This window comes from Cerasicoccus frondis, assembly GCA_031296915.1.
GTDB lineage: Bacteria > Verrucomicrobiota > Verrucomicrobiia > Opitutales > Cerasicoccaceae > Cerasicoccus > Cerasicoccus frondis.
In genome coordinates this window covers 1-55,952 of the sequence record JAVDPC010000030.1, presented here as the reverse complement: position 1 = coordinate 55,952, position 55,952 = coordinate 1, and the positions used below count along the sequence as shown (strand labels likewise).

57 protein-coding genes (1 of these 57 running past the window's edge) are annotated in these 55,952 nt (G+C 55.8%); 27 read left to right on the top strand and 30 right to left on the bottom strand.

All coding sequences use genetic code 11. From position 1 onward, the window contains the following. Positions 1–321, bottom strand: the 5' portion of a protein-coding gene (locus RBB63_RS19090; RefSeq protein ID WP_309386680.1) for a YHS domain-containing (seleno)protein. Its footprint begins 204 nt before the window's first position; 321 of the gene's 525 nt are visible here — the first part of the coding sequence; it begins with the start codon at positions 319–321; its stop codon lies off the left edge, out of view. 103 nt (positions 322–424) lie between these two features. Here RBB63_RS19090 and RBB63_RS19085 point away from each other — a divergent pair, with 103 nt between their 5' ends. The 8 genes from RBB63_RS19085 to RBB63_RS19050 all read left to right on the top strand — a co-directional run bounded on the left by RBB63_RS19085 (position 425) and on the right by RBB63_RS19050 (position 7,040). Next, positions 425–856 (top strand): DoxX family protein, encoded by a 432-nt coding sequence (locus tag RBB63_RS19085; protein WP_309386678.1) that lies wholly within the window; start codon positions 425–427, stop codon positions 854–856. A gap of 39 nt (positions 857–895) precedes the next feature. Further along, the gene (locus RBB63_RS19080) at positions 896–1,879 is read left to right on the top strand and encodes a hypothetical protein (RefSeq protein WP_309386676.1); all 984 of its coding nucleotides are present in this window, start codon (positions 896–898) and stop codon (positions 1,877–1,879) included. 45 nt (positions 1,880–1,924) lie between these two features. Beyond that, entirely contained in the window at positions 1,925–2,707 is a 783-nt protein-coding gene (locus RBB63_RS19075; RefSeq protein WP_309386674.1) for a dienelactone hydrolase family protein, read from the top strand. Positions 2,708–2,856: 149 nt separating this feature from the next. Further along, entirely contained in the window at positions 2,857–3,570 is a 714-nt protein-coding gene (locus RBB63_RS19070) for an IspD/TarI family cytidylyltransferase (protein ID WP_309386673.1), read from the top strand. Further along, the gene (ispF, locus tag RBB63_RS19065) at positions 3,567–4,055 is read left to right on the top strand and encodes a 2-C-methyl-D-erythritol 2,4-cyclodiphosphate synthase (protein ID WP_309386671.1); all 489 of its coding nucleotides are present in this window, start codon (positions 3,567–3,569) and stop codon (positions 4,053–4,055) included. Before RBB63_RS19070 ends, ispF begins: the two co-directional genes overlap by 4 nt. Positions 4,056–4,062: 7 nt before the next feature. Further along, positions 4,063–4,239 carry a hypothetical protein gene (locus tag RBB63_RS19060; RefSeq protein ID WP_309386670.1) on the top strand — a complete coding sequence of 59 codons (177 nt, stop codon included), beginning with the start codon at positions 4,063–4,065 and terminating at the stop codon, positions 4,237–4,239. A gap of 161 nt (positions 4,240–4,400) precedes the next feature. Further along, a complete protein-coding gene (locus tag RBB63_RS19055) occupies positions 4,401–4,808 on the top strand; it encodes a DUF2721 domain-containing protein (RefSeq protein ID WP_309386669.1) in 408 nt (135 codons plus the stop codon). A 600-nt stretch (positions 4,809–5,408) separates the two neighbouring features. Beyond that, positions 5,409–7,040, top strand: a complete 1,632-nt coding sequence (locus RBB63_RS19050) for an RNA-directed DNA polymerase (RefSeq protein WP_309386668.1) — start codon at positions 5,409–5,411, stop codon at positions 7,038–7,040. Positions 7,041–7,180: 140 nt separating this feature from the next. Here RBB63_RS19050 and RBB63_RS19045 read toward each other — a convergent pair whose 3' ends face one another. The 4 genes from RBB63_RS19045 to RBB63_RS19030 all read right to left on the bottom strand — a co-directional run bounded on the left by RBB63_RS19045 (position 7,181) and on the right by RBB63_RS19030 (position 11,077). Beyond that, positions 7,181–9,082: a sodium:solute symporter family protein gene (locus RBB63_RS19045; protein ID WP_309386666.1), complete on the bottom strand. Its 1,902-nt coding sequence runs from the start codon at positions 9,080–9,082 to the stop codon at positions 7,181–7,183. Continuing rightward, positions 9,079–9,387 (bottom strand): DUF4212 domain-containing protein, encoded by a 309-nt coding sequence (locus RBB63_RS19040; protein WP_309386664.1) that lies wholly within the window; start codon positions 9,385–9,387, stop codon positions 9,079–9,081. The genes RBB63_RS19045 and RBB63_RS19040 overlap by 4 nt, the downstream gene beginning before the upstream one ends. Positions 9,388–9,490: 103 nt before the next feature. Next, a complete protein-coding gene (locus RBB63_RS19035; protein WP_309386662.1) occupies positions 9,491–10,744 on the bottom strand; it encodes a glycosyltransferase in 1,254 nt (417 codons plus the stop codon). 21 nt (positions 10,745–10,765) lie between these two features. Then, positions 10,766–11,077, bottom strand: a complete 312-nt coding sequence (locus RBB63_RS19030) for a tetratricopeptide repeat protein (protein ID WP_309386660.1) — start codon at positions 11,075–11,077, stop codon at positions 10,766–10,768. Between the two features lie 95 nt (positions 11,078–11,172). Between RBB63_RS19030 and RBB63_RS19025 the strand changes: the two genes are divergently transcribed. Continuing rightward, complete coding sequence (locus RBB63_RS19025; protein WP_309386658.1) at positions 11,173–13,167, top strand: SulP family inorganic anion transporter; 1,995 nt, start codon at positions 11,173–11,175, stop codon at positions 13,165–13,167. 161 nt (positions 13,168–13,328) lie between these two features. Beyond that, the gene (locus RBB63_RS19020) at positions 13,329–14,165 is read left to right on the top strand and encodes an Fpg/Nei family DNA glycosylase (RefSeq protein ID WP_309386657.1); all 837 of its coding nucleotides are present in this window, start codon (positions 13,329–13,331) and stop codon (positions 14,163–14,165) included. 215 nt (positions 14,166–14,380) lie between these two features. Here the strand turns inward: RBB63_RS19020 and RBB63_RS19015 are convergent, their stop codons facing one another. Next, positions 14,381–15,700 (bottom strand): sulfatase family protein, encoded by a 1,320-nt coding sequence (locus RBB63_RS19015; protein ID WP_309386655.1) that lies wholly within the window; start codon positions 15,698–15,700, stop codon positions 14,381–14,383. Between the two features lie 155 nt (positions 15,701–15,855). Here RBB63_RS19015 and purD point away from each other — a divergent pair, with 155 nt between their 5' ends. The 7 genes from purD (at position 15,856) to RBB63_RS18980 (ending at position 21,244) form a co-directional block, all read left to right on the top strand. After that, the gene (gene purD / locus RBB63_RS19010) at positions 15,856–17,133 is read left to right on the top strand and encodes a phosphoribosylamine--glycine ligase (protein WP_309386653.1); all 1,278 of its coding nucleotides are present in this window, start codon (positions 15,856–15,858) and stop codon (positions 17,131–17,133) included. Positions 17,134–17,196: 63 nt separating this feature from the next. Further along, the gene (locus tag RBB63_RS19005; RefSeq protein WP_309386652.1) at positions 17,197–17,691 is read left to right on the top strand and encodes an arsenate reductase/protein-tyrosine-phosphatase family protein; all 495 of its coding nucleotides are present in this window, start codon (positions 17,197–17,199) and stop codon (positions 17,689–17,691) included. A gap of 1 nt (position 17,692) precedes the next feature. After that, on the top strand, positions 17,693–18,151 hold the full coding sequence (locus RBB63_RS19000) for an RpiB/LacA/LacB family sugar-phosphate isomerase (protein WP_309386651.1): 459 nt from the start codon (positions 17,693–17,695) through the stop codon (positions 18,149–18,151). 35 nt (positions 18,152–18,186) lie between these two features. Further along, positions 18,187–19,290, top strand: a complete 1,104-nt coding sequence (locus RBB63_RS18995) for a hypothetical protein (protein ID WP_309386649.1) — start codon at positions 18,187–18,189, stop codon at positions 19,288–19,290. Between the two features lie 76 nt (positions 19,291–19,366). Continuing rightward, a complete protein-coding gene (locus tag RBB63_RS18990) occupies positions 19,367–19,819 on the top strand; it encodes a hypothetical protein (protein ID WP_309386647.1) in 453 nt (150 codons plus the stop codon). Between the two features lie 364 nt (positions 19,820–20,183). Continuing rightward, complete coding sequence (locus RBB63_RS18985; RefSeq protein WP_309386646.1) at positions 20,184–20,699, top strand: P-loop NTPase family protein; 516 nt, start codon at positions 20,184–20,186, stop codon at positions 20,697–20,699. A gap of 83 nt (positions 20,700–20,782) precedes the next feature. Beyond that, a complete protein-coding gene (locus RBB63_RS18980) occupies positions 20,783–21,244 on the top strand; it encodes an NUDIX domain-containing protein (protein ID WP_309386645.1) in 462 nt (153 codons plus the stop codon). A gap of 263 nt (positions 21,245–21,507) precedes the next feature. Here the strand turns inward: RBB63_RS18980 and RBB63_RS18975 are convergent, their stop codons facing one another. After that, positions 21,508–21,663, bottom strand: coding sequence for a hypothetical protein (locus tag RBB63_RS18975; protein WP_309386643.1), 156 nt, complete (start codon positions 21,661–21,663; stop codon positions 21,508–21,510). A 407-nt stretch (positions 21,664–22,070) separates the two neighbouring features. On the opposite strand from RBB63_RS18975, the gene RBB63_RS18970 reads away from it, so the two are divergent. The 4 genes from RBB63_RS18970 (at position 22,071) to RBB63_RS18955 (ending at position 26,318) form a co-directional block, all read left to right on the top strand. Then, a complete protein-coding gene (locus tag RBB63_RS18970; RefSeq protein WP_309386642.1) occupies positions 22,071–23,342 on the top strand; it encodes a serine hydroxymethyltransferase in 1,272 nt (423 codons plus the stop codon). A gap of 160 nt (positions 23,343–23,502) precedes the next feature. Next, entirely contained in the window at positions 23,503–24,210 is a 708-nt protein-coding gene (locus tag RBB63_RS18965; RefSeq protein ID WP_309386640.1) for a type II secretion system protein, read from the top strand. Between the two features lie 180 nt (positions 24,211–24,390). Beyond that, complete coding sequence (locus tag RBB63_RS18960; RefSeq protein WP_309386638.1) at positions 24,391–26,064, top strand: putative manganese-dependent inorganic diphosphatase; 1,674 nt, start codon at positions 24,391–24,393, stop codon at positions 26,062–26,064. 35 nt (positions 26,065–26,099) lie between these two features. Continuing rightward, positions 26,100–26,318 (top strand): hypothetical protein, encoded by a 219-nt coding sequence (locus tag RBB63_RS18955; protein WP_309386637.1) that lies wholly within the window; start codon positions 26,100–26,102, stop codon positions 26,316–26,318. A 205-nt stretch (positions 26,319–26,523) separates the two neighbouring features. Here the strand turns inward: RBB63_RS18955 and RBB63_RS18950 are convergent, their stop codons facing one another. After that, entirely contained in the window at positions 26,524–27,225 is a 702-nt protein-coding gene (locus RBB63_RS18950) for a YggS family pyridoxal phosphate-dependent enzyme (RefSeq protein ID WP_309386636.1), read from the bottom strand. Positions 27,226–27,284: 59 nt separating this feature from the next. On the opposite strand from RBB63_RS18950, the gene RBB63_RS18945 reads away from it, so the two are divergent. Continuing rightward, positions 27,285–28,187, top strand: a complete 903-nt coding sequence (locus tag RBB63_RS18945) for a LysR family transcriptional regulator (protein ID WP_309386634.1) — start codon at positions 27,285–27,287, stop codon at positions 28,185–28,187. A 6-nt stretch (positions 28,188–28,193) separates the two neighbouring features. Here the strand turns inward: RBB63_RS18945 and RBB63_RS18940 are convergent, their stop codons facing one another. The 13 genes from RBB63_RS18940 to glgB form a co-directional block, all read right to left on the bottom strand. Then, entirely contained in the window at positions 28,194–28,640 is a 447-nt protein-coding gene (locus tag RBB63_RS18940; protein WP_309386631.1) for a phage holin family protein, read from the bottom strand. Beyond that, positions 28,640–29,191, bottom strand: a complete 552-nt coding sequence (locus RBB63_RS18935; protein ID WP_309386630.1) for a hypothetical protein — start codon at positions 29,189–29,191, stop codon at positions 28,640–28,642. Before RBB63_RS18935 ends, RBB63_RS18940 begins: the two co-directional genes overlap by 1 nt. Before the next feature lie 79 nt (positions 29,192–29,270). Further along, positions 29,271–30,644, bottom strand: coding sequence for a replication-associated recombination protein A (locus RBB63_RS18930; RefSeq protein WP_309386629.1), 1,374 nt, complete (start codon positions 30,642–30,644; stop codon positions 29,271–29,273). A 53-nt stretch (positions 30,645–30,697) separates the two neighbouring features. Beyond that, entirely contained in the window at positions 30,698–32,134 is a 1,437-nt protein-coding gene (locus RBB63_RS18925) for a sensor histidine kinase (protein ID WP_309386627.1), read from the bottom strand. 2 nt (positions 32,135–32,136) lie between these two features. Next, the gene (locus RBB63_RS18920) at positions 32,137–32,805 is read right to left on the bottom strand and encodes a response regulator transcription factor (RefSeq protein WP_309386625.1); all 669 of its coding nucleotides are present in this window, start codon (positions 32,803–32,805) and stop codon (positions 32,137–32,139) included. Between the two features lie 185 nt (positions 32,806–32,990). Further along, positions 32,991–35,612, bottom strand: a complete 2,622-nt coding sequence (locus tag RBB63_RS18915; RefSeq protein ID WP_309386623.1) for a PQQ-dependent sugar dehydrogenase — start codon at positions 35,610–35,612, stop codon at positions 32,991–32,993. 661 nt (positions 35,613–36,273) lie between these two features. Beyond that, positions 36,274–36,483 (bottom strand): hypothetical protein, encoded by a 210-nt coding sequence (locus RBB63_RS18910; RefSeq protein WP_309386622.1) that lies wholly within the window; start codon positions 36,481–36,483, stop codon positions 36,274–36,276. A gap of 15 nt (positions 36,484–36,498) precedes the next feature. Further along, entirely contained in the window at positions 36,499–36,657 is a 159-nt protein-coding gene (locus tag RBB63_RS18905) for a hypothetical protein (RefSeq protein WP_309386620.1), read from the bottom strand. After that, positions 36,636–39,842 carry a cytochrome c biogenesis protein gene (locus tag RBB63_RS18900; protein ID WP_309386619.1) on the bottom strand — a complete coding sequence of 1,069 codons (3,207 nt, stop codon included), beginning with the start codon at positions 39,840–39,842 and terminating at the stop codon, positions 36,636–36,638. The genes RBB63_RS18905 and RBB63_RS18900 overlap by 22 nt, the downstream gene beginning before the upstream one ends. Beyond that, entirely contained in the window at positions 39,842–40,534 is a 693-nt protein-coding gene (locus RBB63_RS18895) for a hypothetical protein (protein WP_309386617.1), read from the bottom strand. Before RBB63_RS18895 ends, RBB63_RS18900 begins: the two co-directional genes overlap by 1 nt. Positions 40,535–40,679: 145 nt before the next feature. Continuing rightward, entirely contained in the window at positions 40,680–41,357 is a 678-nt protein-coding gene (locus RBB63_RS18890) for an HAD family hydrolase (protein ID WP_309386615.1), read from the bottom strand. A gap of 61 nt (positions 41,358–41,418) precedes the next feature. Then, complete coding sequence (locus RBB63_RS18885) at positions 41,419–42,222, bottom strand: fumarylacetoacetate hydrolase family protein (RefSeq protein WP_309386613.1); 804 nt, start codon at positions 42,220–42,222, stop codon at positions 41,419–41,421. Between the two features lie 60 nt (positions 42,223–42,282). Continuing rightward, complete coding sequence (gene glgB / locus RBB63_RS18880; RefSeq protein WP_309386611.1) at positions 42,283–44,523, bottom strand: 1,4-alpha-glucan branching protein GlgB; 2,241 nt, start codon at positions 44,521–44,523, stop codon at positions 42,283–42,285. Between the two features lie 87 nt (positions 44,524–44,610). Here glgB and RBB63_RS18875 point away from each other — a divergent pair, with 87 nt between their 5' ends. After that, on the top strand, positions 44,611–45,150 hold the full coding sequence (locus RBB63_RS18875) for a hypothetical protein (protein ID WP_309386610.1): 540 nt from the start codon (positions 44,611–44,613) through the stop codon (positions 45,148–45,150). Here the strand turns inward: RBB63_RS18875 and RBB63_RS18870 are convergent. Further along, positions 45,147–45,893 carry a M48 family metallopeptidase gene (locus tag RBB63_RS18870; protein ID WP_309386608.1) on the bottom strand — a complete coding sequence of 249 codons (747 nt, stop codon included), beginning with the start codon at positions 45,891–45,893 and terminating at the stop codon, positions 45,147–45,149. The genes RBB63_RS18875 and RBB63_RS18870 overlap by 4 nt on opposite strands. Continuing rightward, a complete protein-coding gene (locus tag RBB63_RS18865) occupies positions 45,859–46,545 on the bottom strand; it encodes a MazG family protein (RefSeq protein WP_309386607.1) in 687 nt (228 codons plus the stop codon). The genes RBB63_RS18870 and RBB63_RS18865 overlap by 35 nt, the downstream gene beginning before the upstream one ends. A gap of 130 nt (positions 46,546–46,675) precedes the next feature. Here RBB63_RS18865 and RBB63_RS18860 point away from each other — a divergent pair, with 130 nt between their 5' ends. Beyond that, positions 46,676–46,858, top strand: coding sequence for a hypothetical protein (locus RBB63_RS18860; RefSeq protein ID WP_309386605.1), 183 nt, complete (start codon positions 46,676–46,678; stop codon positions 46,856–46,858). A gap of 268 nt (positions 46,859–47,126) precedes the next feature. On the opposite strand, the gene RBB63_RS18855 is transcribed toward RBB63_RS18860, so the two are convergent. Continuing rightward, on the bottom strand, positions 47,127–48,512 hold the full coding sequence (locus RBB63_RS18855) for a lactate racemase domain-containing protein (RefSeq protein ID WP_309386603.1): 1,386 nt from the start codon (positions 48,510–48,512) through the stop codon (positions 47,127–47,129). A gap of 111 nt (positions 48,513–48,623) precedes the next feature. On the opposite strand from RBB63_RS18855, the gene RBB63_RS18850 reads away from it, so the two are divergent. Next, positions 48,624–49,403, top strand: coding sequence for an EI24 domain-containing protein (locus tag RBB63_RS18850; RefSeq protein WP_309386602.1), 780 nt, complete (start codon positions 48,624–48,626; stop codon positions 49,401–49,403). Positions 49,404–49,669: 266 nt separating this feature from the next. On the opposite strand, the gene RBB63_RS18845 is transcribed toward RBB63_RS18850, so the two are convergent. From RBB63_RS18845 to RBB63_RS18820, 6 genes are all read right to left on the bottom strand, one after another. Then, on the bottom strand, positions 49,670–50,317 hold the full coding sequence (locus RBB63_RS18845) for a lysophospholipid acyltransferase family protein (RefSeq protein ID WP_309386600.1): 648 nt from the start codon (positions 50,315–50,317) through the stop codon (positions 49,670–49,672). Next, positions 50,318–51,268: a phosphatidate cytidylyltransferase gene (locus RBB63_RS18840; RefSeq protein WP_309386599.1), complete on the bottom strand. Its 951-nt coding sequence runs from the start codon at positions 51,266–51,268 to the stop codon at positions 50,318–50,320. Further along, entirely contained in the window at positions 51,265–51,867 is a 603-nt protein-coding gene (locus RBB63_RS18835) for a CDP-alcohol phosphatidyltransferase family protein (RefSeq protein ID WP_309386597.1), read from the bottom strand. Before RBB63_RS18835 ends, RBB63_RS18840 begins: the two co-directional genes overlap by 4 nt. Before the next feature lie 63 nt (positions 51,868–51,930). After that, positions 51,931–52,563 carry a peptide chain release factor H gene (gene prfH, locus RBB63_RS18830; protein WP_309386595.1) on the bottom strand — a complete coding sequence of 211 codons (633 nt, stop codon included), beginning with the start codon at positions 52,561–52,563 and terminating at the stop codon, positions 51,931–51,933. Further along, positions 52,560–53,693: an RNA ligase RtcB family protein gene (locus tag RBB63_RS18825; protein WP_309386594.1), complete on the bottom strand. Its 1,134-nt coding sequence runs from the start codon at positions 53,691–53,693 to the stop codon at positions 52,560–52,562. Before RBB63_RS18825 ends, prfH begins: the two co-directional genes overlap by 4 nt. After that, on the bottom strand, positions 53,680–53,835 hold the full coding sequence (locus RBB63_RS18820; protein ID WP_309386592.1) for a hypothetical protein: 156 nt from the start codon (positions 53,833–53,835) through the stop codon (positions 53,680–53,682). Before RBB63_RS18820 ends, RBB63_RS18825 begins: the two co-directional genes overlap by 14 nt. 352 nt (positions 53,836–54,187) lie before the next feature. Between RBB63_RS18820 and RBB63_RS18815 the strand changes: the two genes are divergently transcribed. Then, positions 54,188–54,895, top strand: a complete 708-nt coding sequence (locus tag RBB63_RS18815) for a rod shape-determining protein (RefSeq protein WP_309386590.1) — start codon at positions 54,188–54,190, stop codon at positions 54,893–54,895. A gap of 62 nt (positions 54,896–54,957) precedes the next feature. Continuing rightward, positions 54,958–55,749, top strand: a complete 792-nt coding sequence (locus RBB63_RS18810) for an indole-3-glycerol phosphate synthase TrpC (protein WP_309386588.1) — start codon at positions 54,958–54,960, stop codon at positions 55,747–55,749. Positions 55,750–55,952 lie beyond the last annotated feature (203 nt).

The window sequence follows — 55,952 nt, the reverse complement described above, 5'->3', positions numbered from 1 at the left end:
AAATGCGGGCTCGTATTTGCCTGGATCAGCGTCGAAGATTTGCTTGTTTGCCGTGTTCACAAAGTAGTAAGTGACGCCACGGTAAACACTGGCAATCCGGGCGTTGCCCTTCTGCGGATGATTGGAAAAATAGGACACCGGGTCATAGCCCTGCGCTCCGAGGTCGCCCGAATCGAGATTGAAATCCGCCTGACGCTTGACTGGCGCCCAATTACTTTGCGCGGCAGAGTTACTTTGCAATGCAGAGTCTGGAGCCGCACACGCTAGCCCGGCAACAAACGCCAATGAAAAGACGAACACGAGAAACTGAAATTTTATCATGCGCTCTTTGACGCCTGACTGGCCAATACCTGACAGAAAAACTTTTTCGCTCGGACTTCATTTTCTCTGCAAGTAATCCAGTGCGAACACGACACAGTTCACCATGAACGCACCTCTCGCCAAACTCTCTAAACGCACAGCCGTCATCAGCTGGATCTGTCAACTGTTCCCCGCCGTCATCCTGCTGCAAACGCTCTACTTCAAGTTCACTGCGGCGCCGGAAACGGTGTATATCTTCGACACCATCGGGCTCGGCGCCGCAGGGCGAATTGGCTCGGGCGTCGTTGAATTAATTGCGGGCGTTTGCCTGCTCATCCCCCGCCTCGCGTGGCTGGGCGCAGTGCTCGCCATCGGCACGCTAACCGGCGCCATCGCCACACACCTTGGCCCATTGGGGATTACCTTTGACTACCCGGGCGGTCATGAAGACGGGTCCTTATTTGCCTTGGCGTGCCTCTCGTGGGTGAGCAGCGCAGTCGTGCTGTACATCCGCCGTCAATCGATTCCCATCATCGGTTCGAAACTCGTAAAATGAACACTTGTCGCCGGATGCAGTCTTAATGAAGACTGACCTATGGCGAGTAAAGCCCGTGCACTATTCATTTCCCGTCTGGCGATCATCGCCACAATCACGCTGCTTCTGGCGATGGTCCTGCAAGGGCCGCTCGACAGCTGGATCAATCAGCGCGCATTAGGCCACCTCGACTACGCCAACCAGCAATACCTGGACGAATCCTTTGACGACGCCTCCCGCCTGTTTCTCATCCTGACTGCGGTGAAAAGCGTGCTGGCCGTCGTCGAAGGCAGCGAGCTCGGCGTGGGCTTTGGGCTGGAGGTCGGCGACATCGTGCAGGGCGTGTATGACTACGTGGACTTCGCCTGGCAAATCGTTCTGTGGGCCACGATGATCATCGTCATGACACGCATGCTGCTGGAGGTCTCGCAGTATCTTGACCAATGGCTTCTCGCGCTCGCGCTGGCCTCGATGCTGTGTTACCTGACGGCAGCCTGGTTCGCGCCCAAGCGACGGGCGGTGGGCCGCGTCTTGCGCGACGTCACGTTTTTCAGCACGATTCTGGCGCTTGCGGCCTACGCCATCGTGCCACTTGCAGTCTGGGGCGGCAGCGCGCTATCGGAGCAAATTACCGAGAGCCAACTCATCGAGGCGGAAAGCAACCTCACACTCCTCAGCCTCGAACTCAACGAGCGCTATGACGCCATCGAGCAGGCCGACGGCATCCTGACCAAAGCCGCCAAAGTCAAGGAGGCCACCGGCGCCCTAACCAAGTACCTGACCACACGCGCCACGCAATTATTCTGGGACGTCATCACAGTCAGCGCCGCCTACTTGTTCGACACGATCATCTTTCCGCTGGGATTGTTTTTTGGCATGTTCTGGCTCACCAGGCTCATTGGCCGGTACCTGTTTGGCCTGCGACGCGGCCAAGTCATGCGTGAAGATATGGACGCCCTGATGGCGCGTTATTGGGCGGAGCGTCAGCCCGTGAAACAATCGCCAGCCGTGCTGGACAGCAAAAAGCCAGACTCGCCGGAATAACCAACGCGCATTTGAAATTTACGGCAAACGCGCCATGCTGTCCGCATGAAGCCACTGATTACACTCTGCCTATTCACTCTTGTTTTCGCGAATTCCCTCTTCGCCAAAGTCATCGAAAAACGCGTCCCCTACTCACTGGACGGGACATCGTTCGAAGGCGTGCTGGTCTACGATGACGACCTCGACGAGCCCAAACCGGCAATCCTCATGGTTCCCAACTGGCTCGGGATGACGCCAGAATCGATTGAAAAAGCAAAGAAGGTGGCCAGCGACGACTATGTTGTGTTTGTCGCGGACATGTACGGTGTGGATATTCGCCCGAAAAACAGCGCCGAGGCCGGCCAGGCGGCAGGCTTTGTTCGCAGCGACCGCGACCTCATGCGCAAGCGCGCGCAGAAATCACTTGAAGTGCTGCTTTCACAGCATGCCCCCACCAAGAAAACACAGACCGCCGCAATCGGATTCTGCTTTGGTGGCGGCGTCGTGCTGGAGCTTGGCCGCACTGGCGCCGACCTGGACGCCATTGTCTCGTTTCACGGCGACCTGCTTTCCCCGACACTCACCGCCGACGCTGGCAAAACCCAGGCCAGCGTCCTCGTGCTCCACGGCGCAGATGACCCCTTTGTCCCGCAAAGTGACGTGCAGCAATTTGTCGCCACCATGATGCAGACCAAGGTCGACTGGCAGCTCGTCCAATTCAGCAACACCGTCCACTCCTTCACCGACCCGCACGCCAACATGCCCGGCAAAGCCGAATACAACGCCCTCTCCGCCAAGCGCGCCTTCGACTACATGGACGAATTGTTCGACGAAAAGTTCGGCGACTAGCATTTCGTTAACATGTGTTGGGGTTCCGCCTGAAGGCGGAACCCCAACACCAAGAGAACAGCCCCTCTCCGCCCCTCAGCCTTTCTCGGTTAAAGAGTTGCCCTAAAGGTGGCCCGTGGCATGCTACTGCGTTTTCCTAAAATTACATTATGGCAAACGCAGCGATATTTCTATGTGCGGGCAGCGGAACGCGCATGCGTGGCAAGGTGGCGGACAAAGTCCTAACGCCGCTCGGCGGTAAACCCGTGTTTTGGCACTCGGTGAAAGCCTTCGTCGACAGCGGCTTGACTGAGCACGCCGTCATCGTCTATCGCGACAAAGAGCAACGTATTGAGCTGGCCAAAGTCCTGGGCGACCTCAACGTCGAGCACTGGAACATCGCCTGGGTGGCTGGCGGCAAGGAACGGCAAGACTCCGTTTTCAATGGCCTCAGCGAAGTGTCGCTCCTCGTGGACTACGTATTCATCCACGATTGCGCGCGCCCGATGATCCGCCCGGAGAACATCCAGGCGCTCTACGACGCTGCCCTTCAAGACAACGCCGCCGTCTTGGCCCACCGCGTCGCCGACACCATCAAGCGCGCGGCAGGCTCCCAGCGCAAAACCACGGCGCGTCGGCTTAAAGATGTGCCCCGCTCCAATCTCTGGGCCATGGAGACGCCGCAAGTCTTTCACCGTGAAACCATTTTGGAATCCTACCGCAGGCTGCGGCTGGCCAATGAATCCGTCACCGATGACACCGCCGCTTACAGCCGCGAAGGCCACAAAGTCACCCTCGTCGAGAACCCATATCCGAACCCGAAGTTGACGACGCCCGCTGACCTGCCTTATCTAGAATTCCTCCTTCAACAAAAATCTTCATGAGCCTCCCCTTTCGCATCGGTCTCGGTTACGACATTCACCGCTTCGCCCTCGCCCGCCGACTTGTCCTCGGCGGCGTGGAAATCCCTCACGACAAAGGCCTCGACGGACATTCCGACGCGGATTGTTTAACCCACGCCCTGGCCGACGCAGTCCTCGGCGCACTCGGCCTGCCCGACATCGGCCACTTTTTCCCCAACGACGATCCAAGCTGCAAAGACATGGACTCGCAGGACATCCTACGCCGCGCGGTGAATGAAGCCCACAGCCGCGGTTATGCCGTAGGCAATGTCGACATCGCTCTCATCGCGGAAGAACCCAAGATCGCGCCTCACCTCGATAAGATGAAGGCCGTGCTCGCCGAGAGCCTGCAAATCGCGCCCACCGAAGTCGGCCTCAAGGCCACGACCAACGAAAAGATCGGCGACCTTGGACGCTGCGCCGGCATCGCCGCGCACGCCGTGTGCATGCTGATGAAAAAGGACTAACCCCGCGATGGGCGACGCCGCGAAAATCGTCCTCAGCCTGATCGGCGCCGTGCTGCTCGTGCTGCTCTGCGTGGAGGTCATGGGCCCCGGCCACACCTCAGCCAATACGATTTTCGCCGTCACCTTTCTCGTGCTCCTCACCTACGCCGTCATGCGGTTCTTTAAGAAGAAGCCGAAGGCGTAAAAAGGTGGCGCGGATCGTCTCGATCCGCAGTTTCACCCAGCTTGGCCAGCGTTACACAGTGCAGATCGAGACGATCCCGCGCCACCTGCTAATTGGCTTGAATATTTCCCCTGCCCTCACGCATGCTTTTCAAGTGGCCGCCTAACAGGCCACCACCACCCATGATCGACGTCACCACACCAGCCATTCTTTTCCCGGCGGTATCGCTGCTGATGCTGGCGTACACCAACCGTTTCCTGGCGCTGGCGAAGATCGTGCGTGACCTCGCCGGGCAGCTTATCGAGCACGACGACGAATCCCTCCGCCGCCAAATCGACAACCTCGAGCTGCGCCTAACCTTGATCAAATGGATGCAGGCGCTGGGCATCCTCTCGCTGCTGAGTTGCCTGGTATCGATCCTCGCGATCCACACGGATTTCCAAATGCTCGGCGAGGTCCTCTTCGGCCTGAGCATCCTGCTGCTCTTCGCCTCGCTCAGCGTCTGCCTGCGCGAGGTCCTCCTGGCCGGCAACGCCCTAAAAGTCGTCCTCGAAAAATGCCGCCCCGACGGCAAATCACGCAAGCGCTAGCACACCCCAGTTTAGCGGCCATCCCCCTCCAGCGGAGGGCAACAGTCCGTTGGCGCCACCCCATGCAACCGCCAGCCAATCCCCACCGGACCCGTCACTGCGTTTTTCTGCACATCCACGCCCTCTTCGCTTGCCCCGCCGACCGCTTTCTGACACGATAATCCCAGCAACCGCGCGCTCAAACGAGCCGCCCAGGGCCTTTCAAGTATCGCCCACTGTGCGACCAAGCGTCGCCGACTGTCACTCGAAGTGTCGCCGACACTCCCGGGAAGCGTAGCCGACGCTTCTTCCAAAGCCTGTAGGGGCTATGCTCTCAATGCCCAGCTGTGTTGCGTCACGAAACACCGGTGTTTTGCCCCAACTTCCAAGTAAGGTTCGCGAGTCCCTGCCCAGCAAGGTCATCCTTCCGCCGCGTTCCATCACCCAATGAAAAGACAAGAATTGGATCATTGGAATTTGTGAATTGAGATTTTCTTGTATCAACCTACAACCTTGACGAAGAAATGACCTTCGACCAATTTGAATAGAAGATCAGCACCGAAGATCTGCTCAGTTCGTAAGTTAAACGGTGCGATCAATAACACTGTTGAATAGAATAACATGGACCACCAAACAGCATTAAGACGTCTGAGGAGTAGGGAAATTTTGTCTGCAGCTTTTGACTACGCAATTTTCGATAGGCAAAATGGAGACCATTTCTTTGATCCTATAGAAATTGAATACTCGATATCAAATAGAGAGAGCATAATAGCAGAAATAATAAGCGAACTTGATAATGTTGAAGCTTATCAACCTAGAACCGCATTTGCCTACTTTCCTCCTAAGAATCACTTATGTGACCGAAGGATGGTATACATACCGTTGAAGGATTTGGTGGTCAGGTATGCCATCACTATACTATTTTCCGAGGAAGTAGAATATGAGATTCTTGATGAGTGCTTTGCCAACCGCAGGGCAACCGGAGACGCCCAGAACATTCGCTTTACCGAAGAATTTGCGACAGGTGGCTGGCCACGTTTTTGCGAATGGCAGCAAGAGAAATGCGACGAACACAATGTCTTAGTGAAAGCCGACATTTCAGCATTTTATGACTCTGTTTCTCACGAATATTTGGTTGATGCGATAGAAAGGCATCTGTCGATACCCAGAGATACTGAAATAATTCGACTATTTATGCGATTACTGAAGACGCGTGTGATTTATTATTCGCAGGCAACAGGTCAAATTGCTCAGCCATCCCAATTGCACCAAGGATTACCTATAGGCGATGGCGTTGAGGGGTATTTAGCAAATATCTACCTGAAGGATGTCGATGATGCTATGACGAGTCTTGGCGCCACCTATGGTCGTTACGTAGACGACATCAGAATATTTGGTAGTTCACGGGTTGAAGTTTTAGGACATTTAAGGTCTCTACAAGAATGCTTGCTGAATCTTGGCCTAAATCTCAATTCGTCAAAAACCACTATCGCAGAGAATGAAGCAGAGATGGATGATTTAAGATCCTCAAACTATCTCGTTGATGCTTCAATAGAGATCGAAGTTGAGAACGCAGGATTACAGATCTTAGACCAAGAGATTGATGCACCATTCGAGGAATTCGATAGAGTCTTTAACGAAGGTGATGATATCGACCGAAAGAAAGATGGTAAGGATTTCTGTAAATATATGAGTTCACATACTGCTGATGGTCATCCGGTCCTTTCGCTCGAAGATAGAGCTATTTGGCATGTTAATATGCTAGCTGATTTTGTTGAAATTGGTAGAGGTGCATCTAAGCATGCAACATGGTTACTCGTTCAAACTGCTCTATATCGAGGAGTTTCTCCCGACACCCAGGAACATTGTAGATCAAAGATCCTAGAATTATTATCCAGCGAGAGCGTCTGTGACTACGCTAAGTATAGATGCCTCCACCATCTTTTAAAGAAGAGAGGCCAACGTCAGTTTCGTTTCTTTGATCAACTTGAAGATGAAGAGCGGCAATCAATTCTTTATCTGCTACCAGCCTTTCTCTCAGCACGAGCATTTGAGTTAAATTTAATAGGGATTTACATGGCGTCAGTGTCAGACATGGAGATTCAGGAAATAAGAAGAAGGGCTCATGAACATTCCGCTAGATCATGCGAGCCGGTCCGCAGTGCACTTAGTCGATTGAATGACCAGACATTAGCCACACATCCTGTGACCACTGTCGTGGCTGAGCCTGATGAAAGGCCAGACCCGTATTGAAAATTACAACAAGTCGGTGGGCACACCTGAGTATTCCCCGTTCCATAGGGTGGCAACAACGGAGTGTTGCCCTCCGGGAAATGGGGTCGTGCGGATGAGCCTTCGTAGCGAGGTGTGGCCAAAGCCCGCCCGGCGGAGCATTAATGCTCCGGGGCGTCTTCGATGTTGATTGAGCCTTCGGCGTCTTCGGGTTCGCGGACGGAGTCGATCAGGGCCTGGATTTCCGGGCCGGGCTTTTCGCAGACGAACGACAGCGCGATCGCGACGACGAAGTTGATCACCATGCCGATGGCGCCGATGGCCGCCGGTTGGATGCCGGGCTCGCTCAGGCCCCAGAAGGTCCACTGCGCCATGCCGAAGTATTTCACCGCGATGATGTAGAACATCGTGAAGCCCATGCCCGCGATCATACCGAACACCGCAGGCGTCGTGCTGACGCGGCGGTTAAAGATGCCCAGCAGGATGACCGGGAAGAAGCTCGCCGAGGCCAGACCAAACGCAAAGGCCACCACCTCGCCCACAAAGCCGGGCGGGTAGATGCCGAAGATGCCCGCGATCACCACGGCCAGGCCGATGAAGCCACGGCCCACGAGGAGGCGTTGCTTCTCCGACGCCACGGGGTTGATGATGCGATAATACAAGTCGTGCGCGACGGAAGAGGAAATCACCAGCAGCAGGCCACTCGCCGTGGACAGCGCCGCCGCCAAACCACCGGCCGCAATGAACGCAATGATCCAGTTGGACAACTCGGCCATCTCGGGCGTGGCGAGCACGATGATGTCCTTGTCCGGACCGCTCAAGCCCATGTCGCGCAGGATGGCGCGGCCGTCCTCGCCACGGGGATCGGCGGAGTCCTTGGTGTCGATGTAGAGCTGGTGATCCTTGATGATGTGGAGCAGCTCGCTGTCGCTGAGCGTCGGCCCTTGGCGGAAGATTTCGTTGTCGTCCTTGTTGGAAAAGTGGAGTTTGCCGTCGCCGTCGTCCACCCAGAGAATCAAGCCGGTTTCCTCCCAGTTAGTAAACCACTTGGGGATGTCCTGCTCGGTCGCGCCGTTGAGCGTATTGATCATGTAAAAGCGCGCAAAGCCAGCCAGCGCTGGTGCGCTCAGGTAGAGGCCCGAGATAAAAAGCAGCGCCCAGAAGCCGCTCCATCGAGCCGCCGCCGGCGACTTCACCGTGTAGAAGCGCACGATCACGTGCGGCAGACCAGCGGTGCCGGCCATCAGAACGAGGGCGACCATGAAGACGTTCGCCTTGTCCCACTTCCCCTGGAAAGGCTCAGTGTAGCTGCTAAAGCCGAGCTCCTTGTGCAGGCCGTCGAGGCGATCGAGCAGCATCATACCGCCGTCAATGAGCTCGGAGCCGAGGCCGATCTGCGGCACCATTTCACCGGTCAGCTTGAGCGAGATCGCAATCGTCGGCACGAGGAAGGCCGTTATCAGCACCCAGAACTGCGCCACCTGCGTCCACGTGATGCCCTTCATACCGCCGAGGGTCGAATAGACGAAGACGATGATCATGCCGATCACCACGCCGATGTTGATATCCACTTCGAGGAAGCGGCTAAACACAAGGCCCACGCCGCGCATTTGCCCGGCCACATAAGTAAAGCTCACGAACAGCGCGCAGACCACCGCCACGACGCGCGCGGGGTTGGAAAGGATGCGCGCCATCATCGTGTCGGGCTTGCCTTTGGCAAAGCTCGTGCCGAAGCGGTCACCCACGAAATCCGGCACCGTAAAGTGCCCAAACTTGCGCAGATACGGCGCGATGAGCAGCGCCAAAAGCACGTAACCGCCGGTCCACCCCATCAAGTAAACGCCGCCGGAATACCCCATGGTCGAGACCAGACCCGCCATCGAAATAAAGGACGCGGCAGACATCCAGTCGGCCGCCGTCGCCATGCCATTAGCGGACGCCGGCACGCCGCCTCCGGCAATGTAAAAGCCCTTGGTGTCGGCCACGCGCGCCCACCAGGCAATGCCCAGATAGAGCGAGAAACTCAGGCCAACGAAAATGTAGGTCCAAACTTGAACGCTCACGCCTGGCCTCCCTTCGCCTTAAACTCGTCCATCTCGCGCTTGTGCTTGCGGTCGAGCGCGTTCATCGCGATGGCGTAGATGAGGATCAGGAAAACAAAGACGATGATCGACCCCTGCTGCGCAAACCAGAACCCGAGCGGATAGCCCGTGCCGAACAGGTGAATGTCGTCCAGCACGTCGGCAAACAAAATGCCGCAGCCAAAGCTGACAAAGGCCCAGATAAACAGCAGGCCGAGCGTGATGGTTAGGTTCGCGCGCCAATAGCGATTGACGAGCGCTTCTTTCGTAGGGGCGTCTTGAGGCACGCGCGCTTTTATCGGCGCTTAATACGTTCAGCGCAAGCAATATTTATTAGGCAAGTGAGTGATGCCTATTAGCTTTGCCATTTATACCGCAGTGACACGGAAGCTACTCCCCGACGTATGCTTCCAATTCTTTCACCGCGCGCACTGGCCCATTTTCCTGCTTTAAACTAGCTGCTGTTTCTTGAGCTTTCGCAGCAAAAGCCGGGTTGCCTTCCACCGTATTCACCCACTGCGCCAACTCGCTGGGCCACTGCTTTTTCCGGCCGATCATCGCCACGCCAAGGCGTTGACATTCGCTGGCCCAGAAAAATTGATCCGCAATATGCGGGATGATGATCTGCGGCGCGCCCGCATGCAGCGCAGAAGCCGTCGTCCCGGCGCCGCCATGGTGGATCACCGCTGAAGCCCGCGCAAACAAGCGGTCGTGATTGGCGTGGCCGATCAGTTTGATGTCGCTTCGCTCGGCGCCGGGCAGTTGGGCAAAGCCCGCCCAACCGCTTTGCACAATCAGCTTTTTGCCCTTCGGCCAACGCTGTAAGAGCTCAGCAAACTGATCCGTCGCGCCGTCCCAGGTAACGCTGCCAAAATTCAACACCGGTACGGGTTCATTGCCGCAAAACGCGTCCAGTTCGGCTTCCAGCGCTTCGTCGGGCGGCGTCTGATAACGGCAGTAGCCCACGTAGAGAAAACGCGGGTCCACATCGCCCGTTTGGGGCGCAAACAATTTCTCTGAAACCGTAACCAACGCCAGCGGCGCCGGGCGGCGAAAAAAGCTCCAGTTCGTCGAGAGCTGGTGCGCCTTGAGCACATCGCCAATTACGCGATTGAGGCTGATGCGCACGGCGTTGTCGGCAATCGCCCACCAAAGCCCACGCCAGGCGCGCCCGAGGGCGCCCGGCAGCCAGGGGAAATCCAAATACGGCAGCGGCGCCTGCGTTGCCGTGGGCACGGCGTTGTGCGCAAAGGTCGCCACGGCAAACTGCGCGCCTTGCTTCTCCGCCAGCGCCTCCAGGCAGGGATACAAATACGACGACAGCAGCAGGTCCGCGTCCGCCGTCAGCGTTTCCAGGATCGAAAAATATTCCTCATAGTCGCCCAGACCAAACTCGTAAATGCGCTTGAGCTGATTCATCGGCGACTTGATGCGCGACAGCTGTTTCATCGCGTCCCGGCCATCCTCGGTCGACCAGTCTGGCGGCGTTTCGTGAAACGGCACGCCCGCTCCCTCGATCAATGGCTGAAACAAAACCGGCGCCACAAACACCACCCGGTGCCCGGCGTCAATCAACGCACGGCCCAGCGCCACCATGGGCACCATGTCCCCTGTCGAACCGTGACTGGTGATGACCACGCGCATAGTGGATAGATCAGGGAACTGCTAGTCGAGGTCGGCCAGAATCTCGCGCAATTCAGCCGCAGGATCGTCGTGATCTTGGTCTACGGCAAGTTGAAGCGCATCGGCCAGGATCGGCTTGGCGGCCTCGACATCGCCGGTTTCCAGTAAGCTCTTCCCCAGCAAAATGCGCGGCATCATCCAGTCTTCGCGACTGCTGACGCAGAACTGCAGATGCTCCTGCGCATCGGCATATTGCTTTTCGTCGAAGAGCGCCTGCGCCAAGCTGTAGCGAAACAAGCTGTTGTTCGGATCCTTGGCGACTTTCTCTTTAAAAATGTCGGAGCGATTGTTCATGAACCTACCGAAGGGCGCCCACTCACAATTCGCAACTCCCAACTAATCCCCAAAAAAGACTTTCCACTGGATTGATTTCGCTTTTGGTTAAAGGCTTGAACGTTGAACGCCTGAAATCGACACTGCGCTGGCTGAAGCAAGCCAACCAATTGGATTTTTTCCCGCTGCGCCACCATGTCCGTCATTATAATGCGGCCATTGCCGGGGCGGATTTCCGGGCTGGGCTCAACGTTGCGCTCCTCGCCTTTCCACAGGGCATGGCCTATGCGCTCATTGCCGGACTGCCGATTCAGTATGGCATTTACGGCTCGGCGGTGGCGGCGATTGTGGCCTCGTTTTTCGCCGGCTCACGCTTCATTACGCTGGGCCCGACGAACGCCACCTCGGTCACTTTTGCCTCGGCGATGGCGGCGCTGTCGATCATCAACGAGGAAGCCCGCGCCGCGATGTTGCCCCTGCTCCTGCTGATGATTGGCGGCTTCATGGTCGTCGGCGCCTATTTGCGCGTGGCCAACGTCATCCAGTATATTTCAAGAACGGTCGTCACGGGCTACATCACGGCGGCGTCGCTGCTCATCATTGTCGGGCAGGCCAAGAACGCGCTCGGCATCACCTTTACGCCCGACGAAAAAGAGCGCGCCACCACCTTTTTCGAAAAGCTGATCGTCACCATCAAGCACCTGCCCGAGCTGCATGTGGAGTCCGCTATTCTCAGCGTGATCACCGCCGTCTTGTTCCTGCTGCTGCAAAAGAAATTCAAGGCGCTGCCCAATGTCGCCATCACGATGATCGTCGTATCCGGCATCGCGGTGCTGGCCACCAAAACCTTGAATCCCGACTTCGATTTCGAGCGCCATGCGCAAATGCTGACCCAGCAAAGTCAGGTCGTCGAAGCAGAGCTTTCGGAAGACATTTTACCGCCGGAATCCATCCCCCCCCGCTCGGATGAGTTTCCCGTCGAGAAGCGGGAGGATGAATTGCACCCGGAAGAAACGCGCATCTGGGCCGGCTCGGACATTCGCTGGCTGCAGCCCATCGACGCCAGCAACTGGCCGATCACGATTCCGAAAATCGATTTTGATTCCATCGCGCAGCTCGCCAATGTCGCGCTTGCGCTTGCGCTGCTGTGTGTGCTCGAAGGCTCCAGCATTGGCAAAAGTCTCGCGGCGCGCTCCGGCGAAAAGCTCGATGGCAACCAGGAAATGCTCTCCATTGGCGCCGCCAACATTGCCAGTGGTTTCTTTGGCGGCATGCCAGCCTCTGGTTCCTTGACGCGCTCGCAGCTCTCGTGGAGCAGCGGCGGGCGCACACCCGTGGCCTCCCTCATGAACGGCCTCATGGTCGCCGCCGGCGCCTTTGTCCTCGGGCCGCTCATCATGTATATCCCGCAATCCGTGCTGGCTGTGCTGGTAATTTTCATCGGCGTCGGGCTCTTCAACCGGCACGCCATCAAGATCGTCACCAAGGCCACGCGTAGCGACGCCGCAGTGTTTTACACGACCTGCGGCGCAGGCCTGCTGATCCCACTCGACACCGCAATCTACCTGGGCGCGGGCCTGAGCATTATTCTCTTTTTGCGCAAAGCGGCGACGCCGGAGCTGTCGGAGTTCGGCTTCGACGACGAAGGGGGCCTCTCCCAAATGGATGACGACGACAAGCCGAAGAACGCCGAGGTGTCGATTGTCCACGTGGAAGGCGATTTGTTCTTTGGCGCCGCCGAAATTTTCGACGAGCAAATGCGCCGCGTCGCCGAGCGTGAAAACCTGAAAATCGTTATTTTAAAAATGCGCAACGCGCGTCACCTCGACGCCACATCCGCCATGGCCATCGAAGAGTTGGTGGGCTACATGAACGAGCGCGACCGCATTTTAATTCTGAGCGAATGCCGCGAGGAATGCATGAAGACGCTAACCGACTCCGGCATCCTGCAAACGCTCAACCCGAAAAACGTGTTCCCGGATCACCACGCCAACCCCACGCTCTCCACTGCCATGGCTCTTGGCCGCGCGCAGGAAATCCTCGGCGACCAGGAAGTGGACATCAAAATCTACGTCAACCCCAACAAACGCAAGAAGGTCGGAGAAGAGTAATAAACTTTGCAGTGCAAAGTTTTGAAATTATGAATTATGAATGCTGAATGATGAAAGGAGACTGATGAAGTGAAAGGCAGACTGACCTAAGTCTCATCCGATTTCGTTTATCTGGTTTTCATAATTCAGCATTCATAATTCATAATTCATAAATAACCACCATGCCTGAGTTAGCCGAAGTCGAATATTTCCGCCAGCAGTGGGACCCCGGAATCGGCGGCAAAGTCAAGCTTGTCGAGTGCAATCCTAAGGCGCGCATTTACCGCGATTCATCGACTGCAGAAATCACCGAAGCGCTGACCGGCGTCACGCTGCGTGCGTCCTTTGCGCAAGCCAAGCAAATGCTGTTTCAGTTTTCCGGCGGACGCTGGCTGGGCTTACATCTTGGCATGACCGGCAAGTTACTTTGCAATGCAAAGCAAGCTGAGCGCGGCAAGTGGGATCACTTCGTCTTGCGGCAAGCATCGCGCACCTTAGTCTTCCGCGACCCGCGTCAATTCGGTCTGCTAAGGCTCCATATTGGCCAAGCGCCGCCGGACTGGTGGACCGAAATTCCGCCGCCCGTTTTATCCGACGCTTTCACGCCGGACGTCATGGATGCATTCCTTGCGCGACGCGCAAAGTCGCCGATCAAAGCTGTCCTGTTGATGCAGGAGCGTTTCCCTGGCATTGGCAATTGGATGGCGGACGAAATACTCTGGCGCGCGCAGATTTTCCCCGAAACCAAATGCGCCCAACTCACCGCTGTTCAGCGCAATACTCTGTATCGCAAAGTTCGTGAAGTTGCGGCCGACGCCTTGCGCGCCATCGCTGGCGCCGGTGGCGAACTCCCACCCGATCTAAACGTTAACATCCCCGAGAGCTGGCTCTTCTGGCATCGCTGGCGCGACGGCGGCCATTGCCCCAAAGACGGCGAAGCTTTGCAACGCAAAGCTGTCGGCGGCCGCACCAGTTGCTTCTGCCCTCAGTGCCAGCCCAGCGTCCCGCTGGACCGGTAGATTTGCCCGATGGGCAAATGGCTTAGCGATGTGTATGAGGCAACGTGGCGGCGGCGCATATTGACGTAGAACAAGCGTATTGGCGTAGCACAGGCGTCTCGCCTGTGTACCGATCCCATCTAACTGAAACAACACAGGCGAGACGCCTGTGCTACCTCAGAGTCCTTGATTAGCCATTGGCGCCATGCGCCAATCCGGATGCAACGGCACGCTGCCTAGTCGGATGGGAGGGGAAAGTCGTCGCCGGTCTTGGTGATCCAGTCCTGAAGGAGCGCCTTGAGCTCACAGCGCTTCTTGTAGTACCACGTATTGAATGCCAGGTTCGTTTGCTCGTAAGGATCGTCGTTGAGGTTATACATGAGCCAATGGCCGCCTCCGCGCACGGCGGCGTATTTCCAACCATCCCTGGTGACCACGCAACGCCAGGCATAGCCGGATTCACGGTCGCCAATGAGTTGTAAAAAGGCGCTGTCAGGTTCTTCGTGTATACGGTCCGCGTAATTTACGCCGGTGCGACGGTGAGAGTAGTCAAAGCCCTCCATCCAATCCGGAGTCGCAATGCCGCAAAGGCCCAGCGTCGTCGGAGCAATATCCACGTGGTTCAGCAGGCAGTTATTCTTGCCGGCGATCTTGTAATAATTCATCGGCTCGCCGCCGCCCATGAGAAACGGCACACGCGCCGACTCCTCGTAAGGCACGCATTTGCCATAGGCGCCCTGGCTGCCCATTTGATCGCCATGATCGGAGAAAAAGATGAGATGCGTGTCGTTGATCATCTCCTCTGCGCGCAGCAAATCCATGATGCGGCCCACGTTGTGATCGATGTTCTCGATCTGCGCATAATAGCCGGATAAATCAATGCGTGTCCGCGCGATCTCCTTAACCGGCACATTGGGCCGTAGCTCCAGTTGCTGCGCCTGATAATGTCGGTGCTCCGGCGGCGCCAGGCATGGCACGTGCGGCGGCTGAACGGAAACCACCATGAAGAACGGCTTATCGGAATCCTTGCGCGCCTGGATGCGTTGCAGCGCCATGTCCGTCAGCGCGTCGGTTTCGTAATCGATCACCTTGAAATGCGGCACTTCCTGATCTCCCTCGTGCCCGTGGAGATAGCAGTCCCATTGGCTGTTGTTGTTTTCGTAGCCAATCCAGGTGTCGAATCGCATGCGATCCTCCCTTGCCACCGTCCGCGTCACGGTGCGCCCTTCGCTCTCCTTCATCCCCGCGAGGTGCCATTTGCCGAGGTAAATCGTCTCGTAGTCATGCTCGTTGAAGACATCGGCGATGATCTGGTAGGAGTTTTCCAGCTTGTCCTCGTGAATTTTCACCGAGTGGTTGTGCGCGTAACGCCCCGTCAACATGCTCGCGCGAAACGGACAACACAGCGGGTAGCCGGACACCGCCTGGGTGAATGCGGCGCCGCAAATGGACATGTTGTCGAGGTTCGGGGTAAAGACGTTGGGGTCGCCATTGTATCCCGTGGCCTGGCCACGCATTTGATCACAGACGAACCAGATGACGTTGGGTTTCTTCATCGCAATCCAGTTAGAAACAGCCGCTCAACGATGTCGAGTAACATAGACGGAGAAATTTCATAGGCCGTTCCCCGGCTTCTGGCGCGAGCAACCCGGGACAGAAGTTTGATCTTTTTTCCTTTCATCCCGCGCGTGAGGTGTGTTTGTTCTGGCCCATGAAAGTTTTGGTCATTGGTTCTGGCGGTCGTGAGCACTCGTTGGTCATCGCCTGCAAGAAAAGCCCCCTGGTGGACGAAATCATTGCCGCTCCCGGCAATGGCGGCATGGCGCTGGACGCAGATTGCCGCGCGCTGGATGTCAATAACGTCGACGCCATTGTGGCTCTCGCCAAAGAAGTCGCGGCCGACCTCGTCATCGTCGGCCCCGAAGCGCCTCTGGCCATTGGCGCCGCAGACGCCCTCCGCGCAGCCGGTTTCGATGTTTATGGCCCCAACCTCGATGGCGCGCGCCTGGAGGCCAGCAAGACCTTCACCAAGGAATTCCTGATCAACAACAAGATCCCCACGGCCTGGGGCGAGAAGTTCACGGATTTCACCAAATCACTGCAATACCTGCAAAACGCCGAATACCCGCTCGTCATCAAGGCTGACGGCCTGGCTGCGGGCAAAGGCGTGCTCATCTGCCAGAGCTTCACCGAAGCCGAACAGGTCGCGCGCGACATGCTCGTGAAAAACTCCTTTGGCGTAGCGGGCCACGAGATTCTGGTGGAAGAATTTATGGACGGCGAGGAAGCCTCCATCATGCTCATGGTCTCCGGCGAAGACTACATTATGCTGCCCGCCAGCCAGGACCACAAGCGCGTGGGTGAAGGCGACACCGGTCTCAACACCGGCGGCATGGGCGCCTATGCGCCAGCAGCAGTGGTCAATGACGCCGTGGAAAAGAAAGTCCGCGAGGAAATCATCATTCCCACGCTCAAGGCGCTGAAGGACGACGGCATCGACTACCGCGGCACACTCTACGTGGGCATTATGGTGATGCCGGACGGCCAGCCCAAGGTGGTTGAGTTCAACGTCCGCTTTGGCGACCCCGAGTGCCAGATTTTGCTGCCGCTCCTGGAGCAAGACCCGGTGCAGCTCATCCTGGACTGCGCCCGCGGCGAGCTCAAGCCCGAGACCGTGCGCGTAAAGGACGAATATTCGATGATCGTCGTCATGGCCGCCGGAGGTTACCCGGACGCCTACCGCAAGGGCGACGTGATCAGCTTCCCGGCGGAATTGCCGGACAATGTGTCCATCGTTCACGCCGGCACGGTAAAGAATGACGCAGGCGAAATCGTCACCGCTGGCGGCCGCGTGCTGGGCGTGGTGGCCAACGCCCCCACCCTCCAGCAAGCCAAGGCAGACGCCTACCAAGTCGTCGAGCAGGTGAAGTGGAAGAACGCCTTCTACCGCCGCGACATTGCCTGGCGCCAACTGGAGCGCGAGAGCTGAAGATAACTTCGTCTTCGTTTTTTCGTGCATGGGCCGGGCTTAGCGCTATAAGTTTTCCTCAACATGCCCGAGCGCGATCACATCATAATCGTCTGCACCGCAAACATCTGCCGCAGCCCCATGGGCGAGCGATTGCTGGCGCACGGCCTGGCGGCGGAGGACTCTCCGCTCAACAAGCTCAAAGTCGTCTCTGCGGGCATTTCGGCCTACAACGGCGATCCGGCCTCGCTAAATTCAGTTAAGGCGCTGAGCACCGTCGGGCTGGACTTGCGCAACCACCGCAGCCAGCAAATCAGCCAAGATTTGCTGGATCGCGCTTTTGCCGTCTTCTGCATGACGCAGACTCATCGCACGCTGATCGAGGTTCATTTCGAGCACATTCCCAAGCACATGTATTTGTTCCGCGAGCTGATCGGCGGCGACGCCTCCGTGGAAATCCCCGACCCCTTTGGCCGTGATCTGCCGGAGTATGAGCTTTGCCGCGATTCCATGGTCGAGGCCATCCCCAGCTTGCTCAAATTCCTGCGTGAGCAATATCCACTTTACTACAATTCCTAAAATGAAAATTTCCATCGGTTCCGATCACGGAGGTTATGACCTGAAAACGACGCTCATCGAGACGCTGAAAGCCGAAGGCCATGAGGTCATCGACCGCGGCGCCAAAGGGCTTGAAAGCGTCGACTACCCGGACTTCGGCGAGGCCGTGGCCAGGGATGTGGTGAGCGGCGAGGCAAACTTCGGCGTCGCCATTTGCACCTCCGGCATCGGCATCAGCATCGCGGTGAACAAGGTGCATGGCGCACGCGGCGCCGTCTGCCACAACGAGGACGCTGCGGAGTTTTCCCGCCTGCACAACAACGCCAACGTCATCTGCTTCGGCCAGAAATACGACACGCCTTACATGGCGGCGAAGATGACCCGCATTTTCATCAATACCCCCTGGCAAGGCGACGGCCCAGGCGGTGAGCGCCATGCCCGGCGCGTCGAAAAAATGTCTGCCCTCGAAGCGGAAGATTAATTTCCTGCCAACCTCACCGATAGAGACGGCCAATCATGTTCTTCAGCCGGAAAACAAAAGCGCCGATCATCATCCCGTTCAACCAAAGAGTAGCCGCTTTTTGGACTTGGTTTGCGGAGCAATCAGCCCGCTTTTACGAAACCCTTGAGTCTGGCAAATGCCCGGATCTGACGGATGAAGTCAGCGCCAAGTGCGAAGACATCATTCCTGGCCTCGCGTGGGTCTTTGGCGCTGACTCCGAGGCTAAGGGAGGCCACTCCTTCACCCTTTCCCCGGAGGGCAACAGCCACAAACGCCTGCTCACCGAATTCTGGCTCTCACAGGCCCCGGAGCTGCCTGGCTGGACCTTTTATGCGAGCCGCCAGCCATCACACGATTTCAACGAAGGCATCAAACTGGAAATCAACGGCCAGAGCATCAAAGCCGGCGAAATCTGGGTCACCCTGCATGCACAGCGCGACAGCCAGGTCATCAACCTGAGCGCCTGGCACCCCGCCTTCAGCGAGCTGCCCGAAAACGCCGCCTACCAGATCATCTTCATCATGCTCGATGAAGCCCTGGGCGAGGACGCCGTGGAAAACCACATTGGCGACATCCACATCCGCAATGACAAGCTGGCCAAATCCGTCCCCATTCATGAGCTGCGGCAGGAGGTGGAATCGATTCGCGCCAGTTGGCAGGCGCCCGAGCAGTTTGGCGCTTACTCCATTTACCGACTGCCCGAGCCCGACGACAGCTTTATCCGCTCGGACACCCTGGTCGGCAACACCCGCCACCGCCGCTTGATCAATGACTTCCTCGGCGAGCGCGGCCAGATCCCGGAGAATCCGTTTGAGGGCATGGGGGCCGAGTTTGTCTTCGTGTCCTTCCCCTCCAGCCATCTGCCCAGAGGTGAGGAGTCCTCACGTCGCGGCGAGATCGAAGAAGCCATCGAAAAGGCGCTCAAGCCCGAGCTCCGCGGCGAGTGCATCGGCGGCGCCACCGGCGCGCGCTTATCTTATATCGATCTCCTGCTTTACGATCCCGGCGAAGAGACCAAAGACAAGCTCCGCGAGGCGCTGGCGGCCTTCGGGCTCACCGGCGAGGCCAAGCTGCATCCTTTCATCGGCAACGCCAACCAACCACTCTGCGAATTGTGAGGCCGAAGCGGCGACGTTACAAACAAGCCGTCCCATTGCAATAGTTGTCGCCCGCCCACAATGTCATAATGGCAGCATGCACGAAACGCCTCCACCCTTACCTCCCTCCCAAGACGAGTCACATTTGAATTCACTCGCGATTGCGCACTACGCCATTGGCGGCGTGGGAGTGCTCTTCGCCTGCATGCCCATCATTCATATGTTGGTCGGTCTAAGCTTCCTGCTCGGTACGAACCCCATGCTCGAAGAAATGCACAACGCGCCGCAGACCTTCCCCTTCCCGATGAGTATGTTTGGCTGGATCGTCTTTGGAGCCGGTTTGTTTTGCTTTCTGGCCGGACAGGCGTTGGCGATTGCGACCATCATTTCGGGGCGAAAAATCAAGCAGCGCCGAGATTACTACTTCTCTTTTGTCGTGGCTTGCATCAACTGCATCTTATTCCCCATGGGCACCGCACTTGGCGTGCTGACGCTGATCGTGCTCGTGCGCCCGTCGGTCAAAGCCATCTACGACCAGGCCAGGGCATAAGAACCAGCCTGCTGTGTAGAAGTATGAACCCACTGATCCGAGAAGCCCGGGAATGCTGGCCAAAGGCCCAGCCATCGAAGCGGAATGATGGAAATTGGTGTTCGAAGAAAACCTTTTGCTATCGGCATATTCTATGCATACTCTGTATCAAAGAATGTCTGGTAAGTTGGCGGATTTGCCTGATAGTCTTCATGACCGAAAAGGTAATGTAACAAAGCATATCGGTTCATTTCGTCAAAAACAGGACTACCCTAGCTTCGTTAGAGACATGCGGAAGGCAGGCATAGCATTCAAAGCACAACAAGACGCGCTGGGTGAGCATTCACATCACACCGACTCTTAGCATTCTACAAAATGGAATAATATGTGCAAAGCAACCATCATCGGAAATGCAGCAGGTGGAAAGTCAACCATCTGCAAAGCCATCGTGAAAAAACACAAACTACCACTTCACCCGGTGGATAAAATTCAGTGGAAACCAGGTTGGGTCGCTGCACCAGAAAAAGAAGTGGCTTCCGAAATTCGAAAGGTCATAGAGCAAGATAAATGGCTCTTAGACGGATGGGGGCCTTGGGAAACAATAGAAGGACGATTTGAAAAGGCCGATACGATCATCTTTGTGGACCACAGCGTCTGGATTCACCTCTATTGGGCGTTAAAGAGGCAACTTAAGGCTCTAATCAATTCGAAGTCCGTAGAGAAACCAGAAGGGTGTAATTTAGTCCCGATGACATGGAAGATGTTGAAAATGATCTGGATGATCGATCGAGACATACGACCGAAGCTGCTAAAGTTGGTTGAGAGCTACCAAGGAAAGAAAGATGTTTTTCACATTCAATCACCGAAAGAACTAAAGCAATTTGCCTTAGAACAATGCTAAAAAAACAATTCGAACAAGCCGATGGAGCTAACGAATAAGGCTGCGCCTTTTTTCGTATCCCATGTTTACGTTCTGCAAATTACATGAAACATCGAATCTCAGCTGGTGCTATTGTCTTTGATGGCGATCGAATACTCCTCGTTCGCCACAAGAAAGAGGGAAGCTACGATTTCTGGGTCGCTCCGGGCGGCGGAGTAATCGACACGGAGGGCATATGCCAAGCAGCAAAGCGCGAAGTCAGGGAGGAGACCGGATTAAATGCCGAGCCAATTCGGCCAGTTTACTTGGAGGAATTCCATGAGCCCACTACTCGGCATATCAAGACGTGGGTTCTGTGCGAGCTCTTGGGCGGTGCGATCTCGGTTGAAGCTGAGGAGGCAACTCGTGAGCACATTGTTGAAGCCCGCTTCTTCACCGAGGACGAAGTGATGAACGAGCCGAAGGACGTTTTTCCGTTAATTCTTCGTGATCGAGTTTGGGAGGATAAGAAAGCTGGCTTCGGGAAATTCGAATACCTTGGCCTGCGAGCAATGGAATATTTCTGAGATTGGATATGAAGAAAAGCGGACAAAAAATGCCCGAATGTTCACTTTTTTTGTTGGCAAACAACCTGGAGCCAAGTAGTGTTATTTTGAACATTTCACTTAACCCCAATCCATCCCTCTGAGCTAGCGCGGATCGCCTCGATCTACAGTTTCAGCTCGGTGGCTGGCATTCTTTCAGCATGGGGTGCGGATCGAGATCCCGCTCAACGGGACAGGCTGATCACGCACCCTGTTCTGAACTCACCACGCCCAACTTTCGAACTCTACGAACCTTCGAACTTCCAAACTCCACAACTCACCGCCATGAACCACACTCCCACCATTCCGCCGAGCCCGACATAGCCTGCGGCTAGTCCAGTCGATGCCGTGCGACTGCATTCGTTTTCGCGCGCGCCTTGAACCGTTACGATGGGGCCCATTCAACGCCTGCCTGGTGACAGCAGCTAGCCCGTTGACGCCCCCAGGTTTTAATCCAGTAGATGCGAGGCATCTTCTGGCAAGGTCCGCGTGAAATTATGCCAGTTTACAGATCGCCCGCATCGACGTTTGTGCGACCGACACAACGGGTCGCCCGCCTTCCGCAATCTCCCCCTTGGACTGCGGGATGCCTTGCTGCGCCACAATATTCCCCCCAAGCCCGATTTGCCCCCCCCCCCGGGGGCTCAAACATCGAATCCACTACAACCTCACCCACCTTACCCACATTCCTCACCTTACCCACACTACCAACCTTACCCACCGTACCCACATTCCGAACTTTCAAACCTTCGAACCGTATTTTTCTTTGCGATCCGCGCAAAATCCCTCAACGTATTCACCTTTTACTATGATGACCGAAGCAACTTCCGCCTTAGACGCCACCCCGCTCGCGCAGCTTGATCCCGATATCTTCGCTGCCATGGAGCAAGAACGCGCCCGTCAGCAAAGCCACATCGAGCTGATCGCCTCGGAAAACTTCACCCTGCCCGCCGTCATTGAGGCCGCTGGCAGTGTGCTGACCAACAAGTATGCCGAGGGCTACCCGGGCAAACGCTACTACGGCGGTTGCGAATACGTCGACATCGTCGAACAAATCGCCATCGACCGCGCCAAGGCCCTCTTTGGCGCCGACCACGCCAACGTGCAGCCGCACTCCGGCAGCCAGGCCAATTTCGCCGTCTACGCCGCCACGCTCCAGCCCGGCGACAAGATTTTGACGATGAACCTGTCCGACGGCGGCCACTTGACCCACGGCAATCCGGCCAATTTCTCGGGTAAACTTTACGAAGTCGTCCACTATTACGTGAGCCCGGAAGACGGCCGCATCGACTACGATGGCCTCGCCGCCCAGGCCGAGAAGGAAAAGCCCAAGATGATCACCGTAGGCGCCTCCGCCTACCCGCGCGTCATCGACTTTGCCCGCATGGGTGAGATCGCCAAGAGCGTTGGCGCCCTTCTGCTGGCCGACATCGCCCACATCGCCGGCCTCGTCGCCGCAGGTGAGCACCCCTCCCCCGTCGGCATCGCAGACTTCGTCACCACCACCACGCACAAGACGCTGCGCGGCCCTCGCGGCGGCCTGATCATGTGCAACGAAGAGTTTGCCAAGAAGATCGACAGCGCCGTGTTCCCCGGCGGTCAAGGCGGCCCGCTGATGCACATCATCGCGGCCAAGGCCGTTTGCTTCCAGGAAGCCGCCAAGTCGGCCTTCAAAGAATACGCCAAGCAGGTCAAAGCCAACACCGCCGCCATGGCTAAAGCTTTGATGGATAAAGGCTATAAACTTTCCAGTGATGGAACCGATAATCACTTAGTGCTCGTTGATCTTCGCCCCAGCCATCCGGATCTGACCGGTAAGGTCGCCCAGATTGCTTTGGATAAGGCCAACATCACCACCAACCGCAACACCGTCCCCGGCGAAACGCGTAGCCCGTTCCAAACCAGTGGTTTACGTCTCGGCGCCCCCGCAGTTACCTCCCGTGGCATGAAGGAAGCCGAGATGGTGAAGATCGTTGAAGCCATTGACTTGGTACTGAGTGATCCGGAAAGTGAAGAAAAGATTGCACAGGCTAAAGCAATCGCCCTAGAATTGTCACAACAGTTTCCTCTGCCTTACTAAGCAGGAAAAATCTCTTGAACCCTTGAAATAATCGTCTTGTCGCGCGAAAATATGCTTTTCAGCCGCAAGGAAGTGATATTCATAAAATAACCTGAAGATAATAATCATCAATCGTTGGCCTCAAGCCAGCGTGCTAATCCCATAACCCGATTCCCGGAAAATGACACTATCTCGTAAAGCAATCAGCCGAAAAGGCTTCACCCTCGTCGAACTGTTGACGGTCATCGCGATCATCGGCATTTTGGCCGCGATTCTGATCCCTGCCGTCGGTAAGGTTCAAGAATCCGCCAAAAAGTCCGCTGCGTCCAGTAATGGTCGCCAGATCGGCTTGGCCTACAACACCTATGCTAACAGCGGCGGCAAGACCCGTAACATCAAGGCTGACGACACCAAGGAAAATCTCGGCGCCTCCACCGTTAGCGATTATGCATGGATCCTCGCGAAATACGGCGGCTTGAATGATGGCTCCATCTGGTACATCGAAAGTGACGACGCTCTTGCCAACGCAGACATTCCCCAGACCGTTCTCGATGACACCGAAAATGACACCGTGCTCAAGAAGGCAGATGTCGGCGGCCCAATCAGCTGGGGTGTCATCACCGGCCTTTCCAAGAATGCGCCTACCAGCACCACGCCACTAGCCGCCACTCGCGGCCTCGGCACCACCGGCACATCTACCGAGTGGAACGACGAAGACTCTCCTTGGGCTGGTGACGGCGGCCACGTCGTCTTCCTCGACGGCCACGTAGCTTGGTACCAGGACTTCACTCTTGATCCACTTCTGGAATACGGAAAGAGCTCCTCTGCTGACAACATCGCTGCTGCCGTCAATGAAGGCGCAACTTACGTCGAAGATAGCAGCGACTAATCGCGCTCCATATCATTTCGAAAGGCCGGATTTCGATCCGGCCTTTTTTGTTGCTTATAGCCTGACGCGTTTGAAAGATACCGGAAGATTTCTTCCACTTACTCCCAAATCGGGCTTTAGTTCTCGCATTTCGCAATTGGGATAGTATCTTGCTAGGGTACTTAGATTTGTTCACCACCCATGACACCCACGTATATTATTGGTCATAAAAATCCGGACGCTGACGCCATCTGTTCCGCGATTGCTTACGCTGCCTACAAACAGGCCATCGGCGAAAAGGGCTACACCGCTGCGCGCTGTGGCAACTCCAATGCCCGCATTGACGCAATTCTCAAGCGCTTTGACCAACCCCTCCCCCTCTTTCTCGGCGATGTAACCCCACGCGTGCACGACATCATGCGGCGCGACATGCATCGCATTGGCGACAAAGCCACCTGCGCCGAAGCACTGGAAATCATTGATGAACATGACATTCGCTCACTGCCGGTCGTGAATGAAAAGGGCGTGCTCGCTGGCCAGGTATCCATTTTTTCTTTGGGCGAATTCTTCATTCCCAAGCCCAAAGAGCCGCGCAAGATGCGCCACGTGCATACCTCCATCGGGCACATCATTCGCTCGCTGAAGGCAGAAGTGCTCAACGTGGTCGACCCGGAGTTGACGCAGGACCTCTACGTCCGCATCGGCGCAATGGACATCCGCTCTTTTGGGGCATTTACCGAAAGCGAGGGCGTCACCTTCAAGGAAAGCGTGGTGGTCGTGGGCGACCGCTACGACATTCAACAGAAAGCAATCCAGGGCGGCGCCCGCCTGGTGGTGATCACCGGAGGCTTGGACGTCGATAAGGAGGTGGTCGAATTCGCCCGTGACCGCGGCGTATCCCTCATTGTCAGCGAGGCTGATTCCGCCACCACATCCTGGATTATCCGCACTGCGACGCTTCTGGCTCCGATGATCGACACCGAAGTGCCCACCTTTGGCGCAGATGAAAAAGTCAGCTCCGTTAAGCGGAAAATCGCCAATTTGAGCGCCCCAATTTTCTGCGTGGTTGACGAGAAAAAGCATCTCATTGGCCTATTCTCCAAAACCGACTTGCTGAAGCCAGTCCCCACTCGCCTGGTGCTGGTCGATCACAATGAGCTGGGCCAGGCAGTCAATGGCGCGGGCGAAGTCAACATCGTTGAAATCATCGACCACCACCGGCTGGCGAATCCCGCAACTGCGCAGCCAATTTACTTCCGTAACGAAATCATCGGGTCAACCAGCAGCATCATCGCAAGCCTCTTCCAGGCGGCCAACATCACGCCCTCCCCGGCCATTGCGGGCATAATGCTGGCGGGCCTCGTGTCCGATACTCTGAATTTGCAAAGCCCGACCTCCACGCCCAAGGACGCCGAGTTGCTCCCCTGGCTATCCGAGATTTCCGGGGTCACCGTGGAGGAAATGTGCGATCTGGTCTTCAATTCCGGTTCCATCATTCTCACTTCGACGCCTGATCGCGTCATCGAAACTGACTGCAAGCAATACGACCAGGGCGGCATCAAGTATTCCGTTTCCCAAATCGAAGAGCTTGGCTATGAAAACTTCTGGAAGCACCACGATGCCATCCAACAGGCGCTGGACGCCTACCTGACCAATAACGGGCTGGACTTCTCCTGCTTGCTGGTGACGGACATTAACCAGCAAAACTCACTGCTCGTTACGGCCGGAGAAAGCGAAATTATCAGCAACATTTCATTTTCCCACGTGGACACGCATCGCAATATTTTCGATATGCCTAGCATCGTATCCCGCAAAAAGCAGCTCATCCCCTACCTGAGCAATCTGCTCGACAGCATGGGAGTCGAGGCAGTTTAGGTTGCACTGCCCAGTTTTAACCCCATTGTGAGCCTATGAACCTCTCAGAAGCTGAGGAGCAATCCATGCGCACGTTAGTCCACGACATGAACGGACAGATTTTCCTGATCCGGGGACACTGCGAAATCATCAAGCGTGCTCCTGAAGGTGATCAAATGGAAAAAAGCCTGCACCAAATACAGGCTGGAACAAATGAACTGGAGCGGATTGTTCGCGAACTGCGCAAGCAACTCGGCTTTCCCAAAGTCCACTAGCAATTTTTGCTTAAAATTTGATCGTTCAATCCGATGATTACCATTGTCATACATGGAAACATCTATACAGCGATCGACCAAGGTCCATAATCCGCACAGCGCTGCGCCTGAACTCAGCTCAATCCGAGACTCTGCAGTTCTCGCCTTACGGGGCGCCGCTGAAAACTTGTTGGACACCGCATTGGCCGACATCTGGCGCCCCCTGTCAACGAGCACCGAAAAACGCGCTGCCAACCCGCAGCATCGTGCTTCCTGAAGCAACGGCCGCCTCCAAATCTCCGCTCATGCCCATGGATAACTCCGGCAGCGAGCAGTCAAACTGCGCTGCCAGTTGATCACGCAAATCACGTAGACGGCGGAAACAGTTGAATGCCACGGCAGGGTCCTCAGCCAACGGAGCGATCGTCATCAGGCCATCAACGCGTATGTGGCTCATGTCCAAAGCGAGCTCAAGCACACCAGCCGTATCCGCCACATCCAATCCAAATTTCGCAGGGTCATCCCCCGCGTTAACTTGGAGCAGAATCGGTAAACGTCGGCCTAATTCACCGGCAGCCGCATTCAGCTTGCGCAGCAGTTTCGCGCTGTCCACAGATTGAATGCGGTCAAATTTCTCCGCCGCCAACCGGGCTTTGTTTGATTGTAGGTGGCCGATGAGCTCCCAGCGGATTCTAGTTTGCCCCGCGTCAATCTTTTCCAGCGCTTCCTGCACCCGATTTTCGCCCACTACATCATAGCCTGCCCGCTCGGCAAACACGGCTGCGTCGACTGGATGCGTCTTCGTGACAGGCATGATACGGACCTCAGACGGGGCACGCCCCACCGCCTCGCATGCCTGCTGCAGACGCGCTTGAATGCGTTGGTGGTTCGCCAGAAACTGCTCGTAAGTAATCACTTCGAAATTCAATAAGTTTTGCTATTTTTACTATTGCAAACGAATAAGATATCGTGATATTAGGTTTAATTATGCATATCGAAAACTTGAAAATCTTTTCTGATCTCGTTGAAAGCCAGAGTTTTTCCAAAGCGGCAAAGTTAAATGGCATCACTCAATCTGCTGTCAGCCAGCAGCTACGCGCCATGGAAAAGCACTTTAATGCGCTAATCGTTGACCGCAGTCAAAAGCAATTCCATCTCACCCGCGAAGGCGCCAAGCTCTATGAATCCTCCAAAGAGCTGCTCCACCTTTACGAAAAGCTGATGAGTGAGCTGCAAGAGATGAAAAAAGTCATCAGCGGCACCATTCACATTTCCACTATTTATTCAATCGGTCTGCACGAGCTCCCCCCCTACGTGAAGGAATTCCTGCAGGAGTTTCCCGACGTCAATGTGCGCGTGGAATACCGTCGCGCCAACCTGGTTTACGAAGACATTCTGCACAATGCCGTGGATTTCGGTTTAGTAGCCTATCCCCAAAAGCTGCGACAGCTCGAAACGATTCCCTTTCAAGAAGACCAAATGGTCGCGATCTGCTCACCGAGCTGTCCGCTTGCAAAGCAAAAATCAGTCGATCTGAAGGAGCTGGAAAACTACAAGTTTATTGGCTTTGACCCCGACATCCCCACTCGCAAAGCCACTGATCAGCTTTTCCGCGACAACAAGCTTGATATCGACCCGGTCATGGAGTTCGACAACATCGAGACCGTTAAGCGCGCGGTTGAGATCGACGCTGGTGTTTCGCTTGTCCCCTCCACAACCGTCATTCAGGAAGTTAAGCAAGGGCTACTCGCCTCTGTGCAACTACGCGGTAAGAAAGTGACGCGACCACTGGCGATCGTTCACCGCAAGGGTCGAGTTCTCACCCCAGCGATGAAGAAATTCGTCAAGCTGCTCACCTCCAAAGATCTGATTCATAAGGACAGCGATTAACGCGCCCTAAACATCGATCACATCATCCGGCTTGTCGGGTTTATCGGAACCCGCCTTGCCGCGATTGACTTGCACCCGTACGGTCCTGCGCCCCCCGAGTAGGGAGTTGGCGAAAAAGTGCGTGATGCTCACAACGATTGCCCCCCACAACGCGGAGCCAAAGCTCGTGACTTCGAAGCCTGGGACAATGCTGCTTGCGATCCAGAACAACAGACCATTGATGATCACAACGCCCAGCCCCAGCGTGAGGACTACGAATGGCAATGTCAGCAGGAGCAATATCGGCCGCAGAAAAACATTGAGCAGGCTAATCAGCAAGACGCCGAAAATAAGCGCAGCATTGCTGTCAAAGCGAATCCCATCACTGGTCCAGGCAGCGATTAATACTCCCAGAGCAATGATTACCCAAGACCGCAGCCAAGCGAGCCAGTTTTGTGCTTGGGGTTCAGCCATTATTCAGCTTGCTCGGCCTCAGCCTTTTCTTCCGGCTGCGCCTCAACCTCTACACTCGTCGGCTCCATCGAAGTTTTTTCCAGCATATCGCCGCCAAGCTGATCCAGGATGTGCATGCCAATGAACTCCTTCTCTTCATATGGCTCTTCGTAATACGCATTTGGCTCGACGGTTTTCTTCAAAAACAAACGCACTTGATAGCGGTAAGGCGGGGAAACGACTCGCTTGGATGTCATCATCATGCCATCGGGCTCCAGGGTAATCGTCATATTGGCGTTCGATTTCTTAACGAAATTCGAATAATGGACAATGAGCTTATCGACCTGTGGCTTCACCAACAGATCTTCCGCATTGAGAAAATAGGCCTGAAAATTGTTATTCACGATGCGCAGATTCAGCTTCGCAGCGCCCCATTCCTCTTCATTGATTTCGACGTAGAGCCCCAGCTCGGGTTCCAGCTTCTGCCCTTCAACAACTTGGCCAAAGAGCGAAGCGCCAGCCCCCCAAAGCAAGAGGGCGAACACAAATCGAATGCTGGTTGCAAAATTCATAAGCGTATCTGTATCAACACTCCGACCAATCCTCAAGCGGCAAGTTCCCACAAGGGTCAATAGCCCAGAACCAGTAACTCTACGCCCGAGCGCCAGAATCGCGCTGAATTTGGGTCTTCAGGGAGCGCCATTTCGCCAGTCGTTCTCCAATCGCCGCCTCGGCTCCAGCCTGCTTGGGCGTGTAGAATGTCTGTGGCTCGATCATGTATTCCTGCCCGGACACCGCCTCTGGGAAGTCGTGACTGTAGAGGTAGCCCTCCCCCTGCCCGAGCTTTTTATTTAGCTTGGTATGCGCATCACGCAGCCACATGGGCACCGACTGCAACGGCCCTTGCTGGATGGATTGCTTAGCCGCGCTAATGGCCATGGTCGTCGAGTTGCTCTTCGGCGCACAGGCCATAAAAACGGTCGCATGGGCCAGATTCAGCTCACACTCCGGCATGCCGATAAACTCGCACGCCTGGAATGTCGCTACGGCCAAGGGCAACGCCCGGGAATCCGCCATGCCGATGTCTTCACTGGCCAAAATCACCAAACGTCGCGCAATGAATCGCGGGTCTTCGCCGCCGGCCAGCATCTTGGCCAGCCAATAAAGCGCCGCATCGGGGTCCCCCCCACGCATGCTCTTGATGTAGGCGGAAATGGTGTCGTAATGCTCGTCCTCGTTGTTGTCGTAGCGAATCTGGCGCTCACGGGCGAAGACGGACAAGTCGTCCGTTGTGATCTCGCTGCCCATCGGCCGACTCAGCACCAGCGTTTCCAGCGCGTTGAGCGCCCGGCGGGTATCCCCATCGCACAAACGCGCCAAACCGCGCAAAACAGATTCATCTGCGGCGCAATGCGTCTTGCCCAAGCCACGCTCGGCATCGCCCAATGCCCGCAACAGCACCGCCACCACGGCGTCTTCCGGCAAAGGCTCCAAGCGAAACAAATGGCTCCGCGACAAAAGCGGCGGGATGATGTAAAAGCCCGGATTGTGCGTTGTTGCGCCGATCAGTCGCACATTGCCCGCCTCTACATCCGGCAACAGCAGATCCTGCTGCGCCTTGTTGAAACGGTGAATTTCGTCGATGAATAAGATGGTCCGTTGATCTGGATGGTAGCGCGCCATGCGCAACACATCCCGCAGCTCCGCCACATTAGAGAGCACGGCATTTAAGCGAACACAGCGACTGCCCGTCTCCTCTGCGATGACTTCCGCCATGGTCGTCTTACCGCAACCGGGAGGGCCATAAAACAAAAGACTGCCAAATGAATCCGCCTTGATCAGACGAGGCAGCAAACAGCCCTCGCCCAACAAATGCTCTTGGCCAATCACCTCGCTTAAATTGCGCGGTCGCATGCGCACGGCTAACGGCTGGTGCGCCTTACCCTGTGTTGGCGCAGCCGACTCGCTCGAATCCGTTTGCGGAGACGAGGATTGGAAAAGCGACGGTTGTTCGGAACGCGGCATGGCAATCTTCAAGATGGAAGACGCCACCCACGCTGGCAATCATTCGCTGCAATTTACCTCACCAAAATGCTGCGCCCAGAGGCTGGTCGATTTATTGAAGCTAATCGTGTGCATGGCATGCGCAAACTAAACGCCACGACTCCCCCGCCATTCCGGGAAAGTTTCAATTCTGCCTGATGCACTTGGGCAATTTCACGAGCCAGGCTAAGGCCCAGACCAGTGCCGCCAGTGGCGCTGGTTCGCGATGCATCCACGCGGAAAAACCGGTCGAAAATACGCCCTGCCTGCGCCTCCTCAATGGGGCGTGAAGCATTTGCGACCGTTAACTGCACGTCCTCGCCACTCTGTCGCAAAGTAGTGCGCACCCAGCCCATTGGCTGATTGTAGCGCACTGCGTTGACCAGGAGATTCTGCACCAGCAACCGCAAGAGATCAGCGTCCGCATTCACCATCAGACCGGGGCAAATTTCGGCTTCATAAGCCAGCTCTGGATTGATCAGCGGAATGTCTTCCCATAAGTCAACGACGAGCTCCGATAAGCTAATCTCCTTGGGAGCAATCTTCATTTGCCCATTATCACAGCGAGCCAACAGCAAGAGCTTCTGCCCCATCGCCTTCAAGCGCATGATTTCAGTCAACAGGCTTTCACAGAAACGCAGATCCGCAGGTGAATCTTCCACACAGCGAAGACGCGCCTCCACTTCGCTTTGCATCACCGTCAAAGGCGTGTTCAACTCGTGCGCTGCATCTGCACTGAAGCGTGAAGCTTGGTGAAACTGACTCTCCAAACGGTCCAGCATCCGGTTATGATTCCGGATGAGCTCACGGATTTCCGACGTAGCGCCTGCTTCGTTAATGCGCCGATCAAGCCCGGCGGCGTCGATCTCCCGCATCCGCTCCGCAAGCGTGAGAACCGGGCGCAGCGTCCGGCGGCCAATTTCCCAGCCCCCTACTACTGCAGTTATGAGCGCAATCGGTATTAGTCCTAAAAATGCGCGTTCCAGCTTCGACAAGGCCACCGCCACTGCGCCTTGTTCCTCAGCCCAAACAAAAAAAAGCCCGTCGCGCTTCACCACAGCAAGCCGCCACTCTTGGGACTCACTGTCTGGGTAATCCACAAAACTGAATGTATTAGCCTCCGGAAACTCCAGCCGCGCAATCAATTCCCATACGATGCGAATGTTCAACTCTTCGGGAACACTGCGCTGTAGTAAGATTAGCCCCTCATCAAACACTAAAAACGCCGCAGATGCATCCGCAGGTGGCATTGGAGGAAGCGGGCGCTCCCATAGATCGTAGGGGTCTTCGCTTAAGTAATCGCATGCTGGCTGAAAATACTCCGCCTGCGTTTTGAGCTTTTCATCGAGGCTATCCACCAGCAGCCCCTCCATTGTAAAGCGCAAGGTCGCGGCTAAGCCACCGACGATCACCAAGATCAACAGCGCGCTAAACAGCGCAACCCGCCAGCGAAATGAGCATAGCCAAGCCATTGCTAGGCAGCCAGCCGGTACCCGACGCCACGCACGGTTTCAATGCAGGGTGGCGCGCCTTCTTCGGTTAGCTTTTGCCGCAGTCGCTTAATGTAGACGTCGACCAAGTTCGTGCCAGGATCAAAGTGATACTGCCAAACATGCTCCAAGATCTGCGGCCGGGTATAAACTCGCCCTGGCGTTCGCATGAAATACTCCAGCATGTTGAATTCGCGCGCAGTAAGCTCGACCACCTGATCAGCCCAGCGCACTTCCCTGGTCGCCAGATTAAGTTTCAAGTCTCCATACTGCCGGAGGTTCAAGTGCTCGCCCGAAGTCCGACGACTCACCGCCATCAGCCGGGCGGCCAACTCTTCAACATAGAAGGGCTTCACCAGGTAATCATCAGCGCCGAGCTTGAGCCCTTCCACACGATCCTCTACATTGCTGCGCGCAGTGACCAAGATAACCGGCATATTCAACCCTTCGCAACGCATGGCGCGCAATACGTCGAGGCCATCTTTCTCTGGCAACATAATGTCGAGCACGACTGCGTCATAGCTCTGCTCACGCGCTTGAGCGAGCCCCTGCCTACCGGTGTGGACCAAGTCAATGGAGTGGCCTTCTGCCTCCAAGCCCAAGCGGATGAAGTCCGCGATCTTACTTTCATCTTCGACAGCAAGTATTTTCATAACGGTTTTTTGCTGCGTAACCCCCAATTAGTTGCAACCGCGCATCATCCGGGCCTCACGCTAGGTTATTTTCGCCCAATTATACACCCTGGAAGATTAACCATAAATTAACGCCCGCAAACAGCTGGTCAGAGAGCTGAACTCGCGGGGTCTTTCCTCAAATAAAAAACTCTTAAAGGAGGAAACTACTCTCCAGTCGTAGGAAATACGAATCGCAGAAAAACCGGTTCACTGCCATCAACCTCTTGCTCGTGTAGAACCGAATCATCATCCGAGATCAGCGACTGAGGTCCATCTTCCCAGAGCTCCCAGTTAGACAGATCCGTCGATTTCTCGATCAACAAGGGAGTATGGGGAACAGTCTGATAGACCAGTGATACTTGTCCATCAGACCAGAGCAACTCCGGGCGCCAGGCATCCAGATACTGATTTGGATTGGATCCCAGCAGGAATTCAAACTCATTGCTAAAGCCATCCTGGTCGACGTCAGCATCTGGATCAGCAGACTCAGCATTGTCAGGAAAATGCAGTGCAGCCCAATCCTCATAGGTTTGAGCACTCAGGTTTTCGATCCACTCTCGAACCAGCGCGACTCCGGCCTCATCGATTTCATTGGAGGCAAGAGGCGGCATCCGCGTAAATCCGCTACAAGCGCACATCCGCTGCAGTAAAACTGAAAGATCGGGATCACCCGGCACAACGATCCGGTTATGCGGATTGCTGTTGCCCCCTGCATCGTTGCCAGGCACAGCGTTCAAGACGCCGGTTTCACGCAGAGTCAACTGAGGCCGTAAATCAATTTCTGAAATTGCAGGCCCGCCTGGCTGATGGCATTGTGCGCAGTTAACCGCTAGATAACTACGCGCACGGAATTCCAGGCTTTGGGATTCGTCATCAATTGCCGCATAAGCCGGTATGTACTTAACTGCATTCTCCTCCGGACCGCCTTCCAAGTATCCCATCTCACCCAAAGCAGCTAAAACATTTTGATACTGTCCGTTAAAGTCCGCCTCGCGATTCAGCTGTCGCGCATTAAAGCTCAATGCATAACCCGACACCGCACTATGGCACTGCATGCATTCCGAGCGACTGGGTATGTGCCAGAGCTGCGTTTGATCCAATCCGTCCTCATTCACAATATCCAGCGCGATATCAACGCCCTCGGCGTCAACCAGAGTGGCCTCGGTCCCCGCCTCATTCCATCGATAAGCCACGCCATAAGCGCCGTCATCGGTTTTAACCAGGAAGCGCGTTTCAATTCTTTGACGCGAATCGGGATTCCCCCGCTCCAATTCCAATTCAAAGTGCTTAATCCACACCGCGCCAGCCGGAGCAGACCAGCCTTCGTTCAACGAGTATTCAATGGGCTCGTCTCCCGCCAAAGCAAACCAACGCTGCTTAATCGCATGGTCGGACCAAAAGCTGACATTCGGCTCGTAGGCAATAACGCCAGCAGTAGGCGTTAAATCCTCCAGCGAACTAAATGCCCCCGTATCGGATAAGAGCGCTGGCAACTCTTCAGTGGTGTCATTTCGCACCAGCTTCATGACTTGGCCACTATCACGTATGCTGATTAGAATCTCGCCAGTCTGTGGATGCAGATCGAACTCGGTAAGGGATGTCTGCTGTGTCAGTAGCTCACGGGTAACGGTGTTACCGTTGTAGCGAAGCCCCCAAATTCGACCAGACACGTAATCTCCAAAAATATAGGCGCCCGTAAGCTCAGGGTAAAAATCCTCGCGATACAACAGGCCACCAATGACTGCTCGCCCCTCATTACGCGGATAAATGTGGATGGGGGGAGTCTCAACAAAGCCCTCGGGTTGTTCGTCTATTTTAGGACCATCTAAAAAACCCTCGCGAAAGGCCCAACCAAAGTTTTCGCCTCCTTGCGCGATGTTTATCTCTTCCTGAGCATATTGCCCAACGTCCCCTATCCAAATATAGCCAGTTGCATCATCGATCCAAAAGCGAAAGGGATTCCTCAGCCCAATGGCAAAATACTCCATGACAACATTTTCCGGGTCAACCGGCTCACCATTGAATTCTGTCGCCCCCACCCAGGGATTGTCCGCTGGTATCGCATACCTCGCCTTTCCAGTATCGGGGTCAAGCACAACGCTCGGGTGAGGATTCGGTTCAAGATTGCCAGGCAAGCGGTCTACATCAATCCGGAATATCCCGGCGAAGTAATCCAGATCCAATCGCTGAGCGACATCCAAACTATCATCCGCACCTCCTCCATCGCCGTTAGTAAAGTAGAGATATCCGTCACTGCCAAAATGCAAGTCGCCTGCATTATGAAAGATACTCTGATCCAATTGGTTTATCAGCATTTGCTCACTATCAGGATCAGCTATATTAGGGTTTTCAGCGGATACTTGGAATCGCGAAAGCCGATTGTAACGAATCCGTCCCTCTTCTGTGTCATACTTAGGCGTGTAATATACGTAAAAGTAGCCGTTGTTCGCAAAATCAGGATGAAAAGCGACTCCAAGCAATCCAGACTCCCAAGCATTTTGAATATTTTTGACGGATAGAAATAACTCCTGAGTGACTTCGCCCGTGTTCAGATCATTAACAACCCATAATTTTCCGCCTTTTTCGCCGACAAAGATACGATCAGTCTCCCCTGGCGCAGTCGTGATGGATATGGGATCAACAAAGCTCAGTCCCGGAAAAGCATTCTCCAATGTGTAGGGCGACGTATTGCTTGAGGGCAAATTCAGATCTGCTTCAACAATTTCGGCGCCAAGGGGGAACGCAGCGAAGCTCAGATTGAGCAAACCAATGATAGTTCTCAACATTCAATACCAGTGTCTCAAAGCCACCATTGTATTCCAAGAAAAAATATTAGAGCACTTTTCATCTAGATTGGCCGAGTCAGGTGGGGTAGAGATTGGATGCAGCGCAAGGCGGCTTTGATTGAGCGGGCTGGAAGCCCGTGATTGAAATGCCAACGCCGCGAACTTCCAATCTGGCCCCAAGTCCTAAACCGAGTGCTTTTCCGCGCCAGCGTTGTTGGCTTTTCGCTCACAGGCTTCCAGCCTGCGACGCTCAAGCCGCCTTGCTGGACACGAAAAATCACTGCGGCCTGACTCGGCCAATCTAGATGAAAAGTGCTCTAGCGGGACATATTCCCTTCTATATTGAACATTTTTGACAAGAATTACCCTCCGGCTATTCCGTACACAGATAGTCCCCGCCCATTTCTGGGACGGGGACTGGCTGCTACTACTACTACTACTGCTACTACTGACTGAAAGGTTGGTTTTACCCAACACTTATATCGTCAATAATATATACGACATGTTCCGGAAAAGATAATGCTTTTGCAGCATTTTTTTTTCGAAAATGACGTTTTTTAACATAAGTCGTCAAAAAAATGTAGTCAGTGCCTGAGAACTAATTGATTCACCCAGGCAGCTCTAGGTATTTATGCCTAATTTCTTTTAAAATGGCTGAATCCTAAGGATTTAATTCACGCCCATCTTCCATCCCATCACCGCTTAAATACTCCATTTCGTTGGCCTGCTGTTGATCCTCGTACTGCAAAACTGCCTCATCTTTTTGATAGGCGGCTTTTTCCTCAGGCGTGATTGGAGTCGACTGGCAACCCACCAAAGAAATGCCGCTCAGAGCCGCCGCGATCGCCAATTTGATACGTATAGTTTTCATCGTTGGTGTTACCTATTAATTACCGGGAGCTTCGGGTTGATATTCCTGCCGCTGCTGCTCCATTTTCAGCACATGTTCCCGCTGCTCAGCGTCCGAAGGCGACGAAGCAGTTTCACAGGCAGTAAAAATCAATGTGGTCAAGAGGGCGGCAATCAGTCCGATTCTTTTTTCCATAATTTTGAACTTAACCACAGATTAAGGGGAATCAGCCCAAGCGCAATGATTAGAACCTGGCTGCCCCAGAAATATTTCAAGGCAGTGAAGGCTGCGCTGAGGAAGCCGTAAGAGTGCAAACCGATGCCCAGCAAATTCGTGCCGAACCAACTCCAGGCAGTCACGATATTTCCCCCCACGGCAAGCACCATAAAGCCTCGCTCGCGGACCAAGCCGCCCCAACGAGCATGCAGCATCAGCGCCCCCCATAAAACAATGATCAAGGCGCCGTTCTCCTTCGGGTCCCAGCCCCAAAAACGCCCCCAACTCTGGTCAGCCCAGATACCGCCCAGCATCGTTCCGACAAAGCTGAACAACAGCCCGAAACAGGTGATTCCGTATGCCATTCCGTAGAGCGTCTTGCCCAAAGGCTTGTCCAGCAAACGCGTCACCAGCCCAAGGATAATGTAGACCAAGCCCAGCGCGCCGGCGAGGAAGACGGCGCCGTAGCCTGCGGTGATGATCACCACGTGGGTCGCCAACCAGAAGTTGTCATCGAGCACGGCGCGCATCATCTCCAGCGTATCCCCGGTCAATGCAAGATTATGGGCAATAATCAGCGTCGAAAAACCAATCAGCGACGCCACAAAACTGCCTACCCCGTTACGGTGAATCCGCTCCAGGACAACGCCCAGAATGATCGCCACCCAGCCCACAAAAATAGCAGACGAGTAAAGGTTCGTGACCGGCGGCCTTCCCTGAATGTACATTCGCGCAAAGAGGCCAAACGTGTGCACGACGAGCGCCAGAATCAGCAGCCAAAACGCCGCTCGCTGCAAAGGCGCGGCCCATTTCAACCAGCTCGCGCAGACCAGGGCGAAAATCAGCACGTAAATCACAATCGTGTAGTAGAACGGCTGCATCACGTTAAAGAATTCCTCGAAACGCACGCGCCCCAAATCCACCTCCTGCGCCAAATGTTCATGTATGCCCGCCACCGCGCTGGCAAATGCCTCGGGGTTGTCAGTTCGGTATGCGTCGCCCACCGCGCCGTAACCGGCCACCACGGGGTTAAGCGTGCCGCTCTGGATCGTCATAAACATGCCTTCGCCAATGTTCAGCCAGGCGTTGCTCGCACTGGTCGCCGGTGGCTTCGTCAGCCCCAGGTCAGCCGTATTCGCCAAGCGCATGTAGTAATCCGCCATCGCAATAAAGGGCCCCAGCGCAGCTTCGCTGAAGGGTTTGCCTTGCTCACGGTTCTGGAGCGCCTCTCCCCCGGGACCGGCGATTTCCGGCCAGAATTTATAATCTTCACCGGGATTCAGCGAGTGCCCGAGCGAATTGTAAAGCGTGAGCGCATTCGTTAGCTTGAGCAAAGCCTTGTGAAATGGCGTGCGTTGCGGCTCGGCCTCCGGAACCTGGCGCGCAAGTTCGGCCAACATCGAAAATTGCGGGCTCAACTCATTCCAGGAGAAATACTTACGCTCCTCCTGCTGCCAGCCGAACAAACCCAACACTTCGGGGTTCACGATGCGGAACACCGGATAATCATCCGCCTCCTGCGGCTTGTAGGATAAATCGAGCAGCCACTCGCTGGCGTTGAGCTTCTGGCCGTCTTCAAGGCGCACATTCTGACGCCCGCGGATAATCCGCAGCGAATTGCGCGCAACCGAATCCAGCGGCATGAGACGCCCACCCGTCTGGACGGGTAACTCGGCGAATGCCTGCACGTCGAATTCCGACTTCGAACGCTGGAAAAAGCCGGACAGCGTGATCAGCAATCCAAGCAGCAAAAACGCGCCGGGAATCAAGACTCCGCCCAAAGTTTCTGGCTCATCTTCCTCATCTTTCACCTTGCTCTTGCGAACAGACTTGCGGTCGGCAAACCGCATCAGGCTCAAGCCAAACTGCATCGTCATGCCAAAGCCGACGAGGGTGATCGCCAGGTATGGCAGCCACCACGTCGCATTACTCACGACCTGCAAAATCGAGGTCGTGTCTTCGTTGGCGAAGCTGGCTTGAAAAAACGTGTATCCCTCGTAGCGCAGCGGGTTGTTCATGTAGATCAGCGTGGGGCGGTTTTCGCCCGTTTGCGGATTGTCGATGATGACGTCGCTGGAGAAATTCTTGGGGATCTGCGTTCCCGGATAAACGTCATGCTTGAAGTCCTTTAGCTGCAGCGTGAATGGAAAATACGTGCGCTCAAAGCGCAGGGATAGATCGTAACGCCTGCCGTCGTATTCGAAGCCCTGGGCCGGAAACTCCGGCCCCAAACCGGCGCTCAGCAACCACGTGCCCAGCGTTTCACCGTTGGGGGCAACGACCTGCACTGCGGCGGCCGCCATGTTCGCCTCGTCCTCTTTGTAGGTTGGCGGGTGCTCGATGACCACGCCGTCCATCCGGGGCGCGAACCCCTGCAAATTGAGATGCTCTGCATTGACCATCGGCGTGCCATCCATCGCCAGCATGACGACATTGGGATCACGCAAGCTGGTAACCGAATTGCTGACTTGGCGGAATTGCGCTTCGTCCATTTTCGGGGCGCCGGGTTGCCCTGCCATGGAGGCAAAATTTTCGTATTCGCCCAGCAAGTTCATCCGCATGCCCATGCCGCCATTTTTGACGGCGGCGATGATGTTCAGCGTGAAGCCATTGGGCAGTTGGAGCGTTTCCTGGTCGAGCGCCAGCGCAAAGGGCACTGCGGTCACCGTGTCTTCGCTTTCGGCCGATTTGTCGATGAGCACAATCTCCTGGTTACGGAAGTCGGTGGAGAAATTGACCGGCGCACCGCCTTCATCGAGACTCATCTGGCTTTCCTGCTGAAGCATGCTGGTCGTGAAGCCGCTAACGATCAGCAGCAGCACGCCAAAGTGCAGGACAGCGATGCCGCTCTTTTTCCAGCTCGCTTTAAAATAGCGGAAATGCGCGCACATCAAGTTGATCAACAGCAAGGCGCCCAGCGTAAAGCCGCCCGGCAACGGGAATCGGATATGCGCCAGTTCCGGGTCGAACTGCTGCGCCGTAAACACTTTAATTAGCGAGACCACGGGCGAGAGCACATACCAGCTTTCAAAGTAAAGCTTCTGCGTGTGATTGATGCCCCATTGCACCTGATCCAGCGTGCCAAAGAACACCAGAACGATCGACAGCGCCAGCAGGACAACCGTCAGTAAGAGCGAACTAAAAAAGCGAAAAATCGGATTCATCAGTGTGATTCAGTGGTCGCAAAATCGACCGATTCCAAAAAGGCGACATAAGCGGGCTGTTGGCTTTCAACCAAGGCGGCGTCGCCCTGCATTTTAAAGAACCAGGTCGCGCCGTCGCGCGGCAAGATCGCCCCTAGAATCGCCTGTCCATCCGGGCTGCTCAGCATGACAACGTGGCCATGCCCACCGCCAAAGTCCAAATGCATCATGCTTGACTGCAAGGTCGCCGCATCGATCGGCGCAAGGCCCAGTTGACGGCGCCAACGGTTCACATTGGCCAGGTCTCCCCCGACATCGCCAGGGAACACCGTCACCGAAACATCAGCCTTGCCGCCATCGCCAACCACATCCCACGAACCTTTGCGCACCGTGCCCGGGTCCTTTGCCTGCCAGTCTGCCGGAGCCGTCCAGGAGGGCGCAACAAAACCGCTCACCTGCGCGGCCATGCCCGGCGTGGCGGTCATCGCGCCACTGGCGGCATTCTGCATTGGGCCACTCATCATGGGGGCCCCTTCACTGCCCGACACCGGCGTGGTGGGCGAGTCAGCCGCACTCCCAGCGGCCATCATGGGACGGGAGGCAGTTTCCTCCTTCGGTATCGTGTAGGTTTTGATCTCAGGCTCAGGCTTGCATGCCGACAGCAGCAGTAGCCCAAACCCGATTACGCATATAGATGTTGATCGGCGATCCATTGAATCCGCCAAAGGTTTGCCGTGCCCGCACAAAGGTCAAGGCGAACCGGTCGATTCCCGGGATGGGGAATTTTCATTAACCGGATTCGCAATGCTCATGGCGTCTCCCCGCCATCAACATCTCGCGATAAAAAACCGACTCAGATCAATTAGCTGCCGCAGCGCGAGAGAGCCCCAGGAACTCCTCGGCAAAATGCAACAGATCGCGGTAAACGCCGTCCGCAGGCGGATCATTTTCCGCAAGTTCCTCGACTGAATGACTACCCGTGGCGACGACGTAAGTGCGCATACCACCGACTTTTCCGGCGAGAACATCGAAGGGCGAATCGCCAATCATAATCGCCGTGGCCGGGTCCGCCTTGAGCTGTTCCAAGGCATATTGGGTAAACTCCGGCTCCGGCTTGCGCCACGGCGTGTCGTAGGTGCCGATCATGGCGTCGAGCAATTGGTCGTAGCCAAGGTGGGTCAAAATCTTCCGGGCGCCCACGCCATGCTTGTTCGTGAAAACCGCCGTTTGCACGCCCTTTTCCTTGAGCTGCTGGAGCAGCCACTCTGCGCCGGGCAGTGGATACAAGTCCTCGAGCATGATCTCCTCAAAATGCTCGCGAAACAGGCGCTCGCCCTCTTCCGCGCGCTCAGTCCCAATCAATCGGCCCATGGTGATCTTCACCGAGCCGCCAACCGTCGCGCGCACTTTTTCATAACTAACCGGCGGCAACTCCATCTTCTCGACCGCATACTTATAGCAGCGGTAAATGCACATGAAGTGGTCGATCAGCGTGCCATCCAGATCGAAGAATACCGTTTTAATGTCGGTTCGCATAATAAACCTTAAGCAGGCGCCGCGCCGAGAAGCAAGCGCCGGGAAAATTCGTTGCCGCAGCTTAACACTCTTCGGCCACCACGGGATTCGTTAGCTGGCCGATCTGCTCGATCTCAATCGTGCACTCATCGCCGGGCTGTAGCCAAACATACGGGTCCCGCCCCATGCCCACGCCGGAAGGCGTGCCCGTGAGGATCACGGTGCCGGGCAGCAGCGTGGTGCTGCCACTGAGAAATTCAATCAACGACGCCACGTTGAAAATCATGTCCGCCGTGTTCGAACTCTGCATCTGCTTACCATTGAGCGTGGTGGAGATCGCCAACGCATTCGGGTTGGTAATTTCATCTGTGGTCACGAGAACGGGGCCCAGAGGGCAAAAGCTGTCAAAGGTCTTGCCGCGGCACCATTGCCCTCCCCCACCGTGTTTTTGCCAGTCGCGGGCGGAAACATCGTTGGCGCAGGTGTAGCCGAGCACGTAGCTCAAGGCGTCCGCTTTACTGACGTTTTTCGCGGCCTTGCCAATGACCACGGCGAGCTCGCATTCGTAGTCCACCTTGGTGCTGTTCAGGTGGCGCGGCAGGACGATCGGCGCACCCGGATCGTTCACGGCATTGAGGCCCTTCATGAACAGGATCGGGTGCTTGGGCAGCTCGGCGTTGGTTTCCTCAGCGTGCGCCCGGTAGTTCAAGCCAATGCAGAAAATGCCCGTCGGCTCAACGGGCGCGAGCAGCTCGCCACTCACGGCTTCACCGGAGACTTTGAAATCTCCCCAAATGTCGCCCTCAAGCTTGAGGATCGAGCCGCCATCTTGCAGCGCGCCGTAAACGACGCGGTTTCCTTCCGTACGCACGCGAACGATTTTCATGCCAATAGCCGTAGCGCACGGGTTACCCCCGACGCAACGCTATTTGCCAGAGCAGCCCAGTTACGCGCCGGCGTATTTGAACACGAGCACGGAGTGCCCGGGTAGGACGACTTCGATGCTGTGATCGCGTCCATCCCATTCGCCCGGGATGGAGTTCACGCCGCCGCCGTTGCCCGAGCCCTGACCGCCGTAAACGTCGGCGTTGGAATTGATGACTTCCTTCCAATGCCCTGCGTGGGGAACGCCAAAGCGGAATACATCGCGGTGCACGGGCGTGAAGTTGGCAATGACGACAAAAGTATCCTCTGGCTTGGCGCTGCGGCGCAGGAAAATGGAAACCGATTGCTCCCAGTAGCCATCGGCGTTGACCCACTCAAAGCCGGCGGGATCGAGGTCGTGCGCGCTGAGGCTGGGATGCGCGTGATAGAGCGCGTTGAGGTCTTTGATCAGCAGTTGAATGCCCGCGTGGTCAATGTATTGCAACAGCTCCCACTGCAGTTGGCTGTCGTATTTCCACTCAACAGATTGGCCAAACTCGCAGCCCATGAAGAGGCATTTCTTGCCGGGCCAGAGCCACATCCAAGTATAGAGGCAACGCAGATCGGCGGCCTTTTTGCCCATTTCAAACCCGCCCCCCATCTTGAGGATCATGTTGCCCTTCCCGTGGACCACCTCGTCGTGGCTGAACACCGTGATGAACTGCTCGGAATACTGGTAGAGCATGCCGAAGGTCAGCTCGTTGTGGTGGTACTTGCGGTGGATGGGCTCATGGGCAAGGTATTCGAGTGTGTCGTGCATCCAGCCCATGTTCCACTTCAAGTCGAACCCGAGACCGCCTTCCTTGGTAGGCTTCGTTACACCGCCGAAGGAAGTCGACTCCTCCGCAATCATGAGCACGCCCGGATGATACTGGTGAACCAAGTCATTGACCTGCCGTAAAAACTCGATGGCGCCGATGTTTTCATTGCCGCCGTATTCGTTGGGAATCCACTCACCCTCTTCACGGGAATAGTCGAGGTAAAGCATTGAGGCGACGGCGTCGACGCGCAACCCGTCGATGTGGAAACGTTCGCACCAGGCCAGAGCGCTACCGATCAGGAAATTACGAACTTCGTGGCGGCTGTAATTAAAGATAAGTGTGCCCCAGTCCATGTGTTCGCCGAGGCGCGGATCTTCGTGCTCGTAGAGGCAGCTGCCGTCGAATTGCGCAAGGGCAAAGGCGTCCTTGGGAAAGTGCGCGGGCACCCAGTCGATGATCACGCCGATGCCGTGCCGGTGCAGGTAATCGACGAGGTACATAAAGTCCTGCGGCGCGCCAAAACGATGTGTCGGCGCGAAAAAGCCCGTCACCTGATAGCCCCAGGAGCCGTCGAACGGGTGCTCAGCCAACGGCATGAATTCCACGTGGGTAAAGCCCATCTCCTGCACATAGCGGGTCAGCTCGGCCGCCATTTCCCGGTAGTTCAGCGGGCGGTTGCCATCCTCGGGAACGCGCCGCCAAGAGCCCAGGTGAACTTCGTATACCGACATTGGCTGAGTCTTGAAGTCCTTGCAGGCGCGCTGGTTCATCCACTCGTTGTCCGCCCAATCAAAGTCGTCCGTTTCCCAGACGATGGATGCGTTGTGGGGGGGGGATTCAAAATACTCGCCGTAGGGGTCGCTTTTGAGGCGGAGTGAGCCGTCGGCCCCGATGAGCTCGTATTTGTATTTCGTGCCCACGCCGATGCCGGGCAGAAAAAGCTCCCAAACGCCGGAACTGCCAAGGCGTCGCATCGGGTGGCGGCGGCCGTCCCAGTGGTTGAACTCACCGACGACGGAAACGCGCTTGGCGCTGGGCGCCCATACCGCAAATGCCGTGCCCTGCACGCCATCGTAGTGTTTCGTATGGGCGCCCAGCTTTTGATAAATGTGGTGGTGGTTGCCCTGACCGAAGAGGTAGGCGTCGTCCTCGCTCAAGGTTGGCAGGAAGCAATACGGGTCCCAAATTTGGAACACCTCGCCGTTGGCGTTTTCCATGCGAATACGGTAGTCAAACGGCTTGGAACGCCCCTCAAGCACGCCTTCGAAAAAGCCTTCGCGGCAAAGCTTCTTGAGGCGGAAACGCTCATCGGTTTGCACATCGACAATGTCGCACGTGACGGCCTCCGGCTGAAAGGTGCGCGCAATCAGGCATTTTTCGCCGTCTCGCTTCACGGTGTGCAGTCCCAGAATATCGTGAGGGGCGGCGTGCCGGGCGGTGATAACGGACTCAAGTTCGGCCTGGGTAATAATCACGGGGGAAATGCTTAGCGGGGTTTGCATCAAAGTAAAGTTTCATCCGTGCTGATTGCCATGTCAAACCAGGGTTTACGATTGATTGCACGCTAATATCCCGCTATGAATTTGCTTATGAAGTCATTTGTTGTCCTTGCACCCTGCGTGTTCTGCGCCGCCGCGGCTTTTGCCGACGACATGAATTGGCAAACTGTATCCGTTAACAACAACAAGGTCACCCTGGAGATGCCGGGCAAACCGACCGAAACCACCGAGAGCTCCAGCTCAATTGTCGGCAGCGTCGACACCCAGATCTACAAAGTCATCGTGGCCGACGATGGCAACGTGACCATCGCCTGTTCCGATCTTCCGGGCGCCGCGTTATTCTTTGCGGGCAAGGACACCATCTTCGGCAACGCCAAAGGGAAATTCCTCTCGGGCGCCTACGGCAAAGAACTGTCCTGGGACCCCATTACCTACGAGGGAATTGACGGCATGAAGCTCATGTTCCAAACCCCGCCAATGAATGGCAAACCAGGCTACGACGGCGAGGCGCAGTTTTTCCTCGTGGGCGATTATTTATACGTCATCTCCGTCACTGACCTTGTCGGCCACGATCTGGAAATGCAGAAAAAAGTCTTCCCGTCTGTGAAGTTTGCGGGCGCGGATAGCTAACTGCGCCCCAAGGGCATGAGGCGGGCGCCAGCGGGGTTGAGCTGCTCATTGTGCGCATCGGTGTTCGCATCGAATTTGCGGAGTAAATCCCAGAACGAAGCCGAATGATTCATCTCCTTCACGTGCGCCAGCTCGTGGTAAATCACGTGCTCTTGCAGATTGGTGCGCAGGAGCACGAGCCGCCAGTTCAGCGAAATGGTTCCACTGCTGGAGCAACTCCCCCAGCGCGTCGCCTGATCACGCACGCTGACGCGTTTGATCTTCACGCCGACTTCGTCGGCCAACTCGAAGGTCCGTTTTTCAATGACCTCTTGCGCAAACGCGCGGACCAACGCCACCAGATTTTGCTCTAAATCTCCCTCGGAGGAAACGCGCAGCTCCACCTCGTCATTTTCCGTCGAGTAAACGTAAAACGGTTTCGCGCGGGTGAAGCCCTGCGACAGGCGAAAGCCTTTGCCCAGCCCGTAAAGCCGGGGATGGCGCTCCAGGTAATCCCGCAACGAAGTCCGCGTCGGGTGTTCGCTGAGATTGCGCGCCAGCCAATCACCCTGACTGCGCAAAAACTCCAATGCCTCCACGAAGGCGCACCGCCACGGCACCGACAACAACGCATGATTGTGCCGACCCACCGTTAGCCGGATGTAGCGCGCTCGGCGCGAGCGACGGATCTCATAAGGAACCATCAGCGCGCCTTGGCTGGTCGAGACTTCAACCAGCCGGAGACTGTTCTGTTTCTGTGACACGTTCGGCAATGGCGCGCTGCGTCTCACTGGCGTGGCGACGAAGCGCGGTTTCTGGATCAATGCCCGCCTCACGGCAGGCAGCGGCCAATTCAAATAGCGCGCGGCCGGCGCTTTCCTCGGTCAACCCGTCGGCGAGTTCGCGAACGACTGCCGGGGCATATTCGTTGTCGACCGGGAGTTCCTTTTTCTCGATCTGCTTGTAAATATTGAACGCATAGCGCAGCGCAGGCAGTTGCGGCGGCAGGTGCTTGAACGGGCCATCCTCCAAAGGGCGCAGACCATTCTTTTTTTCCTCGGCCTTGATCTCCTCCCACTTCTTCAAGACGGCGTCGGAGTCCTTCAAGTCGAGATCGCCAAAGACATGCGGATGTCGGCGCACCAGTTTTTCGTTAATGTCGCGCGCAACGTCGTCGAAGCTAAACCGCCCTTCCTCCTCGGCCATCTGCGTGTGCATGATCACCTGCAACAACACGTCGCCGAGCTCTTCCTGCATGTGCTCAAAGTCCAGACGATCAATGGTATCCAGCAATTCCGCGCATTCTTCCACCAGGCAGTCGCACAGCGTTTGGTGCGTCTGCTCAATGTCCCAGGGACACCCACCCGGCCCGCGCAAGCGCGACACCGTATACCGTAAATCATCAATTGAAGCCATTTGTTTAGCCTAGGAAATATAGAAACTCGCCCAGCCCCACAACACCGTTTTTCCGACGAATATGAGGCAATTGAACAAAGCCACTGGACCATACTGACACGACTCTCATGGGCAATGAGACACAAGACCCATGGGTTTCGACATAAACGCCCCCAGGGTATTGGGAAGAAGCGTCGGCGACGCTTCAACCGACAGTCGTCGATACTTCGCCTTACAGTCGGCGATGCTTGGTCACACGGTCGGCGATGCTTACGCAGCCTTCAGCGTCCGCCTGAATGGACAAAATCTGCCTCTGCATTTTCACGGACGTTGAGCATACGCAAACAGCGCGCCAGGGCAACGCTTTCCAGTCGCAAAAAATAAAAATATTGGCCGTTCGATACCTTCCTTCCCACCAGCGCTCCCATGCTGTGAGACGCAATCGGCAAAGGGAATTTGGCCGCGCCATTAAAGCCGCAAAATGCTCGGCCACGTCCAACCCGCAGGATGAAACAAGCCCGGTAGGGACACGGGCTCCACCTTTTCGAACAGACGCCAGCGCGTTGCTCAGCTCAACAGGCCCCAAAAGTTGCCCAATGCAATCAATCCTTCAGCGGAATCCCATAGGGCCCGTCTTTCAGATAAGCGACACGCAGAGGTTCGTCGCCACGGTGAGTGGCGTAGAGCTTGTTCAGCGCCTGCTTGAACAAGTCAGGAATGAGCGCTTCCGGATCTTGCTCCAAGGCGTCAACGCCAGCCAACGCCGCCAGTCGACCGCCCGCGCACACGCGGTAATCCGCTTCTGTGAACTGCGGACTGTAGTAGTGAAAATGGTCGAGTGGAATCTTCTTAAAGAGTCGCGCCCACATCTGCACCTGCCACTGCTCGGGGATGAATTTCCAATCCGGCGAAAGGAGAATTTTCTCCAGAGCCTCGGGTCCGCTCAGCTTCAAAATCTGCAACACCGTGCGATAAGCCAGGCTGCCCACTACGTCGGTGTCCGTGGTGTTCGCGACCATCAGCACATGGCCGCCAGGCTTCACAACGCGCGCCGCCACCGTTCCCGCTTTTGCGGCTTGGTAGTGATTGATTCCCACAAAGCCAGCATGCGTCAGCACGACGTCATACTCCCCGCTCCAGGGCACCGCAGTGTAGGTTTTCAAGTGCTCGACAGCCGCCTCGTGCGCGCTCTTCAAATGCCCGGCAAACACGCCAGTGAGATTAAACTCATGGTCGAGCGTCACGTTGACAATGTAGTCGGCGCCCGCCTTGCTTGCGACTTCAAACGCCTCTTCGTGACAGGGGTTGCCCTTCAGCTTGAGGTCGGTCGTGTTGGGGTCGGCCATCATCGGCGCACCATGAAAAACAAAGGTGCTCGCCTCGCCAATCAGCCCGGGGCAAATCGACTTCCGTCCGCCCGAGGCTCCCGCCATGAAATGGCTTTCGACCAAGCCCGTGAGGATCTTAATATCGGCCTCCAGGTAGCGCTTGTTAATGTAGGTCTGGCTACCGCGCTTCGTCTTGCCCAGGTAGGTCAGGCATTCCGTTTCCTGGCAATCGTGGTTAACCACGCGCACACCGGCTTCCAACACCCGGCGGTCGATCATCGTGCCGATCTCATCCTTCGTTAGCCCACGGTGCATGCCCGTGGCGACGAGCACCACGATCTGATGCGCGCTCACCCCATGCTTCAGCAGCCGCTCCACAATCGGCCACAGGATCCCGGACTCGCCGCGATACGGCACGGGCCGGGTGTTGTCGGAAATCACGATGACCGCCGATGGATTTTTGCCCAGCGACACCTTGTGCTGAACAACCTTATCGAACCCGGGGCAACCAATGGAGTTGTCCAATGCATCCTGCACCGCTTGCGCCGGATTTTCCAACGCAATGGGCGACCCCATTGAAAGCACGTCCACAAACTCGGGCAGGTTCAGCGCGATGTTCGCTTTTCCAAACGGCAGGAGAACAGACGGAAGGGTTTCCATAGGCACTAAACTTCACGCAGGAATCACGTTGAGGTCAATGCCCATCGCGCATCGCAAATTTCTTGAGCTCAACTATTTGAGGTCATAAGTAATTTTACAGCCGCCATCTACATGAAAGCGATTACCAATCCAATTTCCGCCTACCGCTCCGCCCATAAACTGCTGTGGAAAAAGCAATTTTGGAAATACCTGACGTGGCCCATTTGCATCTCCATCCTCGTCTCAATTCTGTTTTTTGCGGCCTACCTGGCAGTGGGCGACTGGATGATCAGCGCAGTGGAACGTCTGTTTTTCGACGAAGAAAAAATCCCCGCTTGGCTGAAAGCCCTGTTCTGGATCGTGGTGTTGTTTCAATTTTCGGGGCCGCTCTACGTGGCGTTTCGCAGCTTGGTCATGATCTGCTTTGGCCCGTTTCTCGACGAACTATCCGTCGAAATTGAGCGCGAAATAAAAAGCGCCGAATATCACGCCGAGCGCACATTCTGGGAATCCATCAAACGCCCGGCCCTGATGTTTCTGATCACCTTTGCGCTATCGATCAGCGTCATGATCGCGGGCATCGCCCTGGGCTTTGTGCCGCTCGTCGGCTTCATTCTGGCGCTCCTCCTCCAATTCCCCGCACAAATGTTCCTCAGCGGCGTTTCCTACATCGACCCATATCTCGACCGCGCGGGCTACGCTCCAAAGGCTTCCCTGCGCGCGATCCGCCAACACTTCTGGGGCACGTCCGCCTTTGGCGTCGTCGGCTTGGCCGCCCAGGCAATTCCAATCGTCGGCTGGATCATCGGCCCGACGTATTCCGTCGTCGCCGGCGTCATCTACGGCATCCAGATCGAAGCAGACTCGCCGTTGGCGAAAACGATGCCAATCCCCGAGGAAGCAGCAGGCTAGAGCACTTTTCATCTAGATTGGCCGAGTCAGGTGGGGTAGAGATTGGATGCAGCGCAAGGCGGCTTTGATTAAGCGGGCTGGAAGCCCGTGATTGAAATGCCAACGCCGCGAACTTCCAATCTGGCCCCAAGCCCTAAACCGAGTGCTTTTCCGCGCCAGCGTTGTTGGCTTTTCGCTCACAGGCTTCCAGCCTGCGACGCTTAAGCCGCCTTGCTGGACACGAAAAATCACTGCGGCCTGATCGGCCAATCTAGATGAAAAGTGCTCTAGTCATCCATTTCCGGTCGCGGCAGTTCGGCTTTCAACTGCGCAAAGACCTTCTGCAGTAGTTCCATTGTCGCCCCCTTATCTCCTTGCCAAGAGACAGCGTCACCGACGTTGATATCGCAAATATAGGGCACGAGCAGCGCCTCGCCTCGCGGCAAGGCTTTACCCAAGCCATGTAGGAATACTGGCGTCACGGGAACATTTGGCCGATCACGCATCAGGTGCGCTACCCCAGATTTAAAAGCCGACAGCTTCTCGGGCTCACCACGCGTTCCCTCCGGAAAAAGAATCAATGTCTCACCTCGATCAAGCGCCGCCAGCAGTGGCGTCATTGGGTTTTCATTGGCGGTTGGCTTCGTCCGCTGAATTGGGATGATGCCCACGATGCTTTGCGAGAACCAGGCAAGAAATTTATTGCGCAAAAAGTAATCCCCTGCCGCCACGGGACGCAGTTCCGGCAAGCGCTTCAACCGAAAAAGCGACATCAGCACAAAGGTGTCGAGGTGACTATTGTGATTCGCAAGAATGATGGCCGGCCCACGGCGCGGCACACGGTCAGTATGGCGGATATTCACCCCTAAAACCAGGATCACCAGTGGTCGCACCACCAGCAGAAAGAAAAGTTTCTTGAGCCAGACGCTACTCATCTAGAAGTAAAAATACCGCATGCAGTGCAGGAAAAGCGGCGCGGTGAACATCAGGCTGTCGATGCGGTCCAGCACCCCGCCATGTCCGGGCAAAATAGATCCGCTGTCCTTGATGCCGAGATCGCGCTTGAGCGCTGATACCGTGACGTCCCCCAGAAAGCCGAACACTCCAATGCCACCGCCAATGAAGAACGCAGCCAAGCAGGATAACGGTGTCAACTGTGGCCCTAAAATTGCGCCCAGCACCGCGCTCGTTCCGACTCCACCAAGAAAGCCAGCCCAGGTTTTATTGGGGCTGACTCCAGGGATGATTTTCCGCTTCCCTAAAGACTTGCCCCACAGAAATTGCGCAATGTCGTTGAGCTCCGTAATGCCCACCAAAAACAGCACCATCCCAGCGCCGCTAGCCAGCGACATCGCATCCACTTCCTGCGGCAGCACAAACAACCAAGCGGCGTGGCTCAGGCAAAACACCGTCACCATGAGCCCCCAGTGGATGGCGCCCACCGACCGTAGAAAGCCACTGGTTTCCTGGAGCGACACCAAGCGAATCGGCACAATGAGAAACATGTAAACCGGGATGAAAATAATAAACATCCCATACCAGCCAATATAGATCCAAAAATACTGAATCGGGATTGCCAGATAGGCCCAAAACAGGACTCGCCGGTCCACTCTTCGCGTGGGGATGAGCGAGAAATATTCCTTGAGCGCCAGATACGATATAAAGGCAAAGAGCAACAGACCCGCCACGCCGCTGAGCAAAATAGCGCCCATAAAGAGCACGCAGATCACCCACCAACTTTGCGTACGCTGCGTTAGCTCAAGATAGTCCTTCTGCGGATTGCGAAGCTTTAAAATGCGGATTGATATGCTGGCAAAAATCAACAGCGCAAACACTACGCCTGCGGTGATCAGTAGATTGGTCGTAGGCGGGGTCCAGAAGTTCATTTCACCTCGCATAAGCCGCGCCAAGCACGGTTCAAGACAGTCACGACGAGCAGGACATTAACTACCGCCATCCACCAAAACAGCCAGGCGCCTGGCGTTGCGCCAACCGCAATCAAAAAAGCCAGCAAACCGATAACAAAGGCGCGGTCGCTTTTGCCCATTGGTCCATCATAGCGGCGACTGGCGCCGATCTGCACGCAGACCACGCCCGTCATTTCACTTAAGATCGCCAACACCACAAAGATCGCGAACAGGCCAGAGGGCGCGCCAGGAATCACCGCGAATGGTAAGTAAAGCGCAGTGTCCGAAACGACGTCGCCCAACTCGTTGAGCACCGCGCCGAGGCTCGACTTCATGTCGTGCTCGCGGGCCAGCATGCCATCGATCGCATTGAGCGCCATCCGGATAAACAGCCAGATCGGCACGAGCATGAGCACCCAGCGCGAGCCACCGCTCCACCACAGAAGCAGCCCCAGCAAAATCGATAGCAGCATCGCCGCCAGCGTCACCTGATTGGCCGTTACGCCACGCCGCGCCAAATCCTGACAAATGGGCCGCAACAGATTCTGAAACCGTGTTTTGAGTTCGTAAATACTCATGTATTAAAGCACCCAGTCATACGGTATTCTGTCAGTTCGTCCAGTCAAACCAATGTCTTGAAACTAGCCAGACACGCGCCGCATGGGGCTGCCTTTGTAGACGCGAACCGGATTGCCTCGCTCCAGACAGTTGTGCTGATGCCAAACCTTCTGTTGCAGCGAATCCTGCTTCGCCTGCGCCTCGTTGGCCAACAGTTGCAACAGGCGCGCGGTGGCCAGTTTCTTGTTCATCAGTTGCGAACGCTCTTCCTGAGCGGTGGCGGTAAGTCCCGTTGGCGCATGCGTGGCGCGAATGGCGCTTGAGGTCTTGTTGACGTGTTGTCCTCCGGGGCCCGAAGCTCGGATTGCCTCATAGCGGATATCTTGAGTTGATACTTTCTCCCCCTCCTCCGGCGGGTGGAAAACATTCACGCCGACGAACCAATTTTTGCGCCCGTGATTGGGCCGATAGGAACTCGGTTGAATCCACTGCACCGTGCCTTCCCACGACTTCAAATAGTCGCGCACGCCCTTACCTTCCACTGTGAGCAGCACCGATAAATAAGTCCCCCGATGCCGCGCTGCAATCGCTTCTAGCAGATCGATCGCGAAGCCTGCTTTACGCACTTCCTTTTCGAACACGCGCATTAGCTCCGCCACCGCAAGGCAGCACTCTTCCGGCCCGCGGCCCGAAGTGATTTGCACCCATGCTTTCATTGCTTGCTCCTTTTCTTGTAGGTAATGAGCGGCCGCAGCGTCGCCACCACTTCGATCAGGCCGTCGGCAACAAGTTGCTCGATCACCTTTTCAATATTCTTATAAGCAAGCGGCGCCTCCTGATAGAGCAACGACTTGTCTTCGCAGATCACGCGTCCGCCGAGCTCGGTTTGCACGAGGCTTTGCTTGCGGTAGTAGTCACGCATGCGGGCCTCCGTCGAACCACGATCCCACTTACGGCCAGCGCCATGCGCAATGGACCACAAATGCTCGACCGAGTTCTTCAGCGGCCAAACCAGATACGTAAACGCGCCACGCGAACCAGGAATCACAGCCAGCCCGCGCCCCGTCGCCGTAGCGCCCTTACGATGCAGCCAATACTGACGCCCTTCCTCGATCACAAACTGCATGCAGTTGTGCGGCAGGTCGAGCACTGGCGTTAGCCGCGCATTGATTTGCGATGCAAAGCGTTCGGCAATCAAGCCACGATTGGCGCGCGCCCAACAGACCGCATGGTCATGCTGCGACTCGTAAGCCTCGGCGTCTTTGGTTCCCACACGCAGGCCGTCGGCGCGATGCGCATCCACGTGCGAGCGCAGGATGCGTTGCCCCAAACCACGCGAGCCGCTGTGCACGAGCACGAAGAGTTTGTCCGAATCCAGACCGGCCTTCGCGAACGCCGCCTTCGACTCCACACGATGCACTTCCTGCAGTTCGGCAAAGTGATTGCCACCGCCGATCGTGCCCATGCTCGCATCGAACTCAGTCGACGCCAAACCACGCTGCGTTAGCCAAGTTTGGACATCGCCGTTCCAGGGTTGATCGAGATCAGCGAGGCGCTTCGTCCAGCGATCCAGCTTCTGCTTGCGTTTCCGAATATCCGTCTGCGCCAGGTGATAGCCACAGCCAATATCGTTACCAATCAAGTGCGGGTAGAAAACGCCTTCGCTCAGGAACGCCGCGCCATTAGGCGTATCCATGCCCGAGTGCATATCGGGAAAGCCGACCGCTCTCCGCATGCCCGGCAGTTGTGAAACACGCATTAGCTCGTCCACGGCTTTACCGTCAAACCAGTCTTTACTTTGCGATACAAAGCTTACCGTGCTCTTATTGTTTTCAATCGTCTCCATAATGTAATTCCTCCAATTCAATGCGCTGCTCGATCAGCGGAGCGCTGCGTTGAATGTCGTAGTGTTTATGTAGCTCTCGCTGTAGGGAGAGCAGGTGTTTATCACGGGCCAATATGCGGCGGCCCCGTAGATTCGGATTCATACGAATTATCCACAGTTAAGTCAGGCGACGCCAATGCACGGCGCCGTTACGTCAGATTTCCAGGCACAACCGGGCACACGCACAGCCCTGCGGCGGCGTTGTTACTCAGCTTGGTTGAAGCCTGCTGCTTCAATGGGTGACGCGCGTAAAACTCTCCGGCCAAACAATCAGGCCGGGTTACGTTAAAGCGTCACGAATGTGGATTGGTATAACGACATTGAAAACCTCCTTGTTGAATCCAAGGATGCTGAAAACATAGTGTATCCATTTATCAGGTCAATGCGAAAACGATCATTCAAATAAATTATTCCTTTAGTTCACACAGTGAAAGTCTGTCATCCAGGAAGAATCCATGATTTTTTCAAACGACGTCGCAATTACCATAGCAGAGAATCAAGTAAGCACGCGTAGCCTTAAATCTGAGGCGTTCTCCTTTGAGCTCCCTCCTGAATCAGACTTGTATGATCCCGCATTCCAAATCGAAACACTCGAAGTGAGTTTTCGTCAGGCCATTCAAATGACAGCTAAACACCGCTCATTCGTGCCGCCAAAAGTTCTAATCTGCGCGTACTTCAGAAACGAAATTCAGCGCCGCGCTATTAAGGACGCAGCCATTCATGCAGGCGCACGCGAAGTTTGGCTATTAGAACGTCCCATGGCCATCGGAATTGGCCACGAAACCGAGCAATTCGAAGCCCAAGGCAGGCGTATCTATCTACTGTGGGAGCCCAGTCGCATTGAGGTATCTTTACTTGATACGATGCGCATCGATCGATCCTTGGTTATTTTCGCCGAGCGCCATGAGCACTCGAATCGAACTAGCGCTGAATCCACTTTGCAGCCCTATTCCTTGAGCGCGTTGCAAGCCGTTCAATCATATATTGTCCAAGCCCAGCGTGAAGGCTACTCGACCATCAATCTTTGGTCCCCTCAGGAATTACCCGGCGAGCATTGGGATTTCCTAGCCGAAGCCGCCCCAAACTTGGAAGTCACGAACCCAAGCGCGCTCCTTAATGGCGCTTTCCACGTATTGAAGGACCTGAAGTACTTCTTCAAGTAACCGCCCTGTATCTCCCGCCTTGCCAGGCGCGTAGGAATCGCTTTCATTCGCAGGTTTCAGCCATGGACAAACTTGCCGAAATCATGGCGCACAAGCGCCTCGAAATTGAACACCGCATTCGCCCGGTGCGCGATAGCGAACTCAACCGCCTCGCCCGCAACCTGACCGGCAAGACCTTTGCAGACGCCCTGCTCGCGCCTCCAGGCTTGGCCGTCATCGCTGAGATCAAGCGACGCTCGCCATCCGCCGGGCAAATTGCTGAGCTGCCCGACGCCACCGAGCAAGCCCGTAAATACCACAATGCGGAAGTCGACTGTTTGTCCATCCTCACTGACGAAAAGTATTTTGGCGGCAGTTTGAATGACCTCTGCAACGTCACAGATTTCCTCAGTGACCACCGCCGCGACATCCCCTGTCTGCGCAAGGATTTCTTCATCCACCCGATCCAAATTGTTGAAGCGGCTGAGGCCGGCGCCAAGGCGATGCTCATCATTGTGCGCGCGCTCGAAGACGACGAAATCGACCGCCTCTACGACGCCGCGCAAGCCGCCGGACTCGATGCGCTATTTGAGGTCCATACCGAACGCGAACTCGACCGCGCCCTGGAGTTTGGCCCGAAAATCGTCGGCGTAAACAACCGCGACCTCAGCCGTTTCGTGACCGATATTGGCATTTCCGAAAAAATCATTCCGCAAATGCCAGACGAGGTGATCCCGGTCAGCGAGAGCGGCATCTTCACCGGCGAAGACGCCACCCGCGCCCGCGCTTGCGGAGCCAAGGCTATCCTTTGCGGCGAGGCGCTCATGAAGCAGGAAGACCCCAGCGAGCTGGTCGAAGAGTTCCACCGCGTCTGAGGTAGACGCAAGAGCGCTGCCTGTCCCGCACAGCGGTGATCTCTTGACTAGCCGCCTTACTGGTGTGGTATTTAAATGAATCACTCCAAGGTGGCGCGGATCGTCTCTGTATAGACCGGTAACATGGGTAACACTTGTGCGGGGACATGGGTTACACATTTGTTTGGATTGGTTTGAGTGTTCGATAGATATGTTTGGGTTTG

Excerpts from the sequence above, each read along its gene's own strand:
- RBB63_RS18815 (WP_309386590.1), top strand. The coding sequence starts at position 54,188 with ATGATTTTTTCAAACGACGTCGCAATTACCATAGCAGAGAATCAAGTA.
- prfH (WP_309386595.1), bottom strand. The coding sequence starts at position 52,563 with ATGAAAGCATGGGTGCAAATCACTTCGGGCCGCGGGCCGGAAGAGTGC.
- RBB63_RS18910 (WP_309386622.1), bottom strand. The coding sequence starts at position 36,483 with ATGAAAACTATACGTATCAAATTGGCGATCGCGGCGGCTCTGAGCGGC.
- RBB63_RS18930 (WP_309386629.1), bottom strand. The coding sequence starts at position 30,644 with ATGCCGCGTTCCGAACAACCGTCGCTTTTCCAATCCTCGTCTCCGCAA.
- RBB63_RS18940 (WP_309386631.1), bottom strand. The coding sequence starts at position 28,640 with ATGGCTGAACCCCAAGCACAAAACTGGCTCGCTTGGCTGCGGTCTTGG.
- RBB63_RS18860 (WP_309386605.1), top strand. The coding sequence starts at position 46,676 with ATGGGTTTCGACATAAACGCCCCCAGGGTATTGGGAAGAAGCGTCGGC.
- RBB63_RS18850 (WP_309386602.1), top strand. The coding sequence starts at position 48,624 with ATGAAAGCGATTACCAATCCAATTTCCGCCTACCGCTCCGCCCATAAA.
- RBB63_RS19020 (WP_309386657.1), top strand. The coding sequence starts at position 13,329 with ATGCCTGAGTTAGCCGAAGTCGAATATTTCCGCCAGCAGTGGGACCCC.
- RBB63_RS18905 (WP_309386620.1), bottom strand. The coding sequence starts at position 36,657 with ATGGAAAAAAGAATCGGACTGATTGCCGCCCTCTTGACCACATTGATT.
- RBB63_RS18915 (WP_309386623.1), bottom strand. The coding sequence starts at position 35,612 with ATGTTGAGAACTATCATTGGTTTGCTCAATCTGAGCTTCGCTGCGTTC.
- RBB63_RS18890 (WP_309386615.1), bottom strand. The coding sequence starts at position 41,357 with ATGCGAACCGACATTAAAACGGTATTCTTCGATCTGGATGGCACGCTG.
- RBB63_RS18835 (WP_309386597.1), bottom strand. The coding sequence starts at position 51,867 with ATGAGTATTTACGAACTCAAAACACGGTTTCAGAATCTGTTGCGGCCC.
- RBB63_RS18900 (WP_309386619.1), bottom strand. The coding sequence starts at position 39,842 with ATGAATCCGATTTTTCGCTTTTTTAGTTCGCTCTTACTGACGGTTGTC.
- RBB63_RS19075 (WP_309386674.1), top strand. The coding sequence starts at position 1,925 with ATGAAGCCACTGATTACACTCTGCCTATTCACTCTTGTTTTCGCGAAT.
- RBB63_RS19015 (WP_309386655.1), bottom strand. The coding sequence starts at position 15,700 with ATGAAGAAACCCAACGTCATCTGGTTCGTCTGTGATCAAATGCGTGGC.
- RBB63_RS18925 (WP_309386627.1), bottom strand. The coding sequence starts at position 32,134 with ATGGCTTGGCTATGCTCATTTCGCTGGCGGGTTGCGCTGTTTAGCGCG.
- RBB63_RS18845 (WP_309386600.1), bottom strand. The coding sequence starts at position 50,317 with ATGAGTAGCGTCTGGCTCAAGAAACTTTTCTTTCTGCTGGTGGTGCGA.
- RBB63_RS19055 (WP_309386669.1), top strand. The coding sequence starts at position 4,401 with ATGATCGACGTCACCACACCAGCCATTCTTTTCCCGGCGGTATCGCTG.
- RBB63_RS19005 (WP_309386652.1), top strand. The coding sequence starts at position 17,197 with ATGCCCGAGCGCGATCACATCATAATCGTCTGCACCGCAAACATCTGC.
- RBB63_RS18875 (WP_309386610.1), top strand. The coding sequence starts at position 44,611 with ATGAAGTCATTTGTTGTCCTTGCACCCTGCGTGTTCTGCGCCGCCGCG.
- RBB63_RS18980 (WP_309386645.1), top strand. The coding sequence starts at position 20,783 with ATGAAACATCGAATCTCAGCTGGTGCTATTGTCTTTGATGGCGATCGA.
- ispF (WP_309386671.1), top strand. The coding sequence starts at position 3,567 with ATGAGCCTCCCCTTTCGCATCGGTCTCGGTTACGACATTCACCGCTTC.
- RBB63_RS18955 (WP_309386637.1), top strand. The coding sequence starts at position 26,100 with ATGAACCTCTCAGAAGCTGAGGAGCAATCCATGCGCACGTTAGTCCAC.
- RBB63_RS18965 (WP_309386640.1), top strand. The coding sequence starts at position 23,503 with ATGACACTATCTCGTAAAGCAATCAGCCGAAAAGGCTTCACCCTCGTC.
- RBB63_RS18975 (WP_309386643.1), bottom strand. The coding sequence starts at position 21,663 with ATGGGCCCCATCGTAACGGTTCAAGGCGCGCGCGAAAACGAATGCAGT.
- RBB63_RS18895 (WP_309386617.1), bottom strand. The coding sequence starts at position 40,534 with ATGGATCGCCGATCAACATCTATATGCGTAATCGGGTTTGGGCTACTG.
- RBB63_RS19080 (WP_309386676.1), top strand. The coding sequence starts at position 896 with ATGGCGAGTAAAGCCCGTGCACTATTCATTTCCCGTCTGGCGATCATC.
- glgB (WP_309386611.1), bottom strand. The coding sequence starts at position 44,523 with ATGCAAACCCCGCTAAGCATTTCCCCCGTGATTATTACCCAGGCCGAA.
- RBB63_RS19060 (WP_309386670.1), top strand. The coding sequence starts at position 4,063 with ATGGGCGACGCCGCGAAAATCGTCCTCAGCCTGATCGGCGCCGTGCTG.
- RBB63_RS18995 (WP_309386649.1), top strand. The coding sequence starts at position 18,187 with ATGTTCTTCAGCCGGAAAACAAAAGCGCCGATCATCATCCCGTTCAAC.
- RBB63_RS18825 (WP_309386594.1), bottom strand. The coding sequence starts at position 53,693 with ATGGAGACGATTGAAAACAATAAGAGCACGGTAAGCTTTGTATCGCAA.
- RBB63_RS19035 (WP_309386662.1), bottom strand. The coding sequence starts at position 10,744 with ATGCGCGTGGTCATCACCAGTCACGGTTCGACAGGGGACATGGTGCCC.
- RBB63_RS18820 (WP_309386592.1), bottom strand. The coding sequence starts at position 53,835 with ATGAATCCGAATCTACGGGGCCGCCGCATATTGGCCCGTGATAAACAC.
- RBB63_RS18840 (WP_309386599.1), bottom strand. The coding sequence starts at position 51,268 with ATGAACTTCTGGACCCCGCCTACGACCAATCTACTGATCACCGCAGGC.
- RBB63_RS19030 (WP_309386660.1), bottom strand. The coding sequence starts at position 11,077 with ATGAACAATCGCTCCGACATTTTTAAAGAGAAAGTCGCCAAGGATCCG.
- purD (WP_309386653.1), top strand. The coding sequence starts at position 15,856 with ATGAAAGTTTTGGTCATTGGTTCTGGCGGTCGTGAGCACTCGTTGGTC.
- RBB63_RS18970 (WP_309386642.1), top strand. The coding sequence starts at position 22,071 with ATGATGACCGAAGCAACTTCCGCCTTAGACGCCACCCCGCTCGCGCAG.
- RBB63_RS18865 (WP_309386607.1), bottom strand. The coding sequence starts at position 46,545 with ATGGCTTCAATTGATGATTTACGGTATACGGTGTCGCGCTTGCGCGGG.
- RBB63_RS19085 (WP_309386678.1), top strand. The coding sequence starts at position 425 with ATGAACGCACCTCTCGCCAAACTCTCTAAACGCACAGCCGTCATCAGC.
- RBB63_RS19070 (WP_309386673.1), top strand. The coding sequence starts at position 2,857 with ATGGCAAACGCAGCGATATTTCTATGTGCGGGCAGCGGAACGCGCATG.
- RBB63_RS18855 (WP_309386603.1), bottom strand. The coding sequence starts at position 48,512 with ATGGAAACCCTTCCGTCTGTTCTCCTGCCGTTTGGAAAAGCGAACATC.
- RBB63_RS19050 (WP_309386668.1), top strand. The coding sequence starts at position 5,409 with ATGGACCACCAAACAGCATTAAGACGTCTGAGGAGTAGGGAAATTTTG.
- RBB63_RS18810 (WP_309386588.1), top strand. The coding sequence starts at position 54,958 with ATGGACAAACTTGCCGAAATCATGGCGCACAAGCGCCTCGAAATTGAA.
- RBB63_RS18920 (WP_309386625.1), bottom strand. The coding sequence starts at position 32,805 with ATGAAAATACTTGCTGTCGAAGATGAAAGTAAGATCGCGGACTTCATC.
- RBB63_RS19000 (WP_309386651.1), top strand. The coding sequence starts at position 17,693 with ATGAAAATTTCCATCGGTTCCGATCACGGAGGTTATGACCTGAAAACG.
- RBB63_RS18960 (WP_309386638.1), top strand. The coding sequence starts at position 24,391 with ATGACACCCACGTATATTATTGGTCATAAAAATCCGGACGCTGACGCC.
- RBB63_RS18990 (WP_309386647.1), top strand. The coding sequence starts at position 19,367 with ATGCACGAAACGCCTCCACCCTTACCTCCCTCCCAAGACGAGTCACAT.
- RBB63_RS18945 (WP_309386634.1), top strand. The coding sequence starts at position 27,285 with ATGCATATCGAAAACTTGAAAATCTTTTCTGATCTCGTTGAAAGCCAG.
- RBB63_RS18985 (WP_309386646.1), top strand. The coding sequence starts at position 20,184 with ATGTGCAAAGCAACCATCATCGGAAATGCAGCAGGTGGAAAGTCAACC.
- RBB63_RS18935 (WP_309386630.1), bottom strand. The coding sequence starts at position 29,191 with ATGAATTTTGCAACCAGCATTCGATTTGTGTTCGCCCTCTTGCTTTGG.
- RBB63_RS18885 (WP_309386613.1), bottom strand. The coding sequence starts at position 42,222 with ATGAAAATCGTTCGCGTGCGTACGGAAGGAAACCGCGTCGTTTACGGC.